This window comes from Amycolatopsis sp. cmx-4-83 (genome assembly GCF_046548815.1).
Classification (GTDB): Bacteria; Actinomycetota; Actinomycetes; order Mycobacteriales; family Pseudonocardiaceae; genus Amycolatopsis; species Amycolatopsis pretoriensis_A.
Window position 1 is genome coordinate 226,145 of the sequence record NZ_JAEBEF010000013.1, and the last position, 57,671, is coordinate 283,815.

The 57,671-nt window shown below is 74.0% G+C and carries 27 protein-coding genes (2 of these 27 running past the window's edge); 22 read left to right on the top strand and 5 right to left on the bottom strand.

Annotation, left to right across the window (positions count from 1 at the left end; translation table 11 throughout):
• Positions 1-603: the 3' portion of a cytochrome P450 gene (locus ACLJQM_RS37300; protein WP_247024854.1), read on the top strand. Its footprint begins 558 nt before the window's first position; the window shows 603 of its 1,161 coding nt (coding positions 559-1,161); its start codon lies off the left edge, out of view; it ends in the stop codon at positions 601-603.
• A 1-nt stretch (position 604) separates the two neighbouring features.
• Here ACLJQM_RS37300 and ACLJQM_RS37305 read toward each other — a convergent pair whose 3' ends face one another.
• Both ACLJQM_RS37305 and ACLJQM_RS37310 read right to left on the bottom strand, forming a co-directional pair.
• A complete protein-coding gene (locus ACLJQM_RS37305) occupies positions 605-1,366 on the bottom strand; it encodes a DeoR/GlpR family DNA-binding transcription regulator (protein ID WP_086865209.1) in 762 nt (253 codons plus the stop codon).
• Positions 1,367-1,410: 44 nt separating this feature from the next.
• Complete coding sequence (locus ACLJQM_RS37310; RefSeq protein WP_247024852.1) at positions 1,411-2,208, bottom strand: thioesterase II family protein; 798 nt, start codon at positions 2,206-2,208, stop codon at positions 1,411-1,413.
• 277 nt (positions 2,209-2,485) lie between these two features.
• On the opposite strand from ACLJQM_RS37310, the gene ACLJQM_RS37315 reads away from it, so the two are divergent.
• The 7 genes from ACLJQM_RS37315 (at position 2,486) to ACLJQM_RS37345 (ending at position 9,265) form a co-directional block, all read left to right on the top strand.
• Entirely contained in the window at positions 2,486-2,749 is a 264-nt protein-coding gene (locus ACLJQM_RS37315) for a hypothetical protein (protein WP_247024850.1), read from the top strand.
• Between the two features lie 13 nt (positions 2,750-2,762).
• The gene (locus tag ACLJQM_RS37320; RefSeq protein WP_410635038.1) at positions 2,763-5,519 is read left to right on the top strand and encodes an AAA family ATPase; all 2,757 of its coding nucleotides are present in this window, start codon (positions 2,763-2,765) and stop codon (positions 5,517-5,519) included.
• Between the two features lie 32 nt (positions 5,520-5,551).
• On the top strand, positions 5,552-5,830 hold the full coding sequence (locus tag ACLJQM_RS37325) for a hypothetical protein (protein WP_360782218.1): 279 nt from the start codon (positions 5,552-5,554) through the stop codon (positions 5,828-5,830).
• Between the two features lie 90 nt (positions 5,831-5,920).
• A complete protein-coding gene (locus tag ACLJQM_RS37330) occupies positions 5,921-6,778 on the top strand; it encodes a 3-hydroxyacyl-CoA dehydrogenase family protein (RefSeq protein ID WP_410635039.1) in 858 nt (285 codons plus the stop codon).
• A complete protein-coding gene (locus tag ACLJQM_RS37335) occupies positions 6,779-7,054 on the top strand; it encodes an acyl carrier protein (protein ID WP_247024843.1) in 276 nt (91 codons plus the stop codon).
• Positions 7,047-8,168, top strand: a complete 1,122-nt coding sequence (locus ACLJQM_RS37340) for an acyl-CoA dehydrogenase family protein (protein ID WP_410635041.1) — start codon at positions 7,047-7,049, stop codon at positions 8,166-8,168. Before ACLJQM_RS37335 ends, ACLJQM_RS37340 begins: the two co-directional genes overlap by 8 nt.
• A 26-nt stretch (positions 8,169-8,194) precedes the next feature.
• Positions 8,195-9,265 (top strand): HAD-IIIC family phosphatase, encoded by a 1,071-nt coding sequence (locus ACLJQM_RS37345; RefSeq protein WP_247025192.1) that lies wholly within the window; start codon positions 8,195-8,197, stop codon positions 9,263-9,265.
• Between the two features lie 111 nt (positions 9,266-9,376).
• Here ACLJQM_RS37345 and ACLJQM_RS37350 read toward each other — a convergent pair whose 3' ends face one another.
• Complete coding sequence (locus ACLJQM_RS37350; protein WP_247024840.1) at positions 9,377-10,042, bottom strand: O-methyltransferase; 666 nt, start codon at positions 10,040-10,042, stop codon at positions 9,377-9,379.
• 40 nt (positions 10,043-10,082) lie between these two features.
• Positions 10,083-11,579: a DUF742 domain-containing protein gene (locus tag ACLJQM_RS37355; protein ID WP_410635042.1), complete on the bottom strand. Its 1,497-nt coding sequence runs from the start codon at positions 11,577-11,579 to the stop codon at positions 10,083-10,085.
• A 370-nt stretch (positions 11,580-11,949) separates the two neighbouring features.
• Here ACLJQM_RS37355 and ACLJQM_RS37360 point away from each other — a divergent pair, with 370 nt between their 5' ends.
• The 11 genes from ACLJQM_RS37360 to ACLJQM_RS37410 all read left to right on the top strand — a co-directional run bounded on the left by ACLJQM_RS37360 (position 11,950) and on the right by ACLJQM_RS37410 (position 25,151).
• Positions 11,950-14,736 (top strand): AAA family ATPase, encoded by a 2,787-nt coding sequence (locus ACLJQM_RS37360; protein WP_410635043.1) that lies wholly within the window; start codon positions 11,950-11,952, stop codon positions 14,734-14,736.
• Positions 14,737-14,742: 6 nt separating this feature from the next.
• On the top strand, positions 14,743-17,553 hold the full coding sequence (locus tag ACLJQM_RS37365; protein ID WP_410635044.1) for an AAA family ATPase: 2,811 nt from the start codon (positions 14,743-14,745) through the stop codon (positions 17,551-17,553).
• A gap of 371 nt (positions 17,554-17,924) precedes the next feature.
• Entirely contained in the window at positions 17,925-18,617 is a 693-nt protein-coding gene (locus ACLJQM_RS37370; protein WP_247024832.1) for a helix-turn-helix transcriptional regulator, read from the top strand.
• Between the two features lie 14 nt (positions 18,618-18,631).
• Positions 18,632-18,901 carry a hypothetical protein gene (locus ACLJQM_RS37375; protein ID WP_360782208.1) on the top strand — a complete coding sequence of 90 codons (270 nt, stop codon included), beginning with the start codon at positions 18,632-18,634 and terminating at the stop codon, positions 18,899-18,901.
• A gap of 272 nt (positions 18,902-19,173) precedes the next feature.
• The gene (gene pfkB, locus ACLJQM_RS37380; protein WP_247024828.1) at positions 19,174-20,109 is read left to right on the top strand and encodes a 1-phosphofructokinase; all 936 of its coding nucleotides are present in this window, start codon (positions 19,174-19,176) and stop codon (positions 20,107-20,109) included.
• A gap of 79 nt (positions 20,110-20,188) precedes the next feature.
• Positions 20,189-21,301, top strand: coding sequence for a PTS mannitol transporter subunit IICB (locus ACLJQM_RS37385; RefSeq protein ID WP_360782206.1), 1,113 nt, complete (start codon positions 20,189-20,191; stop codon positions 21,299-21,301).
• A gap of 34 nt (positions 21,302-21,335) precedes the next feature.
• On the top strand, positions 21,336-21,644 hold the full coding sequence (locus ACLJQM_RS37390; protein WP_360782204.1) for a PTS lactose transporter subunit IIB: 309 nt from the start codon (positions 21,336-21,338) through the stop codon (positions 21,642-21,644).
• Positions 21,634-22,089, top strand: a complete 456-nt coding sequence (locus tag ACLJQM_RS37395) for a PTS sugar transporter subunit IIA (RefSeq protein ID WP_360782202.1) — start codon at positions 21,634-21,636, stop codon at positions 22,087-22,089. The genes ACLJQM_RS37390 and ACLJQM_RS37395 overlap by 11 nt, the downstream gene beginning before the upstream one ends.
• Positions 22,086-23,141, top strand: coding sequence for a zinc-dependent dehydrogenase (locus tag ACLJQM_RS37400; RefSeq protein ID WP_410635045.1), 1,056 nt, complete (start codon positions 22,086-22,088; stop codon positions 23,139-23,141). The genes ACLJQM_RS37395 and ACLJQM_RS37400 overlap by 4 nt, the downstream gene beginning before the upstream one ends.
• A gap of 33 nt (positions 23,142-23,174) precedes the next feature.
• Positions 23,175-24,842 (top strand): phosphoenolpyruvate--protein phosphotransferase, encoded by a 1,668-nt coding sequence (ptsP, locus tag ACLJQM_RS37405; RefSeq protein WP_410635046.1) that lies wholly within the window; start codon positions 23,175-23,177, stop codon positions 24,840-24,842.
• A 24-nt stretch (positions 24,843-24,866) separates the two neighbouring features.
• Positions 24,867-25,151: an HPr family phosphocarrier protein gene (locus ACLJQM_RS37410; RefSeq protein WP_247024818.1), complete on the top strand. Its 285-nt coding sequence runs from the start codon at positions 24,867-24,869 to the stop codon at positions 25,149-25,151.
• 261 nt (positions 25,152-25,412) lie between these two features.
• Here the strand turns inward: ACLJQM_RS37410 and ACLJQM_RS37415 are convergent, their stop codons facing one another.
• Positions 25,413-26,468, bottom strand: a complete 1,056-nt coding sequence (locus ACLJQM_RS37415) for a DegT/DnrJ/EryC1/StrS family aminotransferase (RefSeq protein WP_360782196.1) — start codon at positions 26,466-26,468, stop codon at positions 25,413-25,415.
• A gap of 196 nt (positions 26,469-26,664) precedes the next feature.
• Between ACLJQM_RS37415 and ACLJQM_RS37420 the strand changes: the two genes are divergently transcribed.
• From ACLJQM_RS37420 to ACLJQM_RS37430, 3 genes are all read left to right on the top strand, one after another.
• On the top strand, positions 26,665-27,696 hold the full coding sequence (locus ACLJQM_RS37420) for a GDP-mannose 4,6-dehydratase (RefSeq protein WP_247024814.1): 1,032 nt from the start codon (positions 26,665-26,667) through the stop codon (positions 27,694-27,696).
• A gap of 136 nt (positions 27,697-27,832) precedes the next feature.
• Positions 27,833-54,553, top strand: a complete 26,721-nt coding sequence (locus ACLJQM_RS37425; protein ID WP_410635047.1) for a type I polyketide synthase — start codon at positions 27,833-27,835, stop codon at positions 54,551-54,553.
• Between the two features lie 26 nt (positions 54,554-54,579).
• A protein-coding gene (locus ACLJQM_RS37430) for a type I polyketide synthase (protein WP_410635048.1) crosses the window boundary here: on the top strand, positions 54,580-57,671 show its start. 22,057 nt of this gene lie beyond the right edge of the window; only the first 3,092 of its 25,149 coding nucleotides appear in the window; it begins with the start codon at positions 54,580-54,582; its stop codon lies beyond the right edge, outside the window.

The window sequence follows — 57,671 nt, forward strand, 5'->3', positions numbered from 1 at the left end:
GAGATCAACACCTACCTCACCGGACTCATCGCCGCGAAGCGCGCGCAGCCCGGCGAGGACCTGATCAGCCGGCTCATCGACGGCGGGGTGCTCGACGACGCCGAACTGCTCGGCGTGGCCATGCTGCTGCTGGTCGCCGGGCACGAAACCACCGCCAACATGCTGTCGCTCGGCGTCGTGACGCTCCTGGAGAACCCGCAGTGGATCGGGCACGAGGGCGTCGTCGAGGAACTGCTGCGGTTCTTCTCCATCTCCGACGTCGTCAGCCTGCGCGTCGCCACCGAGGACCTCGAGATCTCGGGGCAGCTGATCCGCCGCGGCGAAGGGGTCGCGCCGCTCGGGCTGGCGGCGGGGCACGACGGGACCGTGTTCGAGGACGCCGGTGAGTTCTGCCCGGCGCGGTCGGCGCGCCACCACGTCGCCTTCGGCTACGGCATCCACCAGTGCATCGGGCAGCACCTGGCCCGGCTGGAGATGGAGGTCGCGCTCACGACGTTGTTCGAGCGGGTGCCGCGGCTGCGGCTGGCGGTGCCGGCCGACGAGCTCGAGTTCAAGCACGACGGAGTCCTCTTCGGACTCTACGAGCTGCCGGTGCGCTGGTAGCTCACGCGGTCAGGACGTTCACGCCTTCGCGCTCGATTTCCGCGGCCACCGTGGAATCGATGCCACCGTCGGTGATGAACGTGTCCACTTCGGACAGTTCGGCGAAGCGGGCGAAGTGGTCGTTGCCCACCTTCGTGTGGTCGGCCAGCAGCACGACGCGGCGGGCGCCGGCGATGGAGGCGCGCTTGACCATCGCCTCCGCCGGGTCCGGGGTGGTGAGGCCGCGTTCGACCGACAGGCCGTTGGTCGCCATGAACGCCACTTCGACGAACGTTTCGCTGAGCGAGTGCAACGCCCACGAGTCGACCGACGCGAGCGTGCGCGCCCGGAGGCGGCCGCCCACCAGCATCACCGTGAGGTTGGGGCGCTTGGACAGCGTCAGCGCGATGTTCACGGAGTTGGTGACCACGGTGAGGTTGCAGTCGATGGGAAGCGCTTCCGCGAGGTGGGCGGTGGTCGTGCCCGCGTCGAGCAGGATCGCGCCCTCCGCGGGCAGCTCGGCGAGGGCGGCCTTGCCGATGCGCTTCTTCTCCGCCGTCATCACGCTTTCACGCGTGTTCAACGCCGGTTCGAAACCCAGGCGCTCGATCGGGATCGCCCCGCCGTGCACCCGGCGGAGCGACCCGTGGCGTTCGAGCGTGGTGAGGTCGCGGCGGATCGTCTCCGTCGTGACCGCGAACTCGCCGGCGAGCTCGGCGACGTCGACCCGGCCACGCGACCGGGCCTGCTCGAGGATCAGCTGCTGACGCTCTTCCGCGTACACCGCGACCCCCGTCCATGTCGTTCTGTGTTGTTGATGATGTTACTTTATGTTGAATCACGCCCGGAGTGCAATGCCGCCGCGGGGGCGGCGAGGGCCTGCAGCTCGCGCTCCAGCTCGGCGTTCACCGCGCTCTGGTGCCGGGCGAGGAAGAAGTGGCCGCCGGGGAAGACTTCCAGGCGGAAGCCGCCTTCGGTGTGCTCGCCCCAGTTCCCGGCCTCCTCGGCGGTCACCTTCGGGTCCTGGTCGCCGATCAGCACGGTGACCGGGCAGCGGACGCGGCGCCCGGCCGGGCAGGCGTAGGTCTCGATCGCCCGGTAGTCGGCGCGGATCGCGGGCAGCGCCATCCGCAGGATCTCGTCGTCGCCGATGACCGTCCGGTCCACCCGGTTGAGCTCGCGGACCTCGTCGAGCACGCCGTCGTCGGTGCGCTCGTGGATCCGCTCGTCGCGGAACGTCGAGGGCCCGCGCCGCCCCGAAGCGACGATGGCACCGGGCGCCCGCAGCCCGCGCAGTTCCAGCCGCCAGGCGGTTTCGAAGGCGAGGACCGCGCCCATGCTGTGCCCGAAGAACACAGCGGGCTTGTCGGAGAGGGCGGCCAGCTCGTCGGCGATCAGGTCGGCGAGCCCGGCGATCGAGTCCACGTTCGGCTCCCGGCGCCGGTCCTGGCGCCCCGGGTACTGCAGCGAAACGACGTCGACGGCCGGCGCGAACCGGGCCGAGACCGGGTGGAAGTAGCTGGCCGAACCGCCGGCGTGGGGGAAACAGACGAGCCGGGTGCCCGCGCCGGGTGCCGGGTGGTAACGGCGGATCCACGACGTCGTGGCGTTGTCCGCGATGTTCACGAGAGCGTTTCCCTTCGACGCGGTTTCTGGTCCGCCAGTCAACCCCGCCCCGGCCAACGGATTCCTTAGTGTTGCCGCTCACACCGCGGGATCCCCCATGGGGGCCACCGGGCCTCGGAGCGCAGCGTGACCGCACCCGCCCCGCCGGACGTCATGAACGGGTCGTTCATGGCGCCCGCACCTACGGATCCCGTCGAGGTTCGGGGTTTTCCGGGTCGGGGACGACCTAACGTCGGCGGGGCACGCGATCCGGCCGTGCCCGACGGGAGGAGTCCTGATGACCGCTGACGCGCTCACCGCCGCCCGGCGCAAGGCGACCGAGCTGCGCCGTGCCATCCAGTCGCTGCACCGGATCCACGGGGACAGCCCGCCGATGCGGCGCCTGATGAGCGACCTCGGCTGGATCGAGAGCGGGCTCGGGGAGCTGCCCTCGACGCCGCGCGCGGCCGACGAACGGGTGCTCGTGCCGGACACGCCGTACGCGCGCGAAATGTGGCACGGTGCCGACGACGAGGGGCTGGGCGGCCGCCGCCTTCCGTGAAAGCAGGGTGAGGATGGCGGAGGTGACGGGCGTCGCCGGGCGCGTGGTCGGCCGGCGGCGGGAGCTGGAGGTCCTCGGCTCGGCGTTCGCGAACGCGCGGGCCGGTTCGGCGACCCTGGTGCGGGTGCGCGGGGCCACCGGTACCGGCAAGACGGCGTTGCTGGCGGAGTTCGCGCGGTCGGTTTCCGACCGCGCCGTCGTGCTGTCGGAGACCTGCCGCCGGCCGGGCGGCGGGAGCGCCGGCCGGGCCGCCGAAGGGCTGCTCCCGGACGCCGGGAGCCGGTACGGCATGCCGGTGCCGGTGCTCTCGCGGCGGCTGGGCCGCCGGCTGGCCGACCTCACCGTCGCCGGTCCCGTCGTCGTCCTGCTCGACGACTTCCACCACTGCGACGAGGCCTCCGTCCGGGTGCTGGCCCACCAGGCGCACCGGGGCGCGGAACAGCCCCTGCTCGTCGTCGTCGCGCAGCGCCCCGCCGGCCACCCGCTGTGGCCGCCGATGACGCTGCCGCCCGGCGACGTCGCCACCGTCGACCTGGCGGCCTTCGCCGAGCTCGAGGTCGCCGACGTCGCCGCCGCGTGGTGGCCCGAAGCGCCCGAACCCGGGTTCGCCCGCGAGCTGGCCGGGCTGACCGGCGGCAACCCCGCGCTGCTCGGCGAGGTCTGCGCGGCCCTGCACCTGGAGGGGCTCGCCCCGGACGGGACGGCGCTGGCGCGGGCCCGCGTGCTCGTCCCGGGCGCCCGCGCCCGGCTGGTCGAGCGCGTCCTCGCCGGCCGCCCGGAGCACGTGCGCCGCGTCGCCGAGGCGATCGCGGTGTTCGGCGCCCCCGACGTCGAGCTCGTCGCCCTGCTCGGCGGCGTTCCCGAACCGCTCGCCGCCGACGCGCTGGCCGTCCTGGCCGCCGAAGGGCTGCTGCGCGGCGACGGCGAGGAGCTCGCCTCGCCCGCGGTCCGCGACGCGGTGCTGGCCGGCGTACCGGATCGGCGGCTCGGCCCGCTGCGGCTGACCGCGGCCCGGCTGCTCAACGACCGTGGCCGCCCGCCCGAGGACGTCGGCGCGCACCTGCTCGGCCGGCGCCTGCTGCCCGAACGCTGGATGCGGGACGTGCTCGCCGAGGCCGCGCGCACCGCGGAACGGTCGGGCCGCCCGCACGACGCCGCCCGCTACCTCGGGGTGCTCGTCGCCGACCGGCCCCAGGACATGCCGGTGCGGATCGAGTTCGCCCGCCTGGTCGGCGTGCGCGACCCGCTGGCGGCGTACGCGACGCTCGCCGGGATGGCCGAACTGGCCGAAGACACCCGCAGCCGGGCCCGGATCTCCCTGCAGCTGGCCATCGCCGCGCTGTCGGCCCGTGAACCCCAGGAAGCGACGCGGCTGCTCACCGGCGCGCTCGACCAGCTCGACGGCGACCACGGCGAGCACCCCGGGGACGCCGACCGCGGCCTGCGGACCGAGCTGGAGGCCGCGCTGCTGGCCGTCGCCTTCGAACAGCCCGGCTCGCTGGACCTCGTCGGCGGGCGCCTGCCCGCGATGTCCGCGCTGACCGGCCAGACCCCGGCCGAGGTCGGCGTGCTGGCGCTGGCCGCGGTCGCGCACATGATCCGCGGCACCGACCGCGACCTCGCCGTCTCCTGCGCGCGGCGGGCCCTCGAACGCCCGGAACCCTCGGTGCGGTGGGCCTGTTCGCTGGCCGCCTACGTCCTGTTCGCCGCCGACGAGGTCGACGAAGCACTGCACGCGCTGGGCGGCCTGTCGCCCGGGCCGGAGCGCGACGGCACCGGCTGGGCGGAAGTCGTGGCCCTGACCGCGCATTCGTGGCTCACGTGCGGCGCGGGCGACCTGTCCCGGGCGCTCTCGGACGCGGCGGCGGCCGTGCGCGCCGCCGAGCGCGACGACCGCGCCGAGCTCGCCACCGCACCCCTGGTCGCCCAGGCGCTGGTCCTGCTGCAGCAGGGCGACGTCGACGGCGCGGCCGCGGCGATGGCCCGCGCCGACGAGGCCGGGCCCGACGGGTCCGTGCTCCGCTTCCCGGCCCACCTGCTGGCCAGGGGACGGCTCGCCGAGGCTCGCGGGGACCTGGAAGGGGCGCTGGCGCACCTGCGCCGGTGCGGTGCCGGGCTGCGCGCGGAAGGCGGTTCCCACCCGCTGTTCGCCCCGTGGTGGCTCGACGGCGCCCGGGTGCTCGTCCGGCTCGGCCGGCGGGCGGAAGCGGCCGACCTCGTGGCGCACGGCGAAGAACTGGCCCGGGCCTGGGGATCCGCGTCGGCGCGAGGGCTGGCGCTGCTCGGCCGCGGCCTCGTGGCCGAAGGCGACGCCGCCGTCGACGGGCTCACCGCGGCGGCCGAAGTGCTCGGCGGGACGGCGGCGTCCTGGTACCTCGCCGAAGCGGAAACCGCGCTGGGGAAAGCACTTCTGCGCGCCGGTGACCACCAGGGCGCGCGCCGGGCGTTCCGCGCCGCCGTGGACCTCTCGGTGCGGGCGGGGTTCTGGAGCCGGGCCGAGGAGGCCCAGGCCGGGGTCACCGCGGCCGGCGGCCGCAACTACCCGGTCACCGGCAGCGTGACCGACGTGCTGACGCTGGGGGAGCGGCGGGTCGGCGAGCTCGCCGCGACCGGGGCCACCAACCGGACCATCGCCGACGCGCTCCAGCTCGCCGTGCGGACCGTCGAAATCCACCTGACGAGCGTCTACCGCAAGCTGGGCGTCACCGGCCGCACTCAGCTGCAGGAGCGGTTCCCCGGCGGCCTGCTCGCACCGGAACCCGCGCTGTGACCGGTGACGCGCGGAGAACGCGGGGGAGTGCCATGCGCCCGGTGCCCGGACTGGCCGTGATCGTCGACGACACCGGCGTGCTCGAAATGGTGCTGCCGTCCGGCGAACACCGCGTGCTCGCCAGCGGCCTCGGCGCGGCGATGTGGATCGCGCTGGCCCAGCACGACTGGGATCCCGCCGCCGCGGCGCTCGCGCTGGCGCCCACCTGCGACCTCGAACCGGCCGAGCTGACCGGTTCCCTGCGCGCGTGGATGGGCGACCTGGCGGCGCTGGGCGTGCTGAGCACCGATCCGGCCGACGGAAAACCCTAGAGTTGCGCGGTTTTCGTTGACCGGCGGACCCGCCGTGACCGACGCTCCCCACGCACGGAGGAAAAGTCCCCGAAGACTCAGGGAGGCGCGGTGGGCGGGCAGGCGCAGGATCGGCCGGCCGTGATCGGCGGCGGGGTGATGGGCTCGGCCATCACGGCGATGGCACTGGGACACGGAGTTCCGGTCACCCTGGTCGAAATCGACGGCGAGGCGGTGGAACTCGCGAAGCGGCGCGTGGCCCAGCAGCTGCGGCACGGCCGGCTGATGGGCGCGTTCCCCGACGTCGCCGAAGGCGAGCTGACCGCGACGACCGACCTGGGCGCGGCGAAGGACGCGACGGCGGTCATCGAAGCGATCATCGAAGACGACAAGGTCAAGGCCACCGTGCTCGGTGAGCTCGCGGCGCTGGTCGCCCCGGGGACCCCCTTGATCAGCAACACTTCCGGCATCCCGGTCGACGAACTGGCCGAAGCGGTCGAACGGCCCGCGGACCTGCTGGCGACGCACTTCATGAACCCGGCCTACCTCATCCCGAACGTCGAGGTCGTCCGCGGTCCCCGCACCGAGCAGTCCACTCTGGACGCGGTGCTGGGCCTGCTGAAACGGCTGAGCCGCAAGCCGATCGTCGTGCGGGACTCGCCGGGGTTCGTCACCAGCCGGCTGCTGCACCCCATGATCAACGACGCCGCGCGGCTGGTCGAGGAAGGCACCGCGTCGGTGGAAGCCGTGGACGAGCTCATGCAGGGCTGCCTCGGCCACCCGACCGGCCCGCTGCGCACCGCCGACCTGATCGGCCTGGACAACCTCGCGGACGCACTGCGGGCGCTCGCCGAACGCACCGGCGACCCGCGGCACGCGCCGTGCGCCCTGCTGCAGTCCAAAGTGGCCGACGGCCACCTCGGCCGGAAGACCGGACGGGGCTTTTACGAGTACGGGAAGGTGTTCTGAGTGAACGACGTCTCCACCACCGCAACCCCGGCGCGCACGCCGGAGGCCGTCACGCGGGAGATCCGGGAGTTCCTGACCGGACGCGTCAAGCAGGACGTCCCGGACGACCAGGACCTCTTCCGCACCGGCCTGGTCTCCTCGATGTTCGCCATGGAGCTGGTCGTGTTCCTCGAGCAGACCTACGGCATCGCCATCGTCGGGCCGGACCTCAAGCTCGACAACTTCCGCACCGTCGAAAGCATGACGGCGCTCGTGGGGCGCCTGCTCGATGAGTGAGCACCCCCTCGCGGCGGCCGCCGCCGAGCTGACCGCCCGGGTCGGTGACCGGGCGGCGGCCTGGGACGTCGAGGGACGGCTGCCCGAAGACCTGTTGCGCGCGCTGGGCGCGCGGGGCCTGCTGTGCGCCGAGGTGCCCGCCGAATTCGGCGGGCTCGGCGTCAGCAGTCTCCACAGTGGGTGGTTCACCGCGCACGCCGGTTCGCTGTGCAGCTCGCTGCGCAGCGTGATGACCTCGCAGGGCATGGCGGCCTGGACCATCCAGCGCTTCGGCGACCGCGCCCAGCGGGCCGGCTACCTCGGGCGGCTCACCTCCGGCGACCTGGCCGCGGTGGCCTTCAGCGAACCCGCGGCGGGCAGCGACCTGTCGTCGGTGGCCACCACCGTCCGCGCCGACGGCGACGACGTCTTGATCAACGGCGAAAAGGTCTGGATCACCGCGGCGGCGTACGCGGACCTGATCGTGGTCGTCGGCGAGCTCGACGGCCTCGGCACGGCGGTCGTGGTGCCCTCGAACGCCGAGGGCGTCACGATCGAGCGGGTCCCGCACCCCAGCGGGTGCCGCGCGGCCGGTCACTCGACCGTCCGGCTCCACGACGTCCGGCTGCCGCGCTCGGCGGTGCTCGGCGGCGGCGGGGTCGAGCTGTCCATGCTCATCACCACCGCGCTCGCCTACGGCCGGATCTCGGTGGCCTGGGGCTGCGTCGGCATCCTGCGGGCCTGCCTGGCCGCGGCCGGCGAGCACGCGGCGAACCGGCACCAGGGCGGGGTCCCGCTGGCCGACCGCCAGCTCGTGGCCCGGCACCTGGCCGACCTCTACGCCGACGAGCAGGCCGCGACCCGCGTGTGCGAACACGCCAGCCGGGCCTGGGACGACCGTTCACCCGAGATGGTGGTCGCGACCGTGCTGGCCAAGTACGTCAGCTCGACGGCGGCGGCCCGCGGGTCGGGCACGGCGGCGCAGGTGCTGGCCTCGGCCGCGGCCCAGGACGGCCACGTGGTCGCCCGGGCGCACCGCGACGCGAAGCTGATGGAACTCATCGAAGGCAGCAACGAGATCTGCCAGCTCATCCTGGCGGGGCACACCCGTGTCCTCGTGAATACCGGCGACTGAGGAGGATTCCGGTGGCTAGCACGACCATGGTCAAGTGCCTGGTGTGGGACCTCGACGAAACCCTGTGGAACGGCACGTTGCTCGAAGACGGCACCGTCGAGGTTTCCGAAGAGATCCGGCAGCTCGTGAAGACCCTCGACGCGCGCGGCATCCTGCAGTCGGTGGCGAGCAAGAACGACCACGAACACGCCTGGGCGCGGCTGGAGGAGCTCGGCCTCGCGGAGTACTTCGTGCTGCCGCAGATCGGCTGGCACGCGAAGTCCCAGTCGGTCAAGGCGATCGCCGACGAGCTGAAGTTCGCCCTCGAGACGATCGCGTTCGTCGACGACCGCGACAGCGAACTGGCCGAGGTGACCTACCACCACCCGCAGGTGCGCACCTACCGCGCGGAGGACGTGCTGGAACTGGCGGACCTGCCGGAGTTCAGCCCGGAGACGGTCACCGTCGACTCGCGGCGGCGGCGTCAGATGTACCAGGCGTCCTTCCGCCGCCAGGAGGCCCAGGCCGGGTTCGCCGGCCCGGACGAGGACTTCCTGCGCTCGCTCGACCTGCGGATGACGATCCTGCCGGCCACCGACACCGAGCTGTCCCGGGTGGAGGAGCTGACCCGGCGCACCAGCCAGATGAACGCCACCGGCATCCACTACTCCGACGAGAAGCTGCGCGGCCTGCTGGACGACCCGTCGCACCGGGTGCTGGTGGTCAGCATGCGCGACCGCTTCGGGCCGCACGGCGCGGTCGGGGTGATCCTGCTGGAGACGTTCGAGGAGTTCTGGCACCTCAAGCTGCTGGCGACGTCGTGCCGGGTCGTGTCGTTCGGCGCGGGCTCGATCATCCTGCGCTGGCTGGCCAACCAGGCCGCGAGCGCCGACGCGCACCTGGTCGCCGACTTCCGGGCGACCGACCGCAACCGGATGATGGAGATCGCCTACCGCTTCGCCGGGTTCGCCGACGACGCGTGCGCGTGCACGGCCGTGCTGCCCTCCGGCGAGGTCCCGGGCCTGCAGCGGCTGCACCTGGAGCCGGTGCCGCAGGAGGAGCCCACGACGGTGTCCCTGGTGGCGCCCGACCTCACCGAGCCGGTCGGCGTGCGCTGAGGTTGATCCGAGGAAGGGCCCGCTCCCGGTTCGGGGGCGGGCCCTTTTCCCGTTGCCGGGCACGGAGAAAGGCCGCCACGGTGGGTCCGTGGCGGCCTTTCCGCGCGGGTTTCAGCCGGCTTTGCGGATGAGCGTGATGCCGTCGGCCATCGGCAGCAGCGACATCTCCACGCGCGGGTCGTCGCGCACGAAGCGGTTGAACTCGCGGATGGCGACGGTGTCGGGGTCCTGGGCTTCGGGATCGGTGACGCGGCCGAAGAAGAGCGTGTTGTCGACGACGATGAGCCCGTCGGGCGCCAGCAGCCCGAGCGCGGCCTCGTAGTAGGCGGCGTACCCGACCTTGTCGGCGTCGATGAAGACCAGGTCGACGGTGCCCGGCCCGTACTCGTAGAAGAGCGTGTCGAGCACCTGGGTCGCGGGATCGATCCGCAGGTCGATCCGGTCTTCGACGCCGGCCCGCCGCCAGTAGGGCCGCCCGAACGCCGGCCAGCGGTCGGTGACGTCGCAGGTGATGAGCAGCCCGGTGGCGGGCAGCGCCCGGGCCATGCAGAGGGAGCTGTAGCCGGTGAAGGTGCCGACCTCCACCACCAGCCGCGCCCGGGTGAGCTTGACCAGCAGCGCGAGCAGCCGGCCTTCTTCCGCGGACACCTGCATCGCCGCGCCCATGGGCAGCGAGGCCGTCTCGTCGCGCAGTTCGCGCAGGATCTCGTCCTCGGCTTGCGAATGCTCGCTCACGTAGCCGAGCACGTCGGAGGACGCCAGTAGTTGGGTCGCCATGGCGGAAGCCTAGGTTCGCCGGATCCTGGAAGTGTCTAGTTCACAGGCGGAGCAGTCCCTGGTGCACGCGGTGCAGCAACGCGAGCGGCGGCCGGCCGGCGATCCCGAGCTCCGCGACGTCGGCGACGAGCAGCCCGAGGTCGATCCCGTGCTGCACGAGGTCGCGGGTGGCGTCGAGCGACTGCCGGAGGTAGGCGGAGACCTCGGCGATCGAGGTGGGGATCTGGCACATCCGGCACAGGGCGGTGAGATCCGGATCGAGGCCGGCGGCGCCGCGGTGCCGGCCGGTGGCGAAGAGCATGACTTCCGGCGGCAGGACGTGCCGGGCCCGGGGAGGCGGGGGAGTGCTGCCGCGGACGTAGGGGCGGGGGCGTTCCCGGGTGGTGTGTTCGCCGAGGGTGGGGATGGGGTGCGTCCCGAGACTGGCGGCACGGCGCCCACGGGTGCGGTCGTCCTCGGCGGGATCGAGGGGCTTGCCGGGGCGGGTCTCGCGGACGGCTTCGCTGCGCTCCGCGCCGGTGTCACGGCCGCGGGCGGGTTCGGTTCGTTCCGCTCGGCGTGGGCGGCGCTCGCGGGTGGCGTCGCCCGGGCCGGGGTCGTGGTCGGCGTGGGCGGGTTCCGCGGGGCCGGTTCGGTGCGTGCCGGTGCCGCGCTCGCCGGTGCGGGCGGGGTCGCCGGTCTCGCCGGGTCCGGTTCGCTCGTCTCGGCGTGGGCGGCGCTCGCGGGTGGCGTCGCCCGGGCCGGGGTCGTGGTCGGCGTGGGCGGGTTCCGCGGGGCCGGTTCGGTGCGTGCCGGTGCCGCGCTCGCCGGGTCCGGTTCGCTCGCCTCGTGGGCCGCGCTCGCGGGTCGCTTCGCCCGGGCCGGGTTCGCGGTCGGCGTGGGCCGGTGCGGCGGACTCGCCACGGCCGGTTCGGCGCGGGCCGGGGTTGCGGCCGCTCTTGCCGGGGCCGTGGGTGGCGGCGCCGGCGGCGGCGCCGGGACCGGCGTCGTGGCCGGCACTGCCCGCGGCCTTCCCGGAGCGGGTGCCGCGCTTGCCCCGGGTGGCGTCTTTGGCCTTGCCGAGGCGCGCGCCGGTCCCGGCGGCGGAGTCGTGGGCGGTCTTACCGGAGCGGGTCGCGGAGCCCGAGTCACGATCGCCAGTGGGCGCGTGGTCCGCGGCGCCGGCGGTCGTGCCGGTACCGGTCGCGGCGGCGGCACCGGAGCCGCGGCCGCCCTTGCCGGTGCGGGTCGCGGTGCCCGAGTCGCGATCGCCGGTCGCACCCCCAGCGCCCGCCCCCGCCGCCTTCCCGCCCCGCCTGCCCCGCCCCGCGGCCGGCCGGGCACCACCAGCCGCCTTCCCCGGTCGCGCGTCCCGCTCACCGGTATCCTCACCGGCCTCTTCGACGGCCTCCACCTGCGGCTCCGGCGCGTGAGCCGGGTCCGAGTTGGGTTTGGGTGTGAATCCATGCGCCGCCCACACCTCGTAGTCGCCCCAGCCGCCGAAGGACAGGGATGCCGAGCCGATCTTCGCGGGGCGGCGATCGTGGGAGTTTTTCATGTTCGCGGCCTCGAAACCGGTCGGACGGGGTGTCGAGCCACCTTCACCCACGGCCCTGGCGGGGTGTCAAGTCGCTTTGCCTTAATGTAGGGATTTCTGGGTCTTCGTGGGTAGTGCGTTGTCGGCAGGGGCCAACCGCAGACAAAACGAAGGTGCTGGACTTGTTAAACCAACATTGGTCGTCTTAGGCTGGAGAGCCACGTCACCCACCGGTACACCGCCGGGGGAGTGACGGAAAGCAGCCGCTGTGGGGCGGAGGGTGATGGTGGTGCCCGGATCAGGTAGAGCCGGATCGGCGTGGCCGGTCGCGCCTGCCCTGCCCTCCGTGGACACCGTCGCGCGGAGCGCAGGGCCTGTTGCCGCGCCCGTTTTGACCGTTCCCTGGCTCGGGGAACGCGACGACCGTTCCCGCCGCACCGCCGAAACGCGGCTGGTCGAACGGGAGGACGAGATCGCCGTGCTGCGGCGGGGGATTCGCGGGGTGCTGGCCGGGCGGTCGGGCCAGGTGACCGTCGTCGGCCCGCGCGGGGCCGGGCGCAGCGCGCTGCTCGCCGCCGCCGTCCGGGAAGCCAGGGTCGCCGGCGTCATCACCGCCTTCGCCTCCTGCTCGCCCGGGGAATCGGCCGTGCACCGCGGCGTCATCAACCGGCTCTTCGCCGACATCGCCGACGCCGACTGCCGGCTCGACGGCGGGCCGCGCTCCTGCGGCCGCACCTCGGCCGAGCGGTCCATCCCGACCCTCTGCGGCGACTTCGTGGGCGTCGCGAGCCAGGGTCCGCTGCTGATCGCCGTCGACGACGCCCAGTGGGCGGACCCCGGCTCGAAGGCCTGGCTCGAAGCCATGGAGCACCGGCTGCAGCAGGCGCCGATGCTGCTCGTCCGGTCCGTGCTCGCCACCGGTGAGCACGCGGCCGTGCCGGGCGGGGACACCGCCGCCGTGCGGCTGCTCACCGAGGACGGCCTGCGCGAGCTGGTCGCCGACCGCTTCCCCGGCAGCCTGCCCGACCCCCGCTTCACCGCCGGCCTGCACCGGGCCACCAGCGGACGGCCCGCGCTGGTTGCGCCGGTGCTCGAACGGCTCGCCGCCGCCGGGGGCGACCCCGTGGCCGAGCACCTGCCCGCCGTCACCGCGCACCTCGCCGACGTCCGCGCCGCCGAGCTGGCCGTCTCGATCGCGGCGCTGCCCGCCGACGCCTTGAACCTGTTGCGCGCCATCGCGGTCTGCCGCGGGCTGCTCGACTTCGACCTCGTGACGAACCTGGCCGGCCCGCTCGCCGGCCGCGTCGGCGACGCCCTGCGCCAGCTGGTCGGGTTCGGCCTGGTCCGCGAAGGCGCGCCGACGCGCATCGCCGACGGCACCACCGCCGACGCCGCGCTCGGCACGCTGAGCGCCGCCGAACGCGGCGAGCTCGCGAACCGGTGCGCCGAACTCGCTTACCGCGCCGCGGTCCCGGACGACCAGCTCGCCGAACTGCTCTCCGCCGTCCGCCCGGTCGGTGCCTCGTGGGCGGTCGCGACCCTGCGCCGGGCCGCGGAACGGCGCCGGGTGCTCGGGGACGACGCGGGCGCGGCGCGGCTGCTCGGCCGGGCGCTGCGCGAACCGGTCAGCCCGGCCGAACGCCGGAAGCTGATGCTCGGGCTCGCGCTGGCCGAGGTCGCCGACGAACCGGAGCTGAGCGACCAGCGCCTGCAGCGCGTCCTGCTCGACACCGGCCCCGAGGTCTCCGGCGCGGTCCTGCTCGAAGCGGCCGACCACCTGCTCGCCCGCGGCGACACCCGCACCGCGCACCGCGTGATCGCCGCGACCTGCCGCCGCCGCAGCGGGTTCGAGGCCGGCACGTCCGCGCTGGCCGCGCTCGGCAGGCTGGCGCAGGAGGACTGCGCGGCCGGCCCGGTCGTCCCGGCCACCGCGTTCGACGCGCCGCACCCGGAGCCGGGCGACACCGACCCGGTGCGCGCGGCGACGACCGCGGTCGAGCTCGCCCGCCGCGGCCGCGAGCCCGGCCGGGCCCGGGAACTCGCCCGGCTCGCGCTCGAACCGCGCGCGAACCTGCCGCACACCCTGCGCCTGCGGGCCGCGTGGGTGCTGCTGTGCACCGACGAGCTTTCCGAGGCCGTGCTCGGCCTCACCGACGTCCACCAGGACGCGGTCCGCGCCGGGGCCCGCGCGGTCGCGGCGAACGCGGTGCTGCTGCGGGCCCGCTGCGAACTGCGCCGCGGCAACCTCGGCCAGGCCCAGGCCGATCTCGAAGCCGCGGTGGCCCGGCTGCCCGAACGCGCCTGGCACCCGCGGGCGCTGCCCGGGCTGCGGGCCGTGCGCGCGGAAGCGGCACTGGCCGCGATGCGGCTCGACGACGCCGAGCGCGCGGTGGGCCCAGTGCTGCCGGCCGGCGCGGACGACGGCCTGGCCGCCGGGTACCTGCTGCTGCAACGCGGCCGCGTCCACCTGGCGAAGGGGGACGCCCGAGCCGCGCTCGAAGCGTTCCGCGCGGCCGGGCGCGGCACCACCGGGCGGCGCGAAGGCAACCCCGTCGACCTGCCGTGGCGGACCGGCGCGGCGCTGGCACTGGCCCGCTCCGGCGCCGACGGCGCCGTCGAACTGGCCCGGGAAGCGCTGGCACGCGCGGAAACCTGGGGCGTGCCGGGCGCGCGCGGCGCCACGAGCCTGCGCCTGGCCGACGTCTTCACCGGCACCGAACGCCGGGGGCACCTGGAACGCGCGGTCGAGCTGCTGGAGGGAACGGCCCGGCGCGTCGACTTCCTCACCGCCGTCACCGAACTCGCCGCCGCGCGGCTCGACGACGGGGACGTCGCCGAAGCCACCGCCTTGATCGGGCGGGTCGCGACCCTGCGGCCGCAGCTGCTGCCGGCCGGGCTCGCGGAGAAGATCCGCGACGTCTCCGGCCGGCTGGCCCGCCGCGGGCACGACATCGCCGACCGTCCCGCGCCCGGCGACCCCGCCGGCGCACTGTCCGAACAGGAGGCCCGGATCGCCGCACTCGCCGCCGCGGGCCGCACGAACCCCGAGATCGCGCGGGCGTTGCAGCTGAGCAGCCGCTTGGTGGAGCTGCGCCTGACCCGGATCTACCGCAAACTGACCGTGACCGGCCGGGGGCAGCTCGCCGAGCTGATGAGCCCCGGCTCCGCAGCGAGTTGATGGCCGGTGCTGCTGGAGCGTGACACCGAGCGGGCCGCCATCGCGACCGCGTTGAACGCGGCCGCGGGCGGCGACGGCTCCCTGCTGCTGATCAGCGGGCCGGCCGGCAGCGGGAAGTCCGCGCTGCTGCGCGACACCATGGCGGCGGCGCTCGGCGCGGGCGCCCGGGTGCTGCGCGCGGACGCCACCCGGCTCGAAGAGGACTTCGCCTTCGGTATCGCCCAGCAGCTGTGCCGCCCGGTGCTCGTCGCGGCCGGCGAAGCCGAGCGGGACCGGTGGTTCCAGGGCGCGTCCGAGCAGATCCTGCGTGCCCTGACCGAAGAACGGCTGATCACCGACGGCCACGAGCACTACCTGCCGACCGAAGCCGTCCTCTATGGACTGCACACGGTCGTGCACGCGATGTCGCACGACGACCTCGTCGTGGTGATCGTCGACGACCTGCAGTGGGCCGACCAGGGATCGCTGCGCCTGCTGGGCTACCTGGCCAAGCGGCTGAGCGGATCGCGGATCCTGCTGGCGCTGGCGCTGGCCGACGAATGCGAGGCGCCGAAGTACCCGCTGGTGCACGAACTGGTGACGGCGGCCGCGCGGATCGTCGTGCCCGCACCGCTTTCGCGGTCGGGCGTCGCTTCGATGGCCGAGGTCGCGTTCGGCGAACGCGCCGAGGAGCCGTTCACCGCGATGCTGCACGAAGTCTCCGGCGGCAACCCGGCCGACGTCGCGACCGTCCTCACCGGACTGGTCGCCGAAGGGCTGCGGCCGGTCGCCGCGCAGACCGCGGCCGCGGAAACCGAAGCCGTGCGGCTGCTCGACCACCGCGTCCTGATGTCGCTGGGCTCGCAGCCGCCCGCGGTGCTCGCGCTGGCCCGCGCGGTCGCGGTGCTCGGCGACCTCGCCGAACCGGGGCTCGCCGCCGACCTCGTCGGGCTCGACGACGTCGAGTATTCCTCGGCGGTGCAGCACCTGGAGCGGCTGGGCCTGGTCGACCGCGAGGACGGGCGGATCGGGTTCGTCACCACGAGCGTGCGGGACGGCATCGAGTCCGCGATCCCGGTCGAACTGCGGGAAGACCTCTACCGGCGCGCGGCGCGGCTGCTCTACGAGCACGGCCGCCCGGCGGAGCGGGTGGCCGAGACGCTGATGAAGGTCGGCATCGCCGAAGACCCCTGGGAAGTGCGGATCCTCAGCTCGGCCGCGGGCAGCGTGCTGGAACGCGGCGCCGGCGAACTCGCGGCGCGCTACCTGCGCCGGGCCCTGCTCAACACCGCGCCCGACAGCGAAGAACGCGGCCGGCTGCTCGTCGAACTCGCCGCCGCGGAACGGGGTTTCGACCTGGTCGCCGCGGCCCGGCACCTGTCGCAGGCGCTGTCGCTGCTGCCACCCGGTCCGCAGCAGGCGGAAGCGGCGCTGTGGATCCCGCCCGCGTACGCCGCCGCGGCACCGAACCTCGGCGCGGCCGTGCGCGCCGCCGTCGAACCCGTGCTGCGCGCCGGGGAACCGGTGGAACTGGCGCTGCGGGCCGAAGCCCGGACCTGGTACCCGGGGATCGGGCAGCCGGGCCGCGGCGAGGCCGCGCTGGCCCGCCTCGCCGAACTCGAGCACACCGGACGCCTGGACGCCCCGGCCGGCCGGGAGCTCGCGGTGGTGCTGCTGCACACCGCGGTGCTCTCCGGCAGCGTGCCGGTCGACGACGTCGAGACCGTCCTCAAGCGACTGGTCAGCGAAGAGCCGCTCGACCCGCGGCACGCCTACACGTCGCTGCCGCTGCTGGTGTCCACCTCGCTCCTCGCCGACAACGCCGCCGTGCTCGAGCCCGCGCTGACCGCGGCCGCGCAGGCGGCGCAGGAGCACTGGCCGGACACCGCGCCGCTGATCGCCGCCGAACTCGCGGAAGTCAAGCTGGCGCAAGGGGAGCTGGCCAAGGCGCGGCGGATCGCGCTCGGCGTGCTGGAAGGCACCGACCACGAAGCCTGGCCGGACGCGCTCGCGCGGTCGGTCACCACCCTGGCCCAGATCGCCCTGGAGACCCAGGATCCCGAGCTCGGCGAACGCCTGCTGGGTACGCCGATGGACGGCACCGACCACCGCGTGTTCGCCGCGCGGCGGCTGACGCGGGGGATGATCGACCTGGTCCGCGGCGACCCGGCGACGGCACTGGGCCGGTTCCTCGACTGCGGGCGGCGCCTGGAGCGCGAGGGGTGGGTCAACACACCCCAGTACCCGTGGCGGATCTGGGCGGCGCTGGTGCAGCAGCGGCTCGGCGACCTCGCCGCGGCCCAGGCGCACGCGGCCGAAGAGGACCAGTTCGCGCAGCACTGGGGGACCCCGCTGAGCGTCGGGCGTTCCCTGCGCCTGCAAGGGATGCTGACCGGCGGCGCGGACGGCATCGCGCTGCTGCAGGAGGCGGCCGGCATCCTGCGCGAGTCGGAGAACGTCGTCGAGCGCGCCCGCACCGCCGTCGTACTGGGTGCCCGGCTCCTCGACGCCGGCCTGCCCGAAGCCGAAGACCTGCTGGCCGAGGGCCGGGAACTGGTCAAGGCGATCGGCGCGTCCTGGTTGGACGGCAGCGGCGAAACCGAGCTGAACGGTCCCGTGCTGCGGTTTTCCGGCGACAGCCTGGGGAACCTCACGAAGACCGAAGCCGCGGTCGCGCGGCTCGTCGTCCAGGGCTGGACGAACCAGCGGATCGCCGATTCCCTCGGCGTCACGCGGCGCGCGGTCGAGAAGAACCTCACCGGCACCTACCGCAAGCTCGAAGTCAGCGGCCGGGCCGAGCTCATCGAGCGCTTCGGCGCGCTCGAGCAGGAGAGCTGATTCCCCTTGCCGCACCCCGCACCGCGAGGGTCCGCACCCCAGGTTCGGTACGCCCGTGCGGTGCGGGGTGCGGGGGTACGGACCCCCTTTTCCCCAGGTTTCCCAGGTCAGGAGCCAAAAGGGCAGCGCCGGTGCCCGTCCGCCCGGGGTTCGGTACCGCACCGCACCGCACGGCGCTCCGTACCTCCGTACCCCCACCGCCTCCGCACCACAGTGTTAAGAACGGGTGTCCGGATTGTGTTGCCCGGGATAATCAAGCGTGCATAACATGATCTGCATCACCCCGGAGACACGGCTCACACAGTGACTCGCAGCCGTCGGCCTTCTCGCCCCCGGGGCTTCAGCTTCCAGCCGGAGAAAGGAATGCCTTCATGAGTGCGGACGTTGCGGATCTGGCTGTGGGTATCGGGGTGGCCGGGGTCGCGGACCAGGCGGTCCGGACGGCCACCCGAAAGCCCGCGCTGCGCGCCATCACCCCCGAGATGTGCATGGTGAACCTGGACCACCGGCTGCGGATCGTCTCCGCCAGCATGGAGTTCTTCCGCGTCTTCGAGCGCAGCTCGGACGCGGTCACCGGCACCGGTCTCTGCGACCTGCTGCACCCCAGCGTGCGGAGCAAGGTCGAGAACCAGCTGCGGCTGCTGGCGCGCGGTGAGCGCAGCCGGTTCGTCGAGCGGATCCTGGTGATGCGCGAGAACGGCACGACGTTGTCCGGTGAGTTCATCGGCTCCACGGTGCACGGCGTCGGCGATCGCCTCGACAGCCTGACGGTCGTGTTCCGGCCGGACAAGAACGAGCGCGGCAACCAGGTGGCCTGCAGCAAGAAGAAGATCCTGTCCGAGATCGACGCCCGGATCCTCGAGGGGGTCGCCTCCGGCGTCTCCACGATCCAGCTGGCGGCCAACCTCTACATGAGCCGCGGCGGCGTGGAGTACCACGTGACGACGCTGCTGCGGAAGATGAAGGTGAAGAACCGGCCGGCGCTGATCTCGAAGGCCTACTCCATGGGCATCTTCGGGGTCGGGTCGTGGCCTCCGCGTGCGCTGCCGGACTTCGTGCGGTGACGCCGGTGGCCGCGATGGGTGCGACGGGGCTCCCGGACGAACTGAACCACCGGGCGCGGGCGATGCTGCGCGCGGTCGCGGCCGGCCGGGCGGAAATCGCTTGCAGCTGCGAGCCCGACCTCTACATCGACGGGCTGGTGTGCTGCGACCAGTACACCGCCCACGAGCTCGCGCACCGCGGCCTGCTGGCCCCGGCGCGGCCGGGCCGGGTGGGGCAGCGGGTGCGCGCCCGGCTGACCCCGGCGGGAGCCGCGGCGCTCGGGACGGTGGGCGAAGCGGCGTGACGAGGGAAAACAGCTTGGCGGGCCGGGTGTCCTTCCGGGAATCGGAGGGCCACCCGGCCCGCCTTGTCGTGTTCGGCGCGCGGTCCGGAGATCTGGCTTTGTGTTGGTTTGTTGCCACGCGGCGTGGTCGACGTTCTTCCTGGCCACAGTGCAAAGATCAGCGACTTCCGAAGATAACGGTTGAACTTCCGGTGAAGTTGGGTCTTGCAAACGCAGATGAACACAGGCAATATCAACCAAACCAACGAGGACCCCGGCGGAGGTGTGCTGAAGTGTTCGTGACCCTGACGGCGAACCCGAGCGTCGACCGGACGATCGAGGTCGACCGGCTCATCCGGGGCGAGCTGCACCGGGCTACGGGTGCGCGTGTCCAGCCGGGAGGCAAGGGCATCAACGTCGCACGCGCGCTCGTGCGCAACGGTCTCAAGGCCCGGGCAGTGGTCCCGGCCGGCGGTGCCGACGGCGACCACCTGATCAGCCTGCTGCACGACTACAACATCGACGTGGTCCGCGTGCGGACCGCGGAACCCGTGCGCAGCAACATCAGCGTGGTCGAACCGGACGCGACCGTCACCAAGGTGAACGAGAGCGGACCGCACCTTTCCGGTGCGGAACTGGAAACCCTGTGCGACACCCTGATGTCCCACGTGGCCGACGCGGAATGGGTGGTGGCGGCGGGAAGCCTGCCGCCCGGCGCCGGCGAAGACTTCTACGCCGACCTGATCGCGCGCCTGGCGACAACCGGCGCCAAGGTCGTCGTGGACACCAGCGGCCCGGCGTTCCGCACGTCGGTCAAGGCCGGACCGGCCTTGGTCAAGCCGAACCTCGACGAGCTCGAGGAAGCGGTCGGCCGGCAGCTGGACACCGTGCGGGACGTCGTCGACGCCGCACAGGAACTCCGCGCCCTCGGCGCGGGCACGGTTCTCGCCAGTCTCGGCAGCAAGGGCGCCGTGCTGGTGGAAGACGCGGGAGTCTGGTGCGCCAACGCATCGGCCGAACCGCGGAGCTCGGTCGGTGCCGGCGACGCGATGCTCGCCGGTTTCCTGGCGGCAGGGGGGAGTGGCCCGCAGGCGCTGGCCACAGCCGTCGCCTGGGGAGCGGCCGCCGTGTCGCTGCCCGGGAGCACGATGCCGGGTCCCGAAGACGTGGGGGCACGTCGAGTGCGGGTGGACCCGCGTCCGGAGTGGGACGAGAAGGTGCGCGAATAGTGCGCCGGACCGGACCGCTCACCGCCATCGCCGGATGGCGATCCCTCCCCAACCCCTTTCCCAGAAAAGGAAGCCAACGATGACTACCACTGCGGAGCGCGAAGAGGAAGCCACTCCGTCGAGGGCGGAACGCGCGCGGGTCACCATCCAGCGGTTCGGCGGGCACCTCGCCGGCATGGTCATGCCGAACATCGGCGCGTTCATCGCCTGGGGTCTGATCACCGCGCTGTTCATCCCCAGCGGCTGGGCGCCCAACGCGCACATCGCCGAGCTCGTCGACCCGATGATCAACTTCCTGCTGCCGGTCCTGATCGGGTACACCGGTGGCCGGATGGTCCACGGCCAGCGCGGTGCGGTCGTCGGTGCGGTCGCGACGGTCGGCATCGCGGTCGGCGCGTCGATCCCGATGTTCCTCGGCGCGATGATCGTGGGCCCGCTGGGCGGCTTCCTGATCAAGCTGTGGGACGAGAAGGTCGGCAGCAAGACCGCGCCGGGCTTCAAGATGCTGGTCGACAACTTCAGCGCCGGCATCATCGGCGGCACCATGGCGGTGCTGGGCCTGCTGGGCATCGGCCCGGTCGTGCAGGGCATCACCAAGGCGCTCGGCAACGGCGTGCAGGGCCTGATCGACGCGCACCTGCTGCCGCTGGTCTCCATCATCGTCGAGCCGGCCAAGGTGCTCTTCCTCAACAACGCGATCAACCACGGCGTGCTGAGCCCGCTGGGGGTGGCCGACGCGCTGAAGGACGGCAAGGCGATCGAGTTCCTGATCGAGCCGAACCCCGGCCCCGGCCTCGGGATCCTGCTGGCGCTGACGTTCTTCGGCGCCCGCAGCGCGCGGGCCACCGCGCCGGGCGCGATCGTCATCCAGTTCCTGGGCGGCATCCACGAGATCTACTTCCCGTACATCCTGGCGACCCCGCGGCTCATCCTGGCCGCGATCGCCGGTGGCGCGGCGGGTGTCGCGACGTTCAGCATCTTCGACGCCGGCCTGACCGCCACGCCGTCGCCGGGCAGCATCATCGCGGTCCTCGCGGTGACGCCGAAGGGCGGCTACCTGGGCGTGATCGCCGGGGTCGTGATCGCGGCGGCCGTGTCGTTCATCGTCGCGGCGGTGCTGTTGAAGTTCGGGCGCGACGCCCGCAAGGAAGAACGTGCCGCGGCGATCGCCGCCGGTGGCTCGGTGGCGTGACGATCACCGTCGATCGAAGGAAGGAACCACGAGGATGAGCAGCATCGAAGGCAAGGAAGTCAAGAAGGTCATCATCGCCTGCGACGCCGGTATGGGCAGCAGCGTGATGGTCGCCTCCCAGCTGGCCAAGCGGCTGAAGCCGTACTCGGTCAAGGTCGAGCACACCCCGGTCAACGAGATCCCGGGCGACGCGCAGGTCGTGCTCTGCCAGTCCACTTTGGTCAGCCGCGCGCGCAAGGCCAACACCGGCGCGGTGATCCTGGGCTTCCAGAGCTTCCTCGGCGACCCGGTCTTCGACCGCGTCGAGCAGGCGATCCGGGACGGCGGTTCCCTTGCCGACTGACGCCACCATCCTCGGCGCCGAGTCCGTGCTCATCGGCTGCACCGCCCCCGACCAGGCGGACGCGATCGCCCAGGTCGGGCGGAAGCTCCTCGAACTGGGGGCGGTGGAGCCGGGGTACCTCGACGCGATGCACGAACGCGAGAAGTCCGTGTCGACCTACCTCGGCGAGGGCGTCGCGATCCCGCACGGCACCGACGAATCCCGCAAGTTCGTCAAGCGCACCGCGCTGGCGATCCTCCAGTTCCCCGACGGGGTCGACTGGGACGGCAACGACGTCCGGCTCTGCGTCGGCATCGCGGCCAAGGGTTCGGAGCAGGTCGGGATCCTGTCCTCGCTGGCCCGGATCCTGATGGACTCCGAGCAGGTCAAGCAGCTGCGCGAAGCACCGGACGCCGAGACGATCCTGCGACTGTTGAACGAAGTGGACGAGGAGTTTTCCCGATGAAGGTGGCACGTTTCTACGCGCCCGGTGACCTGCGGGTCGAAGATGCGGACGAGCCGAACCCCGGCCCGGACGAGATCAAGATCCGCGTGCACAACACGTCGACGTGCGGTACCGACCTGAAGATCTTCCGGCACGGGCACCACCACATCGACCCGCCGCGCGTGATCGGCCACGAGATCGCCGGCGAGGTCGTGGAAACCGGTGCCGGGGTGTCGGGCTGGTCGGCCGGCGACCGCGTGCAGGTCATCGCGGCCATCCCGTGCGGCGAGTGCAAGCAGTGCCGCAAGGGGCTGCAGCAGGTCTGCCCGAACCAGCTGTCGATGGGCTACCACTTCGACGGCGGGTTCGCCGAGTACATGATCGTGCCGAAGCAGGTCCTCAAGGTCGACGGCGTCAACCGGATCCCCGACGGCGTCAGCTACGCCGAGGCTTCGGTCGCCGAGCCGCTCGCGTGCGTCCTCAACGGACAGAACTTCGCGCAGGTCGGCGAGGGCGACGTCGTCGTGGTCGTCGGCGCCGGCCCGATCGGCTGCCTGCACGTGCGGCTGGCCCGTGCGAAGGGCGCGGCCGCGGTCTACCTGGTCGAGCTGAACCGCAACCGGCTGGACCTGGCCGCCGACCTCGTCAAGCCGGACGCCGCGATCTGCGGCAGCGAGGTCGACGTGGTCGAGAAGGTCCTCGAGCTCACCGGCGGCGACGGTGCCGACGTGGTCATCACGGCCGCGGCGGCGGGCAAGGCCCAGGAGGACGCGCTGAAGATGACCGCGCGCCGCGGCCGGATCAGCTTCTTCGGCGGCCTGCCGAAGGACAACCCGATCATCGCGTGCGACTCGAACCTGGTGCACTACCGGGAGCTGACCATCTACGGCGCCAACGGGTCCAGCCCGGACCACAACCGCCAGGCGCTGGAGCTGATCTCCTCGGGCAAGGTCCCGGTCGACGACCTGATCACCCACCACCTGCCGCTGTCGGACGTGCTGAAGGCGATCGACATCGTCAGCAGTGGCGAGGCGATCAAGGTGACGATCGAGCCGGGCACCGTCTCCGCGTAAGCGGTGCGTGCGGACCTGAGGAGGCGACCAACGGTGGTTGACGAACTGCGCGGCAACCCGGCGAGCCCGGGCGCGGCCGCCGGCCCGGTGGTGCGGCTGTCGCCGCCCCCGGTGCTGCCGGAGCACTGGGACGCCCCGGCGGCTCCCGAAGCGGAGCTGGCGGCGGCGACCGAAGCGCTCGACGCGGCGGTGGCGGACCTGGAGAAGCGCGCGGCTTCGGTGTCGGGCGAATCGAAGTCCATCATGGACACCCAGATCATGATGGCGCAGGACCCGTCGCTGCGGACCGGCATCGCCGACGGGGTGGCCAACGGCCGCCCCGCGGCGTGGGCGATCCGCGACGCGTTCGGCAAGCACGTGGCCGCGCTCGAGGCCATCGGTGGCTACCTCGGCGAGCGGGCGGCCGACCTGATCGACATCCGCGACCGGGCGATCGCCGCCGCGCTGGGCCTGGCCCAGCCGGGCATCCCGGCGGTTGACGGCGCGTTCGTCCTGGTGGGACAGGACATCGCGCCGGCCGACACGGTCCTGCTCGACCCGGCGAAGGTGCTCGGCATCGTCACCGAGAAGGGCGGGCCGACCAGCCACACGGCGATCGTCGCCCGGGCGCTGGGGATCCCCGCGGTGGTCGGCTGCGCCGGCGCCGCGGGCCTGGCCGACGGGCAGCGCATCGCCGTCGACGGCACCCGCGGCACGGTCGCCGTCGACCCGGACGACGAGTACGTGCACCGGATCGAGGCGGAAGCGGCGTCACTGAAGGAAAAGCTCGCGGCGCACAGCGGTCCCGGCGCCACGGCGGACGGTCACCCGGTCAAGCTCCTGCTCAACGTCGGCAGTGCCGGCGGGGCGGAGTCGGACGCCGCGGCCGACGCCGAAGGGGTCGGGCTGTTCCGCACCGAGTTCCTGTTCCTGGACCGCACGGAAGCCCCGACGATCGAGGAGCAGCGGGCGGCGTACGGCGAAGTGCTGCGCGGGTTCTCCGGCCGCCAGGTCGTGATCCGCACGCTCGACGCCGGTGCCGACAAGTACATCCCGTTCGCCAACACCGAGGACGAGCCGAATCCGGCTCTCGGTGTGCGCGGCTACCGCGTCGGCGTCCGCAACCCCGGTCTGCTCACCGCGCAGCTGAAGGCGATCAGCCTGGCGGCGGCCGACCACGACGCCGACGTGCGCGTGATGGCGCCGATGATCGCCACCCCGGCGGAAGCGGCGGCGTTCCGGGACCTGGCGCGGGAACACGGGATCGGCAAGGTCGGCGTGATGATCGAGGTGCCGGCCGCGGCCATCCGGGCGCGGGACATCCTGGCGGAGGTCGACTTCGTCAGCATCGGCACCAACGACCTCTCGCAGTACACCTACGCCGCCGACCGCATGCTCGGCGAGCTGGGCGAGTTGCTGGACCCGTGGCAGCCGGCGCTGCTGGCGCTGGTGGCCAACGTCGCCGCGGCGGCGAAGGAAGCGGGCAAGCCCGCCGGCATCTGCGGCGAGGCGGCGAGCGATCCCGGGCTGGCACCGGTGTTCGCCGGGCTGGGCATCACCAGCCTGTCGATGTCGGTGTCCGCGGTCCCGGCGGTGCGGGCCGCGTTGAAGGACTACACGTTGGAGCAGTGCCAGATCCTGGCCGGGGAGGTGCTGGGGGCACCGGACGTGCCGTCGGCGCGCACGGTCGTCGAAGAGTTCTCGGCCCGGTCGGTCGACTAGCGTTCACGAGATGGGGAAATCCTGATGTCCAGTAGGAAAGTGGTGATCGGCTCGCCCGTCGGGCTGCACGCGCGCCCGGCGAAGCTGCTCGTCGAACTGGCGGGCCGCCTGCCGGTCCCGGTGAAGCTCGGCCGCGACGAGAACCAGCTGGTCGACGCGGCCAGCATCCTCGCCCTGATGGCCCTCGGCGTCCGCGGCGGCGAAGAGGTCCTGGTGACGGCGGAAGGCGAAGGCGCCGAAGAGGCGGTGGCGGAGGTGTGCGAGCTGCTGGCCCGCGACCTCGACTCGGCGGAGCAGCCGGCGAGCTGACGCCCCCAGTGCGGCCGGGGAGCTTCGTGGACTCACCCGGCCCGCTCCGGCGGGGCGCCCGGTGACCCCCAGGCCGGGTACCCCGCCGGACCCTGTGCTTCCGGCGGGCCGTCTGCCCCACTGTGCGGGCGGCTCGCCGGAGCCCCACGAAACAAGAACCGCCCACCGGAACCCCGGTGGGCGGTTCTTCACGTCACGGAGGCCGCACTTTCACGTGAAAGTGCGGCCCCCAGGACGGCACTTTCACGTGAAAGTGCGGGGTCAGCGGGCGCCGTAGAACTCCGCGACCCGGGCCGCGATGAAGTCCTGGTCCGCTTCGGACAGTCCCGTGTGCGTCGGCAGGCACAGGCCGCCGGCCGCGAACTTCGCCGCGTTCAGCTCCGTCCACGTGGGAGTGAGGTACATCGGCTGGCGGCTCATCGGCGGGAAGAAGACCCGCGTCTCGACGCCCGCCGCCGCCAGGTGGGCCTTCAGCTCGTCGCGGTCCTCGGCCAGCACGTCGTACATCCACAGCACGTCGCGGCCCGGCATGCGCGTGATCCCGGGGAAGTCCAGGCGCTCGTCGTAGCGCTTCTCGATCTGCGACCGCAGCTCCAGGATCTCGTCCAGCCGCTCGACCTGCGCCAGCGCCACGGCGGCCTGCAGGTTGGTCATCCGGAAGTTGTAGGCCAGGTTCTTGTGCACGAAGTCGTGGGCCTTGCCGGTCGCGAAACCGCGCAGGTGCGCCATCTGGGCGGCCAGGCGCGGGTCGTCGGTCAGGCAGATCCCGCCCTCGCCCGCCGTCACGATCTTGTTGGCGTACAGCGAAAAGCACGCGATGTCACCGACCGGACGGACGCCGTGCGCCTCCGCGGTGTCCTCGACGACCCGCAGGTTGTACTCGAAGGCCAGCTCCATGACGGCGTCCATGTCGCAGCGCCGGCCGTGCACGTGGACCGGCATGATCGCCTTGGTGCGCGGCGTGATCGCCGCCTCGGCCAGCGCCGGGTCGATCGTCAGGTCGTCGCGGCAGTCCACGAACACGGGCGTCGCGCCGGTGTAGGTGACCGCCCACGCCGAAGCCACGAAGGTGAACTCGGGCACCAGCACCTCGTCGCCCGGGCCGATGCCGAGCGCCCGCAGCGCGAGCGTCAGCGCCGCCGTGCCCGAGGAGCACGCGACGCCGTGCGCGACGCCGTTCCACTCGGCGAAAGCGGCTTCGAACCGCGTGACGAACGGTCCCTGCGCGGAGATCCAGCCCGTGCCGACCGCTTCGGTGACGTAGTCGCTCTCCCGCCCGGTCAGGTACGGCTGGGACACGGGGTGGGCAAAGGCCATCGGTTCCTCGCTTGGTTCGCCGGATGGGAGGAAAGTCCCAGGATGGGTCCGCCGGTGACTGGAAAACACCAGTGATCGCGGCCGGACACCCCGATTCTCCAATGATTTCCCGAGTCGCCCGGGCGTCCAATGGGATCCGATCAGCGGCAGTCTCGGGAAGCCGTGGGCGCAGCCGGCCGGTGGACGTGGGAGAACCATGACGAAACGAGCATTGATCACGGGCATCACGGGGCAGGACGGCTCCTACCTCGCCGAGTACCTGCTGGGTCTCGGCTACCAGGTGTGGGGACTGGTGCGCGGCCAGGCCAACCCGCGCAAGCTGCGCATCAGCAAGCTGGCCACGGAGCTGAGCTTCGTCAACGGCGACCTGCTGGACCAGGCGAGCCTGGTCGCGGCGGTGGACCTGGTGCAGCCGGACGAGGTCTACAACCTCGGCGCGATCTCCTTCGTCCCGATGTCGTGGCAGCAGGCCGAACTCACCTCCGACGTCAACGGCATGGGCGCGCTGCGGGTGCTCGAAGCGATCCGGATGGTGTGCGGGCTCGACAAGTCGCGGCCCACCACCGGCGGCGGCATCCGCTTCTACCAGGCCTCCTCGTCGGAGATGTTCGGCAAGGCCGCGGAGACGCCGCAGAACGAGCGGACGATCCTGCACCCGCGCAGCCCGTACGGCGTCGCGAAGGCCTACGGCCACTACATCACCCGCAACTACCGCGAGTCGTACGGGATGTACGGCGTCTCCGGCATCCTGTTCAACCACGAGTCGCCGCGGCGCGGGATGGAGTTCGTCACCCGCAAGATCTCCAGCGCGGTCGCGCGGATCAAGCTCGGCGTGCAGGACGAGCTGCGCCTCGGCAACCTCGACGCGGTCCGCGACTGGGGTTTCGCCGGCGACTACGTGCGCGCGATGCACCTCATGCTCCAGCAGGACGAAGCCGTCGACTACGTGATCGGCACCGGCCGGATGCACACCGTCCGCGAGGCCGCCGAGATCGCGTTCGCCTCCGTCGGGCTCGACTGGCGGGACCACGTCGTCATCGACCCGAGCCTGGTGCGCCCGGCCGAGGTCGAGGTGCTCTGTGCCGACGCGACGCGCGCCCGCACCGAGCTCGGCTGGAAGCCGGTCGTGACCTTCGAGGAACTGATGCGGATGATGGTCGAGTCCGACCTGACCCAGACCAGCCGTGAGCTGGACCTCGGCGAGGCGCTGACCGCCGCCGTCTGGTAGCCGCTTTCCCTCCCGCGAGGGAAACCAAAAGACATTCGCGCCCCGGGCGGCCACACCGCCGGGCGCCGGGTTGCCGGAGCAGCAGCCGTCACCGGGGCGCACCGCTCGCCGTCGTGTCGGGATGGGTTGCTGATTCATGGACAACGAACAGAAGCTGCGGAGCTACCTCAAGCGGGCGAGCGCGGACCTCGTGCGCACCCAGCAGAAGCTGGCGGAGCTGGAGAGCCGCGCGGCCGAGCCGATCGCGATCGTCGGGCTCGGCTGCCGCTACCCCGGCGGCGTCGCCGGCCCCGAGGACTTCTGGGAGCTGCTGAGCTCCGGGCGTGACGGCGTCACCGGGCTACCGGCCGACCGCGGCTGGGACCTCGGCGCGCTCGCCGCGGACGGCGGCGAAGCGGCGATGTCCGGCGGCTTCCTGCTCGACGCGGCCGAGTTCGACGCGGGCTTCTTCGGCATCTCGCCGCGGGAAGCGGCCGAAATGGACCCGCAGCAGCGGATCCTGCTCGAGACGGCGTGGGAGGCGATCGAACGCGCCGGCATCGTGCCGTCCGCCTTGAAGGGCACCCGCACCGGCGTGTTCGTCGGCGCGATGGCGCAGGAGTACCTGACCGGCGCGGCGGGCCCGTCCGAAGGCTTCCTGCTGACCGGCAACACGAACAGCGTGCTGTCCGGCCGGCTCGCCTACGTCCTCGGGCTGGTCGGCCCGGCCGTCACCGTGGACACCGCGTGCTCGTCTTCGCTGGTCGCACTCCACCTGGCCGCGCAGTCGCTGCGCTCGGGCGAGTCCGAACTGGCGCTCGCCGGTGGCGTCACGGTGATGTCCGCGCCGACGACGTTCGTCGAGTTCAGCCGCCAGGGCGGCCTGTCCCCGGACGGCCGCTGCCGCTCCTTCGCCGACTCCGCCGCCGGCACCGGCTGGGCCGAGGGCGCGGGCGTGCTGGTGCTGGAACGGCTGTCCGACGCGCGCCGCCACGGGCACCCGGTGCTCGCGGTGGTCCGCGGCAGCGCGGTCAACCAGGACGGCGCCACCAACGGGCTCACCGCGCCGAACGGCCCGTCGCAGCAGCGCGTGATCCGCGAGGCGCTGAAGACGTCCGGGCTCGCGCCCGCGCAGGTCGACGTCGTCGAAGCGCACGGCACCGGGACCACGCTGGGTGACCCGGTCGAGGCGCAGGCGCTGATGGCGACCTACGGGCAGGACCGGCCGGCGCCGCTGCTGCTCGGCTCGGTCAAGTCGAACTTCGGGCACACCCAGGCGGCGGCTGGTGTCGCCGGGGTGATCAAGGTCGTGCTGGCGATGCGCAACGGCGTCGTCCCACCGACGTTGCACGTGGACACGCCGTCGTCCCATGTGGACTGGACCGCGGGACGCGTCGAGCTGGCGACCGAGGCGACGCCGTGGCCGGAGACCGGCGAACCGCGGCGCGCCGGCGTCTCGTCGTTCGGGCTGAGCGGCACGAACGCGCACGTGATCGTCGAGCAGGCGCCGGCCGTCGAGGAGCCGGTCTCCGAGCGGGTCGCGCGGCCGCTGCCGATCCTGGTGTCGGGCAAGAACGAAGACGCCGTTCGGGCGCAGGCCGCCCGGCTGGCCGACGTGCTCGAGCGGGGGACTCCGCTCGCCGATGTGGCCTTCACCGCGGCCACCGCGCGGACGGCGTTCGACGTCCGGTCCACTGTGGTCGGTTCGGACGTCGCCGAGGTCGTTGCGGCCCTGCGTGACTTGACGGGTTTCGCGTCTCCGCGGGTCAAGGGCAAGACCGCGTTCCTGTTCACCGGCCAGGGTTCCCAGCACCTCGGGATGGGCCGGGCGCTGCACCGTGCCTACCCGGTGTTCGCGGCCGCGTTCGACGAGGTCCTCGCCCGTTTCGGGCCCGAGCTGCGGGACGTCGTGTGGGGCGCCGACGCGGACCGCCTCGCCGACACCGCGCAGGCCCAGCCGGCCATCTTCGCCGTCGAAGTCGCGCTCTTCCGGCTCCTGGCGTCGTGGGGTGTCCACCCGGACGTCCTGGCGGGACACTCGGCCGGCGAGATCGCCGCCGCGCACTGCGCCGGGGTGCTCACGCTCGACGACGCCTGCGCGCTGGTCTCGGCCCGCGCCCGCCTGATGGGCGCGCTGCCCGCCGGTGGGGCCATGGCCGCCGTGCGCGCGTCCGAAGAGGACGTCCGGGCGGCCCTGGTGGACGGTGCCGACATCGCCGCCGTCAACGGGCCCTCGGCCGTGGTGGTGTCCGGTGTGGAGGAGGCCGTCCTCGCCGTCGCCGCGCGGTTCGAGCGCACAACCCGCCTGCGCGCGTCCCACGCGTTCCACTCGCCCCTGATGGACCCGATGCTGCCCGCGTTCCGCGAGGTCGTCTCGGGCTTGACCTTCGTCGAGCCGGCGGTGCCGCTGGTCACCGCGGGCGACGTCACCGACCCGGAGTTCTGGGTGCGGCACGTCCGCGAGACCGTCCGCTTCGGCGACGCCCTCGCCCGGCTGACCGACGCCGGTGTGCGGCGCTTCGTCGAGGTGGGCCCGGAAGCCGCGCTGACGCCGCTGGTCGACGTCCCCGGCGCGCTCGCCGTGCCGGTGCTGCGCAAGGACCGCGACGAGGCCACGTCGGCCGCCGAAGCGCTCGGCCGGCTGCACGGCGACGGCGTCGCCGTGGACTGGACCGCGTTCTTCGACGGCGCGGGGACCCGGGTCGACTTGCCGACGTACGCCTTCCAGCGGCAGCGGTTCTGGCCGCGCGACACCGGCCGCGCCCGCGGCGACCTGCGTTCCGCCGGGCTGCGCAGCGTCGACCACCCGCTGCTGGGCACGGCGGTCGAGGTCGCCGACGCCAGCGGCCTGCTGCTGACCGGCCGGCTGGACCCGGGCACCCACGCCTGGCTCGCCGACCACCGCGTCGGCGGCGTGGTCGTCGTGCCCGGCACCGCGCTGCTGGAACTGGCCGTCCGGGCCGGTGCCGAGACCGGCTGCCCGGACGTCGAAGACCTGACGCTGACCCGCCCGCTGGTGCTCGGCGCGGCCGGCGAGCGCGTGGTCGTGCAGGTCTGGGTCGGTGCGCCGGACGAGCGGGGCCGCCGCCCGGTGGCCGTCCATTCGCGACCCGACGGCGAGGTCAGCTGGACCTCGCACGCGGTCGGCCGGCTGGCCGAGCGGATCGGATCCACTGTGGACGTCCCCGGCGCCTGGCCGCCGGCGGACGCCACCGCCGTCGACCTCACCGGCTTCTACGACGAGCGCGAGTACGGCCCGGCGTTCCAGGGGCTGCGCGCGGCCTGGCAGCGCGGCGACGACGTGTTCGCGGAAGTGGCCCTGCCCGACGACGTCGAGGCCGAGACGTTCGACCTGCACCCCGCGCTGTTCGACGCGGCCCTGCACGCCGCGGCCTGCTTCGCCGGCCCGGGCGGGGTGCCGTTCTCGTGGCAGGACGTCGCCGTGCGCGCGGTCGGCGCGACCGCCCTGCGCGTCGCGTTGCGCAAAACCGGCGACGACACCTTGGCTTTGTCGTTGACCACGCCCGAAGGCGACGTCGTCGCGACGGCCGCCTCGCTCACCGTGCGGCCGATCTCGACCGAGGCCCCGGTGACCGGCGGGGGCGTCTACCGGGTGGACTGGACCGAACCGGTCACCGGCGTCACCGGTCACGACGCCGACGTCGTCACCCTGTCCATTCCGGACGGAACCCCGCCCGAGGCCGCCCGCGCGCTCGCGGGGGAGGCCCTGGAGTTGCTGCGGGAGCGGCTGACCGAGGACGCGCGCCGGCTGGCGCTGGTCGTCCCGGCCGCGCTCCCCGCCGCCGCCGTGCGCGGCCTGGTCCTGGCCGCGCAGCAGGAACACCCCGGCCGGTTCGTCCTGATCGAGTCCACCGAGGACGTGCCCACCGAAGTGCTGGAAACGGCGCTGTCGACCGGCGAGCCCCGGCTCCTGGTCCGCGACGGGCGCGTCCTGGCGCCGCGGCTGGTGCGCACGGCGACCGGCGAGGCGCCCGCGTGGAACCCGGACGGGACCGTCCTGATCACCGGCGGCACCGGCGAGCTGGGCCGGGTGCTGGCCGCGCACCTCGTGCGCGAGCACGGCGTCCGGCACCTGCTCCTGGCCGGCCGCAGCGGCGCCGCGCCCGAGGGGCTGGTCACCGAGCTGGCCGGGCTCGGCGCGGACGTCACGGTCGCCGCCTGCGACGCGGGCGACCGCGACGCGCTCGCCGCGCTGCTGGCCGGGATCCCGGCCGCGCACCCGCTCACCGCCGTCGTGCACGCCGCCGGCGTCCTCGACGACGGGCTCCTCGACACCCTCGACGCCGGCCGGCTCGCGAAGGTCCTCGCGCCGAAGGCGGACGCCGCCTGGCACCTGCACGAGCTGACCCGCGACCTCGAGCTCGACGCGTTCGTGCTGTTCTCGTCGCTGGCGGGCACCCTCGGCGCGGCCGGGCAGGCCAACTACGCCGCGGCCAACGCGTTCCTCGACGCCCTCGCCCGGGAACGCCGCTCCGCGGGACTGCCCGCGGTGTCGCTGGCGTGGGGCCCTTGGGGCGGCGAGGGCATGGCGGGCGCCGCCGGCGGCCGGTTCGCGCGGCTGGGCATCCCGGCGCTGACCGAGGCCGAGGGCCTCGCCCTGTTCGACGCCGCGTTGACGACCGGCGAACCGGCCGTCGTACCGGTCCGCTTCGACCTCCCGGTGCTCGCCGCGCAGCCGGAACCCCCGGCCGTGCTGCGTTCGCTGGTCGGCACCCGCCGCGCGGTGCGCACCGCCGGCGGTGCCGGCCGGCTGGCCCAGCAGCTGTCCACGTTGGACGACGCCGGGCGTGCCGCACGGGTGACCGACCTGGTCCGCCGCGAAGTCGCCGCCGTGCTCGGGCACGCCGGCGCGGGCGCGGTCGACCCGGCGCGCTCGTTCGCCGAGCTGGGCTTCGACTCGCTGACCGCGGTGGAGCTGCGCAACCGGCTGGACGCGGCCACCGGCCTGCGGCTGCCCGCCACGACCGCGTTCGACTACCCGACCCCGGCCGCGCTCGCCGGCCACCTCCGCGACCGGCTGCTGGGCGCCGAAACCGGCGGACCGGCCGTCACCCGGACCGCGGTCGCCGACGACGACCCGGTCGTGATCGTCGGCATGAGCTGCCGCTTCCCGGGCGGGATCGCGTCGCCGGAGGACCTCTGGGCGGCGGTGGCCGAGGGCCGCGACACGACGTCGCCGTTCCCGGTCAACCGCGGCTGGGACCTCGGCGCGCTGTACCACCCGGACCCCGACCACACCGGCACGTCCTACACCCGCGAGGGCGGTTTCCTGCACGACGCGGGCGAATTCGACGCCGCGTTCTTCGGCATGAGCCCGCGCGAGGCCGAGGCCACGGACCCGCAGCAGCGCCTGCTGCTGGAGGCGTCCTGGACGGCGATCGAGCGCGCCGGGATCGACCCGCGGACCCTGCGCGGCAGCGCGACCGGCGTGTTCGCCGGCGTGATGTACAACGACTACGGCCTGGTCTTGGCCGGCGGCGACTTCGAAGGCTTCCAGGGCAGCGGGACGGCGTCGAGCGTGGTGTCCGGCCGGGTCGCCTACGCGCTCGGCCTCGAAGGCCCCGCGGTGACGGTGGACACGGCGTGTTCGTCGTCGCTGGTGGCGCTGCACTGGGCGGCGCACGCGCTGCGGTCGGGGGAGTGCTCGCTGGCACTGGCCGGCGGCGTGACGGTGATGTCCACGCCGAACTCGTTCGTCGAGTTTTCCCGTCAGCGCGGGCTTTCCCCGGACGGCCGGTGCCGGTCCTACGCGGACGAGGCCGACGGGGTCGGCTGGTCCGAAGGTGTTGGCGTGCTGGTGCTGGAGCGGCTGTCGGACGCGCGCCGGCACGGGCACCGCGTGCTCGCCGTGGTGCGCGGTTCGGCGGTGAACTCCGACGGCGCGTCCAACGGCCTGACCGCGCCGAACGGTCCTTCGCAGCAGCGCGTGATCCGGTCGGCGCTGGCGGTGTCGGGTCTGTCCACTTCGGACGTCGACGTCGTCGAAGGGCACGGCACCGGGACGACGTTGGGCGATCCGATCGAGGCGCAGGCGCTGCTGGCGACGTACGGCCAAGACCGTGAGACGCCGCTGCTGCTGGGTTCGGTGAAGTCGAACATCGGGCACACCCAGGCCGCGGCGGGTGTCGCGGGGATCATCAAGATGGTCCTGGCGATGGAGCACGGCACGGTGCCGGGTTCCCCGCACGCGGCCACGCCTTCGTCCCATGTCGACTGGACGGCCGGAGCCGTGTCGCTGGCTTCTTCTTCGACGCCGTGGCCCGCTGCCGACCGGCCGCGCCGGGCGGGTGTGTCTTCGTTCGGCATCAGCGGGACGAACGCGCACGTGGTGCTCGAAGCGGGCCCCGCGGTCGTGTCCGGCCCCGTCGAGACTCTCGAGGACGCACCGCTGCTGCTTTCGGCGCGGACCGCCGAGGGGTTGCGCGCCCAGGCCGCGAACCTGGCCCGGCTCGACTTCCCGCGCGGCGACCTGGCGTGGTCCTTGGCGACGACGCGGACGGCGTTCGAACACCGGGCCGTGGTGCTCGGCCCGGACACTCCTGCGGCACTCGCCGCGCTGGCCGCCGGCGGCCCGGCTCCCGGCGTGGTGACCGGGTCGGTCACCGGCGGTGGGCTGGCGTTCGTCTTCCCGGGCCAGGGCGCGCAACGGCTCGGCATGGGACGTGAGCTGGCTTCGCGGTTCCCGGTGTTCGCCGGCGTGTTCACCGACGTGCTCGACCGGTGCGACCCGGCCCTGCGCGACGTCGTGTGGGGTACGGACGCGGCCGCGCTGGAGCGGACCGGGAACGCGCAGCCGGCGCTGTTCGCGTTCGGCGTGGCGGCGTTCCGGCTGCTGGAGTCGTGGGGCGTGCGCCCGGACGTCGTCGCGGGCCATTCGGTCGGCGAGATCGCGGCCGCGCACGTGTCGGGCGTGTTGTCGCTGGCCGACGCGTGCACGCTGGTGTCGGCTCGGGCCCGCTTGATGGAGGCGCTGCCCGCGGGCGGGGCGATGGTGGCGGTCCGGGCGTCCGAAGAGGATGTCCGGGCGGCCCTTGTGGACGGTGTCGACCTGGCGGCCGTGAACGGGCCGGAGTCGGTGGTGCTGTCGGGCGTCGAAGAGGCGGTGCTGGCGGTCGCGGCGCGGTTCGGGAAGACCACGCGGCTTGCGGTGTCGCACGCGTTCCACTCGCACCTGATGGACCCGATGCTGGACGAGTTCCGTGCGGTGGTTTCCACCTTGGACTTCGCCGCGCCGGCTCTGTCTTTCGTCTCGCACGGGGACGTGTGCTCACCGGAGTACTGGGTCGAGCACGTGCGCGCGACGGTCCGCTTCACGGAGACGGTCGCGGACGCGGCGTCGACGTACCTGGAGCTGGGCCCGGACGGCACGCTGTCGGCGTTGCTGGACCGGCCGGGCACGGTGCCGCTGCTGCGCAAGGACCGCCCGGAGCCGGAGTCGGCGGTCTGGGCGCTGGCGACGTTGCACACCCGCGGGTGTGCGGTCGACTGGCGCACGTACCTGGGCGGCGGCCGGACGGTGGATCTGCCGACGTACCCGTTCCAGCGCGAGCACTACTGGGCGACCCCGGTTCGGCGGGCCCCGGAACAGCAGTCGGAGGGCCCCCTTTGGGAGGCCATCGGCCGGGGCGACGCCGCGGAGCTGGCCGGGCTGCTGGACCTGGGGGAGGACCAGCGGTCGTCCCTGGAGACTCTGCTCCCGGCCCTGACCGGCTGGCGCGACCGCCGAGCGGCGGAAGAGACGGCGAAGTCCTGGCGGTACCGGACGGAGTGGACCTCGTTCCGCACGGCGGAGACCCCGGCACTGACCGGCCGCTGGCTGCTCGTGACGGCCGCCGCGGGGGAGGGAGCGGAGGTCGAGTCGGCGCTGGTGGCCCACGGCGCAACGGTGACCCGCATCGCCACGGCGGATCTCGCGGTCGCCGACCAGATCGATGGGCCTGGAGACGCTGACCGCGCCGCTCTTGCCGCCGCGCTCACCGCCGCCGGTCCGGCCGAGGGCGTCATCCACCTCCCCGCCACCGGTGACCGGGGCCTCGAAGACCTCCTCACCCTCGTCCAAGCCCTCGGCGACGCCGACCTCGGGCTGCGGCTCTGGTGCCTCACCACCGGCGCCGTCGCCACCCCCGGTGACCACGGGCCCGACCCCCGGGCCGCCCGGCTCTGGGGGTTCGGCCGCACCGTCGCGCTCGAACAGCCCGCGCTCTGGGGTGGCCTCGTCGACCTCCCGGCCGACCTCGACCTCGCCGCGGGAAGGCGGCTCGCGGCCGTCCTCGCCGGCGCGAACGGCGAAGACCAGGTCGCCCTCCGGCCGCAAGGCGCCTTCGGCCGCCGCATCACGCGCTACCAGCCGGCCGAAACCCCGGGACGCTTCCAAGCCCGCGGCACCGTCCTGATCACCGGCGGCACCGGCGCTCTCGGCGCGTCCGTCGCCCGGTGGCTCGCCGGCGCCGGAGCCGAGCACCTCGTGCTCGTCAGCCGCCGCGGTCCCGATGCCCCCGGCGCGGAAGCGCTCGAACGAGAACTCACCGCCGCCGGCGCCCGCGTCACCATCGCCAAGGCCGACATCGGAGACCGCCAAGCCGTCGAAACGCTCCTCCAGCAGCACGCCGGCATCTCCGGCGTCGTCCACACCGCCGGCATCGCGCAGGCCATGGACCCCGTCCACACCACGGACTTCGCCGAACTCACCCGCGTCATGGCCGCCAAGACCCAGGGCGCCGCGCACCTCGACGCCCTCCTCGCCGGGCACGACCTCGACTTCTTCCTGCTCTTCGGCTCCGTCGCGGGCGTCTGGGGCAGCGGGGGCCAGGCCGCCTACGCCGCCGGCAACGCCTACCTCGACGCCCTCGCCGAGGCGCGCCGCGGCAAGGGGCGCCGGGCCACCTCCATCGCCTGGGGGGCCTGGGCCGAAGAGGGCATGGCCACCGACGAGCACGTCGCCGGCCAGCTGAGCCGGCGCGGGCTCGGCTTCCTGCCGACCGCGAGCGCCCTCGCCGAGCTCGAACGCGCCCTGGTGCGCGACGACACCGCCGTCGTCGTCGCGGACGTCGCCTGGGACACCTTCCTGCCCGTCTTCACCGCCACCCGCGCCACCCGGCTCTTCGACGCCTTCGCCGAGACCCGGGCCGAGCCGGTGAGCGCCGTCGTCAGCGCCTTCGCCGCCCGCTTCGCCGGGATGTCCGAGGACGAACGCGACCGCGCGCTGCTCGACCTCGTCCGCACCGAGGCCGCCGCCGTGCTCGGGCACGTCACCGCGGACGCCGTCGCCGAAGAACGCGCTTTCCGCGACCTCGGGTTCGACTCGCTCACCGCCGTCGAATTCCGCCGTCACCTCGCCGACGCCACCGGCCTCGCCCTGCCCGCGACGCTCGTCTTCGACCACCCGACCCCGCTCGCGCTGGTCGCGTTCCTGCGCGCCGAGATCGACGGCCCGGGCGCCGCCGACGCCGTGGCCGCCGCGACCGGGGCCACCGACGAGCCGATCGCCATCGTCGGCATGGGCTGCCGCTTCCCCGGCGGCGTCACCACGCCCGAAGAGCTCTGGACCCTGGTCACCGGCGGCGTCGACGCGATCTCGGCGTTCCCCGGCGACCGCGGCTGGGACGCCGCCGGCCTGTTCGACCCCGATCCCGAACGCGGCGGCAAGACCTACTCGACGCTCGGCGGGTTCCTCGAGAACGCCGCCGAGTTCGACGCCGGCTTCTTCGGCATCTCGCCGCGCGAGGCCCTGTCGATGGACCCCCAGCAGCGGCTGCTGCTCGAAGTTTCCTGGGAAGCCTTCGAACGCGCGGGCGTCGACCCGGCGGCCGTGCGCGGCAGCCGGACCGGCGTGTTCGTCGGCTCCAGCTTCCAGGACTACGGCGTCGCCACCGGCGACGGCACCGAAGGCCACCTCGTCACCGGCACCATCCCGAGTGTCCTTTCCGGACGGTTGTCGTACCTGTTCGGCTTCGAGGGCCCGTCGGTCACCGTCGACACGGCGTGCTCGTCGTCGCTGGTCGCGCTGCACCTGGCCTGCCAGTCGCTGCGCTCCGGCGAGTCCGAACTCGCCATCGCGGGCGGTGTCACGGTGATGGCCTCGCCCGACCCGTTCGTCGCATTCAGCCGCCAGCGCGCGCTGGCCTTCGACGGCCGCTGCAAGGCGTTCTCCGACGAAGGCGACGGCATGTCCCTCGCCGAGGGCGCCGGGATGCTCGTGCTGGAACGGCTTTCCGAGGCCCAGCGCCACGGGCACCCGATCCTCGCCGTCGTGCGCGGCACGGCGGTCAACTCCGACGGCGCGTCCAACGGCCTCACCGCGCCCAACGGCCCGTCGCAGCAGCGCGTGATCCGCCAGGCGCTGGCCAACGCCGGTCTCGCACCGTCCGAAGTGGACGCGCTCGACGCGCACGGCACCGGCACCGCGCTCGGCGACCCCATCGAAGTCCAGGCGCTGCAGGCGACTTACGGCCGTGACCGCGAACGCCCGCTGCTGATCGGCTCGGTGAAGTCCAACATCGGGCACACGCAGTCGGCCGCCGGGGTCGCGAGCCTGATCAAGATGGTGCACGCCATGCGCCACGGCGTGCTGCCGCGTACCCTGCACGTGGCCAAGCCGTCCACGAAGATCGACTGGACCGCCGGCGAGATCGAGCTGCTCGCCGAGGAAACGGCGTGGCCGGAGACCGGGCACCCGCGCCGCGCCGGCGTTTCGTCGTTCGGCATCAGCGGCACCAACGCCCACGCGATCATCGAAGCCGCGCCCGCGGCCGAAGAAGCCGCGACGCCCGAGCACACCGGCCCGGTCGTCTGGCCGCTGTCGGCGAAGAGCGCGCCCGCGTTGAAGGTCCAGGCGCTGCGGCTGCTGGACTTCCTCGGGGACGAGCGCCCGGTCGACGTCGGCCGGACGCTCGCGCACCACCGCGCGACGTTCGAACAGCGCGCCGTGGTCGTCGGCGAAGACATCGCCGACCTGCGGCGCGGCCTGACCGCGCTCGCCGGGAACACCGCCGACCCCGCGCTCGTGCAGGGCACGGCCAAGCGGTCCGGCGCGCCGGTGTTCGTCTTCCCCGGCCAGGACTCGCAGTGGGCCGGCATGGCGCGCGAACTCCTGACCACGTCGCCGGTGTTCGCCGGACGGCTGGCCGAGTGCGCCGCCGCGCTCGACCCCTTCGTCGGCTGGTCACTCGCGGACGTGCTGCACGACGACGCCCTGACCGGCGTCGACGTCGTCCAGCCGGTGCTGTGGGCCGTGCTGGTGTCGCTCGCCGAGCTGTGGCGCGCGCATGGCGTCGAGCCGGTCGCCGTGATCGGGCACTCGCAGGGGGAAATCGCGGCCGCGTGCGTCGCGGGTGCGTTGTCCCTCGAGGACGGTGCGCGGGTGGTCGCGCTGCGGTCGAAGCTGATCGCCGAGCGGCTTTCCGGGCACGGCGCGATGCTGTCGGTCGTCGCGAGCCGGGACGAGGTCCGTTCGCTGATCGGGGAGCTGGCCGACCGGATCGCGGTCGCCGCGGTCAACGGGCCACGCTCAATCACCGTGTCCGGCGAGCCCGCTGCCTTGGCGGAGCTGGAAGTCCGCCTGGCGAAGGCCGGCTTGATGCGGTGGCGCCTGGAAGGTGTCGACTTCGCCGCGCACTCGCCGCAGGTCGACGGGATCGCCGCCGAGCTGGCGGAGCTGCTGGCGCCGGTGTCCCCGCGTGAGACCGGAGTCCGGTTCTACTCGACGGTCACCGGCGGGCTGGTCGAGCCGGCCGAGCTGACCGGCGAGTACTGGTGCCGGAACCTGCGTGGCACGGTCGAGTTCGCCGCGGCGCTGTCGGCCGCGGTCGCCGACGGGCACGCGGTGTTCGTCGAGTCGAGCCCGCACCCGGTGTTCGGCATGGCGATCGGCGAGCTGGCCGAGACGGCCGGCGTCCCGGTCACGGCGCTGGGCACGCTGCGCCGCGACGACGGCGGGGTCGAGCGCTTCTTGAAGTCCTTGGCCGAGGCCCACACCCGCGGGGTGGCGGTCGACTGGGCGGACACCCTCACCGGCGGGCGGCGGATCGACCTGCCGACGTACGCCTTCCAGCACGAGCACTACTGGGCCATCGACGAGACCGACGCGACGGTGGCTCCGGCCGACGACGAGCTGTGGCAGGCCATCGCCCGCGACGACTGGGCGGGGCTCACGAGCCTGCTCGACCTGGACGACCGGCAGCAGAACGCTTTGACGGATTTGCTGCCCGCGTTGTCGGCCTGGCACGCCCGCCGCGACGACGAGTCCACGGTGGACTCCTGGCGCTACCGGATCGCGTGGCGCCCGGTCCGCCCGGCCGGCACGACGCTGACCGGCACCTGGCTCGTCCTCGGCAGTGGTGACGACGTCGCCGACGTTCTGCGCGCTCACGGCGCCGACGTGCGCGTGGCCGCCATCGAGGACGACGACGTGGCCGCCGCACTGGGGGACCTCGACGGGGTCACCGGGATCGTCTCCCTCCTCGCCGCCGACCACACCCCGACCGGCCACCCCGGCCTCGACCGCGGTCTCCTCCGCACCCTCTCGCTCGTCCAGGCCGTCGCCGGGGCCGAGCCCGCGCCCCGGGTCTGGGCGCTGACCCGCGGCGCCGTCTCCACCGGGCCCGCCGATCCCGTCCGGGACCCGGCGCAAGCCCAGGTGCACGGGCTCGGCTGGTCCGCCGCCCTCGAACACCCCGCGCACTGGGCGGGGCTCGTCGACCTGCCCGAAACGCTCGACGCCGCGGCCGCCCGGCGGCTCGTCGCTGTGCTCGCCGGGGCCGGGGACGAAGACCAGCTCGCGGTCCGCTCGGGTGGCGTCTTCGCCCGCCGGCTCGTGCCCGCCCCCGTCAGCGGTGCGCCCCAGCGGCCCTGGCGCGCCCACGGGACCGCCGTCATCACCGGCGGGACCGGCACCCTCGGGCCGCACCTGGCCCGCTGGCTCGCTGCGGAAGGCATCGGGCACCTCGTGCTCACGGGTCGTCGCGGGCCGGACGCGCCCAACGCCCAAGCCCTCCTGGACGAGCTGGGGGCGTCGGCCGAGGTGGTCTCGCTCGACGTCACCGACCGGGATGCCGTCGCCGCGCTGATCGGCCGGCTCAAAGGCGAAGGACGGCGGATCACCACCGTCGTGCACACCGCCGCCCACATCGCGCTGGCCCCGCTCACCGGCACCGACGCGACCGCCTTCGCCGAGGTGCTCGACGCCAAGGTCACCGGCGCCACCAACCTCGACAGCGTCCTCGACGAACTCCTCGACGACGGCGAACTCGAGCACTTCGTGATGTACTCCTCGACCGCCGGCCTGTGGGGCAGCGGGGACCACGGCGCCTACTCGGCCGCCAACGCCCACCTCGTCGCCCTCGCCGAGCAGCGGCGGGCCCGCGGGGTGCCCGCGACCACCGTCGCCTGGGGGATCTGGGCCGACGACCGCGAGCTGGGCCGGGTCGACCCCGGCCGGATCCTGCGCAGCGGCCTGCGGTTCATGGAACCCCGCCTGGCGCTCGCCGGGCTCGAGCGCGCCCTGGCCGACGACGAAACCTCGCTGCTCATCGCCGACCTCGACTGGGACCGCTACCACCCGGTGTTCACGTCGGTGCGGCCCAGCCCGCTGTTCTCCGAGCTGCCGGCCGTCCGCAAGCTCGCCGAAGCGGCCGACGACACCGCGGACGCCTCGGCGTTCGCGAGCCGGGTCCGGGCGCTCCCCGCCAACGCCGGGCGGCGGCTCGTCGTCGACCTCGTGCGCGCCGAAGCGGCCGCCGTGCTCGGCCACTCCGGTGGCGACGCCGTCGAAGCCGATCGCGCCTTCCGCGAGCTGGGCTTCGACTCGCTCACCGCGGTCGACCTGCGCAACCGCCTGGAGGTCGTGACCGGGCTCAGCCTGCCCAGCACGGTCGTGTTCGACTACCCGAACGCCGACACCCTGGCCGGCTTCATCCTGTCCACCCTGGACGGCCCGGTGGCCGGCGAGACCGTCGTCGCGGCCACCGCCGTGGACGAGCCGATCGCCATCGTCGGCATGAGCTGCCGGTTCCCCGGCGGGGTCACCTCGCCGGAAGCGTTGTGGGACCTGATCATCGGCGGCGGCGACGCGATCTCGTCGTTCCCGCCCGACCGCGGCTGGGACGCCGCCGGGCTGTTCGACGCCGACCCGGACCGCAGCGGCAAGACCTACTCGACGCTCGGCGGGTTCCTCGACGGCGTCGCGGACTTCGACGCGGGCTTCTTCGGGATCTCCCCGCGCGAGGCCCTGTCGATGGACCCCCAGCAGCGCCTGCTGCTGGAAGTCGCCTGGGAGACCTTCGAACGCGCGGGCGTCGACCCGGCCGCGGCGCGGGGGAGCCGGACCGGCGTGTTCGTCGGCGCCAGCTACCAGGACTACGCCTCGACCGTGCTCAACGCGGCCGAGGGCTCCGAAGGGCACATGATCACCGGCGCGGTGTCGAGTGTCCTTTCCGGCCGGATCGCCTACCTGTTCGGGCTGGAGGGCCCGGCCGTCACGCTCGACACGGCGTGCTCGTCGTCGCTGGTCGCGCTGCACCTGGCGTGCCAGTCGCTGCGCTCGGGCGAGAGCTCGCTCGCGCTCGCCGGCGGGGTCACGGTGATGGCGACGCCGGCGCCGTGGATCGGGTTCAGCCGCCAGCGCGCGATGGCGCCCGACGGCCGCTGCAAGGCCTACTCCGACGACGCCGACGGCATGAGCCTCGCCGAGGGCGTCGGGCTGGTCCTCGTCGAGCGCCTTTCCGACGCCCAGCGCAACGGTCACGAGATCCTCGCGGTCGTCCGCGGCTCGGCGATGAACTCCGACGGCGCGTCCAACGGCATGACCGCCCCGAACGGCCCGTCCCAGCAACGTGTCATCCGCCAGGCCCTCGCGAGCGCCGGGTTGTCCACTTCGGACATCGACGCGGTCGAGGGCCACGGCACCGGCACGCCGCTCGGCGACCCGATCGAGGTCCAGGCGCTGCAGGCCACCTACGGCCGTGACCGCGAACGACCGCTGTTGCTCGGCTCGGTCAAGTCCAACCTCGGCCACACGCAGATGGCGTCGGGCATCGCCGGCGTGGTCAAGCTCGTCATGGCCATGCGCCACGGCGTGCTGCCGAAAACCCTGCACGCGGACACGCCGTCGTCGCACATCGACTGGTCCGGCGGCGCCATCCGGCTGCTCGACGAGACCGCCGACTGGCCGGACACGGGGAAACCCCGGCGAGCCGCGGTGTCTTCGTTCGGCCTGAGCGGCACGAACGTCCACACGGTACTGGAGCAGGCCCCCGAACCGGCCGCGGCGCCGGAGCCGATGACGCTCGGGACCGTGCCCGTGGTGGTCTCGGCCCGGACACCGGAAGCCCTGCGCGCCCAAGCCGCCAGGCTCAGGGCGTGGCCCGGCGAACCGGCCGACCTGGCCTTCACCCTGGCCACGGCTCGCGCGGACCTCAGCCACCGCGCTGTGATCCTGTCCGCGACGGCCGAGGATGTCCGAAGCGGTCTGACCGCGATCGCCGAGGACGAGCCCGCCCCGCACGTCCTGCGGGGCACGTCGGCCACCCGTCCCACGACGGCGTTCCTCTTCACCGGCCAGGGCAGCCAGCGGCCCGGCGCCGGGCGGGAGCTGTACGAGCGGTTCCCGGTGTTCGCCGAGGCCCTCGACGAAGTCCTCGCGCACCTCGAGCTGGAGCGGAGCGTGCTCTTCGCCGAGCCGGGCACGCCGGAAGCCGCGCTGCTGAACGAAACCCGGTACGCGCAACCGGCGCTGTTCGCGATCGAGGTCGCGTTGGCCCGGCTCCTGGAGTCCTGGGACGTGCGGCCCGACCACGTCGCCGGGCACTCGGTCGGCGAGATCGCCGCCGCGCACGTCGCCGGGGTGCTGTCCCTGGCCGACGCGGCCACGCTGGTCGAAGCCCGCGGCCGGCTCATGCAGGCCCTCCCGGCCGGTGGCGCGATGGTCGCGATCCGGGCGACCGAGGCGGCCGTCCGCGCGCAGCTGCCGGACGGCGTCGACGTCGCCGCGGTCAACGGCCCGGAGTCCATTGTGGTCTCCGGACCGGAGGACGCCGTGCTCGCCTTCGCGGAACGGTTCGGGAAGACCCGGCGGCTCACCGTGTCGCACGCCTTCCACTCCGCGTCGATGGACCCGGTGCTGGACGAGTTCCGCGCCGCCATCGCCGGGCTCACCTTCTCGGCACCGGAACTGCCGTTCGTCTCGGCGGTGGACGGAACCGACCCGGTCGACGGCCCGGACTACTGGGTGCGGCACGCCCGTGAGGCCGTCCGGTTCGCCGACGCCCTCACGACCCTGGACGAAGCCGGGGTCACCGCCTACGTCGAACTCGGGCCCGACGCGGTCCTGTCGGCGCTGTCCACCGCGAAGCCGATGCTGCGCAAGGACCGGCCGGAGGAGGAGACCGTCGCCGCGGTGCTCGCCGACCTGCACTCCCGCGGGTACCGGCCGGACTGGGCCGCGTTCTTCGCCGGGACCGGCGCCCGCCGGATCGACCTGCCCACGTACGCCTTCCAGCGGTCCCGCTACTGGCCGGAACCCGCCGCCGCGGCACCGGAAGCCGACACCGGTTTCTGGACCGCGCTGGAAGCGGCCGACGTCGAAGAGCTGTCGACCACCTTGGACGTCGACCGCGACGCGCTCGGCACCGTCCTGCCCGCGCTCACCGCGTGGCGCCACCGCGTGCGCGAAGAGTCCGAAGTGGACGACTGGCGCTACCGCGTGGTCTGGAGCCCGGTCCGCGCCGAACCCGCCGCGCCCAGCAGGGTGCTGGTCGTGGCCCACGACGACCCGTGGGCGGACTCGGTCGCCGAAGCCCTCGGCGGTACCCGGGTCGAGCCGGGCGCCGAGCTGCCCGAAGCCGACCACGTGCTTTCGCTGTTGTCCGACCCCGCCGAATCGCTGCACTTCGCGCGGGAACTCGGGGACAAGGCCCCGCTGTGGTGGGGCACCCGCGGCGCCGTCAGCACCGGCGCGGCGGACCCCGCGCCCGACCCGCACGCGGCCGCGCTCTGGGGCCTCGGCCGGGTGCTGGGCCTGGAACAGCCGCAACGCTGGGGCGGGCTCGTCGACCTCCCCGAGGTCCTCGACGCCCGCGCGGCCGGCCGCCTCTTCGCCGTCCTGCGCGGGATCGGCGACGAAGACCAGGTCGCCATCCGCCCCTCGGGCGTCTTCGCCCGCCGCCTCACCACCGCACCCGCAGGTCGTATAACGGACTACACCCCGCGGGGTACGGTGCTGATCACCGGCGGTACCGGCGGGCTCGGCGCGGAGGTCGCGCGACAGCTGGCCGATGCGGGCGCCGACCACCTCGTGCTGCTCAGCCGCCGCGGCCCGGACGCTCCGGGTGCGGCCGAGCTGGCCGAGGAGCTGAACACCCGCGTCACCCTCGAAGCCTGCGACGTCGCCGACCGCGACGCCCTCGGCCGGGTCATCGCCACGATCCCGGACCTGACCGCCGTCGTGCACACCGCCGGTGTGGTCGACGACGGCACCACCGACTCCCTCACCGCGGAGCAGTTCGCGGCCGTGTTCGAGGCGAAGTGCGCCGGCGCGGAGCACCTCGACGAGCTGACCGCGGACCTCGACCTGGACGCGTTCGTGCTGTTCTCCTCGACCGCCGGCACGTTCGGCGCGGCCGGGCAGGGCAACTACGCGGCCGCCAACGCCCACCTCGACGCGCTCGCCGCGCGCCGCCGGGAGGCCGGCCGCGTGGCGACGTCGATCGCGTGGGGCCCGTGGGCGGGCGCCGGCATGCTCGGCGGCAACGCGGGGGTGCAGGACCGCGTCGGCCGCGGCGGGCTCGCGCTGCTGCCGCCGGACCGGGCCGTCGCGGCGATGCGGCGCGCGATCGGCGCCGGCGACACCGGGATCCTGGTCGCGGACATCGACTTCGCGCGGTTCGTCCCGGCCTTCACGATCGGCCGGCCGTTCCCGCTGCTGGCCGACCTGCCGCGGGCGAAGGCCGTGCTCAGCGAAGCCCGGGAAGCGGGGGAGCGCGGCGACCTGCGCGGCACCCTCGCCGCGCTGCCGCCCGCCGACCGCGAGAAGCACCTGCTGGGCCTGCTGCGCACGCAGGTCGCGATGGTGCTGGGCCACGCCGACGCCGGCGCGGTCGCCCCGGACGCCGCGTTCGCCGACCTCGGGTTCGACTCGCTCACCGCGGTCGAGCTGCGCAACGGCATCGGCGCGGCCACCGGGCTCGCGCTGCCGTCGTCGCTGGTGTTCGACCACCCGTCCCCGCGCGCGCTCACGGCGTTCCTGCTCGGCGAGCTGCTCGGCGCCGACACACCGGCCGGCACCACGGTCACCACCCGCGCCGCCGCCGGCGACCCGGTGGTGATCGTCGGCATCGGCTGCCGCTTCCCCGGCGGCGTCACCTCCCCGCGCACCTTCTGGCAGCTCCTCGAGGACGGCGGCGACGCGATCGGGCCGTTCCCGGCCGACCGCGGCTGGGACCTCGCGAAGCTCGGCGACGGCCACGGCGGCTTCCTGCCCGACGCTGCCGGGTTCGACGCCGGCTTCTTCGGCATCTCCCCGCGCGAGGCACTGGCGATGGACCCGCAGCAGCGGCTCCTGCTGGAGACGTCGTGGGAGTCGCTGGAGCACGCCGGCATCGACCCGGCGAGCCTGCGCGGCACCGACACCGGCGTCTTCGTCGGCACCAACGGCCAGGACTACACCGGGCTGCTGCTCAACTCCGACGCCGACGTCGCCGGGCACATGGCCACCGGCACCACGGCGAGTGTCCTTTCCGGACGGTTGTCCTACACCCTCGGCCTGGAAGGCCCGGCCGTCACGGTCGACACCGCGTGCTCTTCGTCGCTGGTCGCGCTGCACTGGGCCGCCCGCGCACTGACCGACGGCGAATGCTCGCTGGCCCTGGTCGGCGGCGTCACCGTGATGACCAGCCCGTTCTCGTTCACCGAGTTCGACGCCCAGGGCGGCCTCGCCGCCGACGGGCACTGCAAGGCGTTCTCCGACGACGCCGACGGCACGGCCTGGTCGGAAGGCGCGGGCGTGCTCGTCGTCGAGCGGCAGTCCGACGCACTCCGGCACGGCCACGAGATCCTCGCCGTGGTGAAGGGGTCCGCGATCAACCAGGACGGCGCTTCCAACGGCCTCACCGCGCCGAACGGCCCGTCGCAGCAACGCGTGATCCGGGCGGCGCTGGCCGACGCCGGTCTGTCCACTTCGGACGTCGACGTCGTCGAGGCGCACGGCACCGGGACGACGCTCGGTGACCCGATCGAGGCCCAGGCACTGCTGGCCACCTACGGGCAGGACCGCGAGACGCCGGTGCTGCTGGGGTCGGTCAAGTCCAACCTCGGGCACACGCAGGCCGCCGCGGGTGCCGCGGGCGTGATCAAGATGGTGCTCTCCCTCAACCGGGCCGTGGTGCCGAAGACGCTGCACGTCGGCGCGCCGACGTCCCATGTGGACTGGACGGCCGGCGCGCTCGACCTGGTCACCGAGGCGACCGCGTGGCCGGAGACGGCCCGTCCGCGCCGGGCGGCCGTGTCGTCGTTCGGGGTCAGCGGCACGAACGCGCACGTCATCCTGGAAGCCCCGCCCGTGCGGGACGCCGCGCCCGGCACCGCACCCGCGGTCGTGCCGTGGCCGGTGTCGGCGCGTTCCGAGACGGCGCTGGACGCGCTGCTGTCCACTGTGGCCGGCGACGCGCTCGACACCGGGTACACCCTGGCCACCGGCCGGGCCGCGCTCGACCACCGCGCCGTGCTGGTCGGCGGCGAGGTCGTGAGCCGGGGAGTGGCCCGCGAGCGGGTCACCGCGTTCCTGTTCTCCGGTCAGGGCGCCCAGCGCCTGGGCATGGGCCGCGAGCTGTACGCGCGGTATCCGGTGTTCGCCGACGCGTGGGACGAGGTCTGCGCGCACCTCGGGATGCCGCTGGGCGACGTCGCCTGGGGCGAGGACGCGGCCGAACTGGACCGGACCGGCCGGGCGCAGCCCGCGTTGTTCGCGTTCGAGGTCGCCGCGTTCCGGCTCCTGGCGTCGTGGGGGGTGCGCCCGGACTTCGTCGCCGGGCATTCGATCGGCGAGGTCGCCGCGGCGCACGTGGCCGGGGTGTTCTCGCTGGAAGACGCGTGCACGCTCGTCGCCGCCCGGGCCCGGCTGATGCAGGAGCTGCCGGAAGGCGGCGCGATGGTCGCTCTCCGCGCCTCGGAAGCCGACGTCCGCACGCGGCTCACCGACGGCGTCGCCATCGCGGCGGTCAACGGCCCGGAGTCCGTCGTGCTCTCCGGCGACGAGGACGCCGTGCTCGCGGTGGCCGAAACCTTCGGCGGCGGACGGCGGCTGACCGTGAGCCACGCCTTCCACTCGCCGCTGATGGACCCGATGCTGCCGCAGTTCCGCACTGTCGTGACCGGGCTGCGGTTCGCGGCCCCGGTCATCCCGCTCGTCAGCGACGGCGACGTCACCGAGCCCGAGTACTGGGTGCGGCACGTGCGCGAGACCGTCCGCTTCGGCGACGCCCTCGACCGGCTGGCCGAGGTGTCGCTGTTCGTCGAGGTCGGGCCCGACGCCGCGTTGGCACCGCTGGTCGAACCGGCCGGCGACCGCGTGGTCGTCCCGTTGGCGCGCCGGGGCAGGTCCGAAGAGGACAGTGCCGCGGCCGCGCTGGGCACGCTGTTCACCGCGGGCGTCGACCCGGACTGGGCCGCATGGTTCGCCGGCACCGGCGCCCGCCGCACCGAACTGCCGACCTACCCCTTCGACCACGAGCGGTACTGGCCCGAGGTGGTCACGAGCGGGCCGGCCGACGACGGCTTCTGGGCCTCGGTCGACCGCGCGGACACCGCCGGGCTCGCCGACCAGCTCGCCATCGAACCGGCCACGCTCGACGCGGTCCTGCCCGCGCTCGCCGCGTGGCGGCGCAAGCAGGCCGAAGCGGCCGCGGCCGACGAACTGCGCTACCGGATCACCTGGCAGCCGGTCACCGTCGCGCCCCCGCTTGGGCTCGCCGCGCGTCATGAGGGGCACCCTCATGGACATAAAGGCCATGAGGGTGCCCCTCATGACAGTGGGCCCGAGCCGAAGGCCGCGAACATCGCAGTCGTCCCCGGCGACGACGCCGAGTGGGCCGCTCGGGTCACCGAAGCCCTCGGGGCCGGCCGCGACCCGGCCGGCGCCGACCTCGTCGTGTCGCTGCGGGAAACCGTTGCGGGAACGAGGGAACTCCTCGCCGAGGTCGACGTCCCGGTCTGGTGCCTGACGCGCGGCGCGGTCGCGGTCACCCCGGCCGAACGCGTCGACGGCCCGGCCGCGCTGTGGGGCTTCGGCCGCGTCGCGGCCCTGCACGACCCGCAGCGCTGGGGCGGGCTCGTCGACGTCCCGGCCGAGCTGGACACCCGCGCCGCGGCCCGGCTGCGCGCGGTGCTCGGCGGGGCGGAAGACCAGGTCGCCGTCCGCGCGGCCGGGGTCTACGGCCGCCGTCTGACCCGCGCCACCGCGGGCGGGGAGCGCTGGGAGCCGCGCGGCACCGTGCTCGTCACCGGCGACGGACCCGCCGCACTCCTCGCCGACCACCTGACCGGGGTCGACGTCGTCCGCGATCCGGCCGCGCTGGCGTCGCCGCCGGACGCGGTCATCCACAGCGGGAGCCTCGAAGAGGCCAGGCGGTACGCCGAGTGGCCGCTCGACGCGTTCGTCCTGCTCACCTCGATCGCCGGGGTCTGGGGCGTGCGCGGCCGCGGCGACGAGGCCGCCGAAGCGGCCGAACTGGAAGCCTTCGCGCGGCGACGCCGTGACCGCGGCGAACCCGCGTCCGTCGTCGCCTTCGCGGCGTGGGCGGGCACCGGCGAGGACGAGGCCCACCTGCGCGACAGCGGGCTGCCCGTGCTCGACCCGGCCGCCGCCACGGCCGCGCTGCGCACCGCCGTGCGGTCCGCCGACCTCACCACGGTCGTCGCCGACGTCCGGTGGGACCGCTTCGGCCCGGCGTTCACGGCGGCGCGCCCGAGCCCGCTGCTGTCGCCGCTGTTCACCCCGGCGCCGTCGACCGGTTCCGGCCTGCGCGACCTGGTTCCGGGCGAACGGTCCGACGTCGTCCTGGACCTCGTCCGGACCGCGGCCGCGACCGTGCTGCGCCACCCCGGCACCGACCGGATCGAGGCCGACCGCGCGTTCTCCGCGCTGGGCTTCGATTCGCTCACCGCGATGGACCTGCGCACGGTCCTGAGCACCGAGACCGGGCTGCGGCTGCCGGCCACGCTGGTGTTCGACCACCCGACCCCGCGCGAGCTGACCGCGTTCCTGCTGACCGAGCTGTTCGGCGACGAAGAAGAAGTCACCACCGAAGCCGCTCCGGCGGCGCTCGGGGACGACCCGGTCGTCATCGTCGGCATGAGCTGCCGCTACCCCGGCGGCATCGGCTCGCCCGAAGACCTCTGGCGGGCGGTCGTCGACGAACGGGACGTCGTCGGCGGCTTCCCGGCCGACCGCGGCTGGGACCTGGCCACGCTCACCGGCGACGGCCCGGGCAGCAGCGCCGCCAAGGAAGGCGGCTTCCTGCACGACGCCGCCGAGTTCGACCCCGGCTTCTTCGGGATCGCGCCGCGCGAGGCGATCGTGATGGACCCGCAGCAGCGGCTCGTCCTCGAAGTGGCGTGGGAGGCCTTCGAACGCGCCGGCATCGACGCCACCGGGCTGCGCGGCGGCGACACCGGCGTCTACATCGGCGGCGGCTCGGGCGACTACACCCCGCCCACCGACACCCCCGGTCACCAGGCCACCGCGCAGGCGGCCAGCCTGCTCTCCGGCCGCGTCTCCTACGCACTCGGGCTGGAAGGCCCGTCGGTCAGCGTCGACACCGCGTGCTCGTCTTCGCTGGTCGCGCTGCACCTGGCCGCGCAGGCACTGCGGACGGGGGAGTGCTCCCTGGCCGTCGCCGGCGGCGTGATGGTGATGTCGAGCCCGACCGGGTTCGTCGAGTTCGGCGAGATGGGCGCGCTGTCCCCGGACGGGCGCTGCAAGGCCTTCGCCGACGCCGCCGACGGCACCGGCTGGTCCGAAGGCGTCGGCATGATCGTGCTGGAACGCGAGTCCGACGCGCGCCGCCACGGGCACCCGGTCCTCGCCGTGGTGCGGGGTTCGGCGGTCAACTCCGACGGCGCGTCCAACGGGCTCACCGCGCCCAGCGGCCCGGCCCAGCAGCGCGTGATCAAGCGCGCCCTCGCCGTCTCGGGGCTGGCACCGTCCGAAGTGGACGCCGTCGAGGCGCACGGCACCGGCACGAAGCTCGGCGATCCCATCGAAGCGCAAGCCTTGCTGGCCACTTACGGCCGTGACCGCGACCAGCCGCTGCTGCTCGGCTCGGTCAAGTCGAACCTCGGCCACACGCAGGCCGCGGCCGGTGCGGCCGCGGTGATCAAGATGGTGCTGGCGATGCGGCACGGGCTGCTGCCGAAGACCCTGCACGTGGACAAGCCGTCCGAGCACGTCGACTGGTCGGCGGGCCGCGTCGCGCTGCTCACCGAGAGCCGGCCGTGGCCTGAGACCGGGCACCCCCGCCGGGCCGGGATCTCCGCGTTCGGCGCCAGCGGCACCAACGCCCACCTGGTGCTGGAGCAGGCCCCGGCGGTGGAGCCGCGCCCGGCCGCCGCTCCGGCGACCGTGCCGGTCCGGTTGTCCGCGCGCAGCGACGACGGGCTGCGGGCCCAGGCCCGCGCCCTGCGGGACCACCTGGTCACGCACCCCGAACTCGCGCTGCCCGACGTGGCCTTCTCCGCGGCGACGACCCGCGCGTGGTTCGAGTCGCGGGCGGTCGTCGTGGCCGGGGACCGGGAGGAACTGCTGACCGGGCTCGGCGCGCTCACCGCGGGGACGTCGTCACCGCTGGTGCACACCGGCCGGCCGGCGGCCGGGAAGCTCGCGTTCCTGTTCTCCGGGCAGGGGTCGCAGTACCCGGGCATGGGCCGTGACCTGTACGAACGGTTCCCGGTGTTCGCCGCCGCGTTCGACGAGGCCTGCGCGCACCTGGACCTCGACCTGCCCGGCTCGCTGCGGGACGTCGTCTTCGGCGACGACGCCGGCGTGCTGGCGCAGACCCGGTGGTCGCAGCCGGCGGTGTTCGCCGTCGAGGTCGCGCTCTACCGGCTCGTCGAGTCGTGGGGCGTGCGGCCCGACCACCTGGCCGGGCACTCGATCGGCGAGTTCGCCGCCGCCCACGCGGCCGGGGTGCTGTCGCTGGCCGACGCCTGCACGCTGGTCGCCGCCCGCGGCCGGCTCATGCAGGAGCTGCCGGGCGGGGCGATGGCCGCGCTGCAGGTCACCGAGATCGAGGCGGAAGAGCTGATCAGCGGGCGGCCGCTGTCGATCGCCGCGGTCAACGGACCCGAAGCCGTGGTCGTCTCCGGAGACACCGACGCGGTCGCCGAGGTCGCGGAGCTCGTCGCGGCCCGCGGCCGAAAGACTAGACATTTAAGGGTCAGCCACGCGTTTCACTCGTCACATATGAACGCGATGAGGGACGAATTCGAGCGGATCGCCGCGGGGGTGCAGTTCGCCCCGCCGGTGCTGCCGGTCGTGTCCACCGTCACCGCGTCCCCGGTCACCGGCGAGCTCGGGAGCCCGGCGTACTGGGCCGAGCACGTCCGCCGTCCGGTGCTGTTCGCCGGTGCGGTCGCCGCGCTCGACTCGCTCGGCGTCACGAAGTACCTGGAACTGGGCCCGGACCGCACCCTCGCCGCGCTCACCCGGACGCTCACCGGCGAGTCCGCCACCGTGACCGCCGCCCTGCGCGCCGGCCGCGAGGACGAGCCGACGCTGCTCTCCGCGCTGGCCCGGCTCGACGTCGGCGGCACCCCGGTGGAGTGGGCCGGGCTGTTCGCCGGGGCGCGCCCGGTCGACCTGCCCACCTACCGGTTCCACCACGAGCGCTTCTGGCCGGACACCCCGGTCGCCGCGACCGCCACGCCGGACTTCCTGACCGGCCTGGACGCCGACGTGCTCGCCAAGGAGATCGACGTCGACCGCGCCGCGCTCGACGCCGTGCTGCCCGCCCTGCTCGACCTGCAGCACCGCCGGGCGCAGCAGTCCACTGTGGACGAGCTGCGGTACCGCGTCGCCTGGAAGCCGCTCGGCGGCGCTGCGGGTGCGGTGCCGGACGGGACGTGGCTGGTCGTCGTGCCCGCCGGCTTCGCCGAAGACCCTTGGGTCGCCGGCGTGGTCAAGGCGCTCGGCGCCGAGCTGGTGGAGTTCTCCGGCTCCGAGACCTTGCCCGACGACGTCATCGGCGTCGTCTCCCTGCTGGGCCTGGACGAATCGACGCCGACCGCGGGTGCCGCGGCCACCACCGCGTTGCTGCAGGCTCTCGCCGGCAGCGCGGCCCGGTTGTGGTGCGTGACCCGCGGCGCGGTCACCGCGGTGCCGTCGGACCGGGTCACCTCGATCGCGCAGGCCGCGCTGTGGGGCCTGGGCCGTGTCGCGGCGCTGGAGCAGCCGCAGCGCTGGGGCGGCCTCGTGGACCTACCGGCTGACCTGGACGAACACGCTTTCGCCCGGCTCGGGGCGGTGCTCGCCGGGACCGAAGACCAGGTCGCGGTGCGGGCGGCGGGCACCTTCGCCCGGCGGCTCATGCGGGCCCCGGCCGGTCCGTCGCCACGGGCGTGGCAGCCGCGCGGCACCGTCGTCGTCACCGGTGGGACCGGCGCGCTGGGTAAGCACGTCGCCCGCTGGGTGCTGAGCGAAGGCGCCGCGCGGGTCGTGCTCACCGGCCGCCGCGGCCCGGACACCCCGGACGCTGTCGCGCTGCTGGCCGACCTGGGCCCGCGGGCCTCGGTCGTCGCCTGTGACCTGACCGACCCGGCCGCCGTCCGTGACCTGCTCACCGCCGACGTCACCGCGGTGATCCACGCGGCCGGCGTCCTCGACGACGGTGTCCTCGAGGGTTACGGCCCGGACCGGTTCGACGCCGTGTTCGCGGCGAAGGCCGAGTCCGCGCTGGTCCTCGACCGCGTGTCCCGCGAACTCGACCTCGACGTCTTCGCGATGTTCTCCTCGGCGTCCAGCTCGGTCGGCAACGCCGGCCAGGCGAACTACGCCGGTGCGAACGCCGTGCTCGACGCGATCGCCGAAAGCCGGCGCGCGGACGGCCTGCCGGGCACCTCGATCGCCTGGGGCGCTTGGCGAGCGGGTATGGCCGAGACCGCCGACGCGGCCTCCCGCGCCCAGCGCACCGGCACCCGGCCGATTCCGCCGGAGCTCGCGCTCACCGCGTTCGCGCAGGTGGTGGTCGCGGCCGACGCGGCTCCGGTGGTCGCCGACATCGACCACGCCACTTTCCTGCGGACCTTCACCGCGGCCCGGCCGGCACCACTGCTGACCGATCTGCCGGAGTACCAGCGGCTCACCGCGGAAGCGCCGGTCGAAGTGGGAGTCGTGCTGCGGGAGCGGCTGGGCAAGCTGCCGGTGCCGGACCGCGAGAAGGCCGCGCTCGACGTCGTCCGCACCCAGGTCGCCGCGGTGCTCGGATTCGCCGGGCCGCACGCGGTCGACCCGGAGCGGCCGTTCTCCGGGCTCGGCTTCGACTCGCTCAGCGCGATCGAGCTGCGCAACCAGCTGGCCGCGGCGACCGGGCTCGACCTGCCCGCGACGCTCGTGTTCGACCAGCCGTCGCCCGCCGTGCTCGCCGCCGACCTGGTGCGGCAGCTCGTCGGTGACGAGCGGGTCCCCGATGACCTGGACACCGAGCTGCGGGCCCTGCTCGCGGCCGTTTCCCCGGCGCGTCTGCGCGAAAGCGGCGTGCTGGACACCTTGCGCCGCCTGGCCGGGCCCGACCCGGCCGGGGACGGGGCCGCCGACTTCGACGGCATGTCGGTCGACGACCTGGTCCGCGCGGCGCTCGACGGCGAGGCCACCTGACCCCGATGAACCTACGGAGCTGACACATGTCCACCCCGAGCGACCGGGTCGTCGAAGCACTCCGTGCCGCGATGAAGGAGTCCGAGCGGCTCAAGCGGCAGAACCAGGAGCTGCGCGCCGCCGCCACGGAGCCGATCGCCATCGTGGCCATGGGCTGCCGGTTCCCCGGCGGCGTCCGCGGCCCCGAAGCGCTGTGGCGGCTCCTCGAAGCCGGCGGTGACGCGATCGGGCCGTTCCCGGCCGACCGCGGCTGGGACGTCGAGGCGGTTACCGGCGCTCGAGTGGACGAGCGGGGCATGGGCGTCAGCCAGGCGGGCGGGTTCCTCGACGGCATCACGGACTTCGACGCCGGGTTCTTCGGGATCTCACCCCGCGAGGCGGTGTCCCTGGACCCCCAGCAGCGGCTGCTGCTGGAGGTGTCCTGGGAGGCGATCGAGCGGGCCGGCCTCGACCCGCGGCGGCTGCGCGGCAGCCGGACCGGTGTCTTCGCCGGGACCAACGGGCAGGACTACGCCTACCTGATGGTCCGTTCGCTGGCCGACGCCGACGGTTCGGTCGGCACCGGCATCGCGGCGAGCGCGCTGTCCGGCCGGGTGGCCTACACGCTCGGCCTGGAAGGCCCGGTCGTCACGGTCGACACGGCGTGCTCGTCGTCGCTGGTCGCGGTGCACCTGGCCGCGCAGGCGCTGCGGGCGGGGGAGTGCACCCTCGCGCTGGCCGCGGGCGTGAACGTGATGTCGACGCCCGGGTCGCTGCTGGAGTTCAGCCGCCAGGGCGGGCTTTCGGCCGACGGCCGCTGCAAGGCCTTCTCCGACGACGCCGACGGCACCGGCTGGTCCGAAGGCGTCGGCGTGCTGGTGCTGGAGAAGCTGTCGGACGCGCAGCGCAACGGGCACGAGGTGCTCGCCGTGGTCCGCGGGACCGCGGTCAACTCCGACGGCGCGTCCAACGGTTTCACCGCCCCCAACGGACCTTCGCAGCAACGCGTGATCCGGGCCGCGCTGGCCGCGTCCGGACTGTCCACTTCGGACGTCGACGTCGTCGAGGCGCACGGCACCGGCACGAAGCTCGGCGACCCGATCGAAGCCCAGGCGCTGCTGGCGACCTACGGGCAGGACCGCGGGACGCCGCTGCTGCTGGGGTCGGTCAAGTCCAACATCGGGCACACCCAGGCGGCGGCGGGGGTCGCCGGGATCATCAAGGTGGTCGAGGCGATCCGGCACGGGGTCGTGCCGCGGACGTTGCACGCGGAGACGCCGTCGTCCCATGTGGACTGGAGCTCCGGTGCGGTGCGGCTCGCCACCGCGAACGAGCCGTGGCCCGCGGTCGATCGTGCGCGCCGGGCCGGGGTCTCGTCGTTCGGGGTCAGCGGCACCAACGCCCACGTCCTCATCGAGCAGGCGCCCGCCGCACCGGCCGTCGAGACCGAGCGGGCGGACGTTCCGGCGCCGTGGCTGCTGTCCGGGCGCACCCCGGCCGCCTTGCGCGCCCAGGTCGCCCGGATCGTCGACGTCACCGGCGATCCCCTGGACGTCGCTTACTCCCTCGCCACCACCCGGTCGGCCTTCGAAGAGCGGCTGAGCGTCCTCGACCCGGACCCTCGTGCGGCGCTGGCCGCCTGGCTGGCGGACGGGGACGCGCCCGGCGTGGTCACGGGTTCGGTCGAGCGGCCGCCCGCGCTCGCGTACGTCTTCACCGGCCAGGGCGCGCAGTGGCCGGGGATGGGCCGGGGGCTGGCCGCGCGGTTCCCCGTCTTCGCCGACGCACTCGCCGCTTCGCTCGACCGGCTCGACCCGGCCGTCCGCGAAGTGCTGCGGGGCAACGACGCCGCCGCCCTGGACCAGACCGGGTACGCGCAGCCCGCGTTGTTCGCGATCGAGGTCGCGCTGTTCCGGCTCCTGGAGTCCTGGGGGATCCGGCCCGACTTCGTCGCCGGGCATTCGGTCGGCGAGATCGCCGCCGCGCACGTGTCCGGTGTGCTGTCCCTCGACGACGCCTGCGTACTGGTCGGTGCCCGGGCCCGGTTGATGCAGGCGCTGCCCGCCGGGGGCGCGATGGTCGCCGTCCGCGCGAGCGAGGAGGACGTCCGGCCGTACCTGGGCGACGACGTCGCCGTCGCCGCGATCAACGGGCCGCGGTCGGTCGTGCTGTCCGGGGCCGAGGACGCCGTGCTCGCCGCCGCCGCGCACTTCGAGCGCCCGCGCCGGCTTTCGGTGTCGCACGCGTTCCACTCGCCGCTCATGGACCCGATGCTCGACGACTTCCGCGCGGTCGTGGGCGGGTTGTCGTTCGCCGAGCCGGTGCTGCCGTTCATCGCTTCCGGGGACGTGACGTCGCCCGAGTACTGGGTGAGCCACGTGCGGGAACCGGTCCGGTTCGCCGACGCCGTGGCGCGGCTCGCCGGGTCCGGTGCTTCGGTGCTCGCCGAGCTGGGCCCGGACGCCGCGCTCACCCCGCTGATCGGGGACGGCACCGCGATTCCGCTGGGGCGCCGGGACTCCGACGAAGCCGCGGTGCTGACCGCGGCGCTGGCCGGGCTGCACACCGCCGGCGTGCGGGTCGACTGGCCGGCGTTCTTCGCCGGCACCGGCGCGCGCACGGTTTCCCTGCCGACGTACCCGTTCCAGAGCGAACGCTTCTGGCCGTCCACTGTGGACGTCGCCGCCGACGCCGCCGGGCTCGGGCTCGACCCGGTGACCCACCCGCTGCTCGGCGCGTCCCTGGCCCCGGCCGGGTCCGACGGCCTGCTGCTGACCGGCCGCATCTCGGCGCGCACCCACCCGTGGCTCACCGACGGTGTGTTCCCGGGCACCGGGTTCGTCGAACTCGCCCTGCGCGCCGGGCTCGACCTCGGCTGCGACCTGGTCGAAGAACTCACCCTCGGCGCCCCGCTGGTCCTCGCCGCCGGCGAGGCCGCCGACCTGCAGCTTTCGGTCGGCGAGCCGGACGGGACCGGTCGCCGCCGGCTCGAGGTCCACACCCGGACCGAGGGGCGCTGGATCCGCCGCGCCGAGGGCGTCCTCGCCACCGGCGCACACCACGAAGACTTCGCCGACGACTCCTCCACCGAGGTCGCTTTCGGGGAGGACGAAGCGGAGACGGCCCGGTTCGGGCTGCA

Coding starts and splice junctions, on each gene's coding strand:
- ACLJQM_RS37315 (WP_247024850.1), top strand. CDS start 2,486: ATGACCGCTGACGCGCTCACCGCCGCCCGGCGCAAGGCGACCGAGCTG.
- ACLJQM_RS37320 (WP_410635038.1), top strand. CDS start 2,763: ATGGCGGAGGTGACGGGCGTCGCCGGGCGCGTGGTCGGCCGGCGGCGG.
- ACLJQM_RS37325 (WP_360782218.1), top strand. CDS start 5,552: ATGCGCCCGGTGCCCGGACTGGCCGTGATCGTCGACGACACCGGCGTG.
- ACLJQM_RS37340 (WP_410635041.1), top strand. CDS start 7,047: ATGAGTGAGCACCCCCTCGCGGCGGCCGCCGCCGAGCTGACCGCCCGG.
- ACLJQM_RS37345 (WP_247025192.1), top strand. CDS start 8,195: ATGGTCAAGTGCCTGGTGTGGGACCTCGACGAAACCCTGTGGAACGGC.
- ACLJQM_RS37350 (WP_247024840.1), bottom strand. CDS start 10,042: ATGGCGACCCAACTACTGGCGTCCTCCGACGTGCTCGGCTACGTGAGC.
- ACLJQM_RS37355 (WP_410635042.1), bottom strand. CDS start 11,579: ATGAAAAACTCCCACGATCGCCGCCCCGCGAAGATCGGCTCGGCATCC.
- ACLJQM_RS37370 (WP_247024832.1), top strand. CDS start 17,925: ATGAGTGCGGACGTTGCGGATCTGGCTGTGGGTATCGGGGTGGCCGGG.
- ACLJQM_RS37375 (WP_360782208.1), top strand. CDS start 18,632: ATGGGTGCGACGGGGCTCCCGGACGAACTGAACCACCGGGCGCGGGCG.
- ACLJQM_RS37385 (WP_360782206.1), top strand. CDS start 20,189: ATGACTACCACTGCGGAGCGCGAAGAGGAAGCCACTCCGTCGAGGGCG.
- ACLJQM_RS37390 (WP_360782204.1), top strand. CDS start 21,336: ATGAGCAGCATCGAAGGCAAGGAAGTCAAGAAGGTCATCATCGCCTGC.
- ACLJQM_RS37400 (WP_410635045.1), top strand. CDS start 22,086: ATGAAGGTGGCACGTTTCTACGCGCCCGGTGACCTGCGGGTCGAAGAT.
- ACLJQM_RS37410 (WP_247024818.1), top strand. CDS start 24,867: ATGTCCAGTAGGAAAGTGGTGATCGGCTCGCCCGTCGGGCTGCACGCG.
- ACLJQM_RS37415 (WP_360782196.1), bottom strand. CDS start 26,468: ATGGCCTTTGCCCACCCCGTGTCCCAGCCGTACCTGACCGGGCGGGAG.
- ACLJQM_RS37420 (WP_247024814.1), top strand. CDS start 26,665: ATGACGAAACGAGCATTGATCACGGGCATCACGGGGCAGGACGGCTCC.
- ACLJQM_RS37425 (WP_410635047.1), top strand. CDS start 27,833: ATGGACAACGAACAGAAGCTGCGGAGCTACCTCAAGCGGGCGAGCGCG.